This is a genomic window from Shinella sp. AETb1-6 (genome assembly GCF_009826875.1).
Taxonomy (GTDB): domain Bacteria; phylum Pseudomonadota; class Alphaproteobacteria; order Rhizobiales; family Rhizobiaceae; genus Shinella; species Shinella sumterensis.
On sequence record NZ_WUMM01000015.1, the window covers coordinates 57,033 to 103,574 of the forward strand.

At 62.2% G+C, this 46,542-nt stretch carries 40 protein-coding genes and 2 pseudogenes (1 of these 42 cut by a window edge); 20 read left to right on the forward strand and 22 right to left on the reverse strand.

The annotated features are described in order from the left end of the window. From GR158_RS21445 to GR158_RS21460, 4 genes are all read right to left on the reverse strand, one after another. A protein-coding gene (locus tag GR158_RS21445; RefSeq protein WP_160872517.1) for a Gfo/Idh/MocA family protein crosses the window boundary here: on the reverse strand, positions 1-103 show its 5' end (the start). 974 nt of this gene lie to the left of the window's left edge; 103 of the gene's 1,077 nt are visible here — the first part of the coding sequence; its start codon is at positions 101-103; its stop codon lies off the left edge, out of view. A gap of 50 nt (positions 104-153) precedes the next feature. Further along, a complete protein-coding gene (locus tag GR158_RS21450) occupies positions 154-1,299 on the reverse strand; it encodes a sn-glycerol-3-phosphate ABC transporter ATP-binding protein UgpC (protein WP_160872518.1) in 1,146 nt (381 codons plus the stop codon). A 322-nt stretch (positions 1,300-1,621) separates the two neighbouring features. Beyond that, positions 1,622-2,554 (reverse strand): PfkB family carbohydrate kinase, encoded by a 933-nt coding sequence (locus GR158_RS21455; RefSeq protein ID WP_160872519.1) that lies wholly within the window; start codon positions 2,552-2,554, stop codon positions 1,622-1,624. Between the two features lie 3 nt (positions 2,555-2,557). Beyond that, entirely contained in the window at positions 2,558-3,358 is an 801-nt protein-coding gene (locus GR158_RS21460) for a class I fructose-bisphosphate aldolase (RefSeq protein ID WP_160872520.1), read from the reverse strand. A 219-nt stretch (positions 3,359-3,577) separates the two neighbouring features. On the opposite strand from GR158_RS21460, the gene GR158_RS21465 reads away from it, so the two are divergent. Further along, entirely contained in the window at positions 3,578-4,339 is a 762-nt protein-coding gene (locus tag GR158_RS21465) for a DeoR/GlpR family DNA-binding transcription regulator (protein WP_134650513.1), read from the forward strand. An 11-nt stretch (positions 4,340-4,350) separates the two neighbouring features. Here GR158_RS21465 and GR158_RS21470 read toward each other — a convergent pair whose 3' ends face one another. Then, positions 4,351-5,169, reverse strand: a complete 819-nt coding sequence (locus tag GR158_RS21470; protein ID WP_160872521.1) for a sugar phosphate isomerase/epimerase — start codon at positions 5,167-5,169, stop codon at positions 4,351-4,353. Between the two features lie 268 nt (positions 5,170-5,437). Between GR158_RS21470 and GR158_RS21475 the strand changes: the two genes are divergently transcribed. Next, positions 5,438-6,586 carry a Gfo/Idh/MocA family protein gene (locus tag GR158_RS21475; protein WP_160872522.1) on the forward strand — a complete coding sequence of 383 codons (1,149 nt, stop codon included), beginning with the start codon at positions 5,438-5,440 and terminating at the stop codon, positions 6,584-6,586. Continuing rightward, a complete protein-coding gene (locus tag GR158_RS21480; protein ID WP_160872523.1) occupies positions 6,583-7,518 on the forward strand; it encodes an alpha/beta hydrolase in 936 nt (311 codons plus the stop codon). The genes GR158_RS21475 and GR158_RS21480 overlap by 4 nt, the downstream gene beginning before the upstream one ends. Positions 7,519-7,520: 2 nt before the next feature. Here the strand turns inward: GR158_RS21480 and GR158_RS21485 are convergent, their stop codons facing one another. Next, entirely contained in the window at positions 7,521-8,555 is a 1,035-nt protein-coding gene (locus GR158_RS21485; RefSeq protein ID WP_160872524.1) for a LacI family DNA-binding transcriptional regulator, read from the reverse strand. Positions 8,556-8,883: 328 nt separating this feature from the next. Here GR158_RS21485 and GR158_RS21490 point away from each other — a divergent pair, with 328 nt between their 5' ends. The 3 genes from GR158_RS21490 to GR158_RS21500 all read left to right on the forward strand — a co-directional run bounded on the left by GR158_RS21490 (position 8,884) and on the right by GR158_RS21500 (position 12,007). Beyond that, complete coding sequence (locus GR158_RS21490) at positions 8,884-10,131, forward strand: sugar ABC transporter substrate-binding protein (protein WP_160872525.1); 1,248 nt, start codon at positions 8,884-8,886, stop codon at positions 10,129-10,131. Between the two features lie 85 nt (positions 10,132-10,216). Further along, positions 10,217-11,155: a carbohydrate ABC transporter permease gene (locus GR158_RS21495; RefSeq protein ID WP_160872526.1), complete on the forward strand. Its 939-nt coding sequence runs from the start codon at positions 10,217-10,219 to the stop codon at positions 11,153-11,155. 6 nt (positions 11,156-11,161) lie between these two features. Further along, positions 11,162-12,007 carry a carbohydrate ABC transporter permease gene (locus GR158_RS21500; RefSeq protein WP_134650506.1) on the forward strand — a complete coding sequence of 282 codons (846 nt, stop codon included), beginning with the start codon at positions 11,162-11,164 and terminating at the stop codon, positions 12,005-12,007. A 469-nt stretch (positions 12,008-12,476) separates the two neighbouring features. Here GR158_RS21500 and GR158_RS21505 read toward each other — a convergent pair. The 4 genes and pseudogenes from GR158_RS21505 to GR158_RS21520 all read right to left on the reverse strand — a co-directional run. Further along, positions 12,477-12,829, reverse strand: a pseudogene (locus GR158_RS21505) (transposase); the annotation flags it as partial. A gap of 211 nt (positions 12,830-13,040) precedes the next feature. Then, a pseudogene (locus tag GR158_RS21510) lies at positions 13,041-13,825 on the reverse strand (pyrroline-5-carboxylate reductase). A gap of 218 nt (positions 13,826-14,043) precedes the next feature. Beyond that, entirely contained in the window at positions 14,044-14,787 is a 744-nt protein-coding gene (locus GR158_RS21515) for an SDR family oxidoreductase (protein ID WP_160872527.1), read from the reverse strand. Continuing rightward, positions 14,780-15,529 carry an SDR family NAD(P)-dependent oxidoreductase gene (locus GR158_RS21520; RefSeq protein WP_160872528.1) on the reverse strand — a complete coding sequence of 250 codons (750 nt, stop codon included), beginning with the start codon at positions 15,527-15,529 and terminating at the stop codon, positions 14,780-14,782. The genes GR158_RS21515 and GR158_RS21520 overlap by 8 nt, the downstream gene beginning before the upstream one ends. Positions 15,530-15,625: 96 nt before the next feature. Here GR158_RS21520 and GR158_RS21525 point away from each other — a divergent pair, with 96 nt between their 5' ends. From GR158_RS21525 to GR158_RS21560, 8 genes are all read left to right on the forward strand, one after another. Next, on the forward strand, positions 15,626-18,679 hold the full coding sequence (locus tag GR158_RS21525) for an FAD-binding and (Fe-S)-binding domain-containing protein (RefSeq protein WP_160872529.1): 3,054 nt from the start codon (positions 15,626-15,628) through the stop codon (positions 18,677-18,679). Between the two features lie 35 nt (positions 18,680-18,714). Further along, positions 18,715-19,446, forward strand: coding sequence for a FadR/GntR family transcriptional regulator (locus tag GR158_RS21530; protein ID WP_160872530.1), 732 nt, complete (start codon positions 18,715-18,717; stop codon positions 19,444-19,446). A 398-nt stretch (positions 19,447-19,844) separates the two neighbouring features. Further along, complete coding sequence (locus tag GR158_RS21535; RefSeq protein WP_160872531.1) at positions 19,845-20,960, forward strand: ABC transporter substrate-binding protein; 1,116 nt, start codon at positions 19,845-19,847, stop codon at positions 20,958-20,960. A 71-nt stretch (positions 20,961-21,031) separates the two neighbouring features. Next, positions 21,032-21,949, forward strand: a complete 918-nt coding sequence (locus GR158_RS21540) for a branched-chain amino acid ABC transporter permease LivH (RefSeq protein ID WP_134652073.1) — start codon at positions 21,032-21,034, stop codon at positions 21,947-21,949. Positions 21,950-21,959: 10 nt separating this feature from the next. Then, positions 21,960-23,264 carry a high-affinity branched-chain amino acid ABC transporter permease LivM gene (gene livM, locus GR158_RS21545; RefSeq protein ID WP_160872532.1) on the forward strand — a complete coding sequence of 435 codons (1,305 nt, stop codon included), beginning with the start codon at positions 21,960-21,962 and terminating at the stop codon, positions 23,262-23,264. Beyond that, positions 23,261-24,079, forward strand: coding sequence for an ABC transporter ATP-binding protein (locus GR158_RS21550; protein ID WP_160872533.1), 819 nt, complete (start codon positions 23,261-23,263; stop codon positions 24,077-24,079). Before livM ends, GR158_RS21550 begins: the two co-directional genes overlap by 4 nt. After that, on the forward strand, positions 24,076-24,795 hold the full coding sequence (locus GR158_RS21555; protein WP_134652067.1) for an ABC transporter ATP-binding protein: 720 nt from the start codon (positions 24,076-24,078) through the stop codon (positions 24,793-24,795). The genes GR158_RS21550 and GR158_RS21555 overlap by 4 nt, the downstream gene beginning before the upstream one ends. A gap of 198 nt (positions 24,796-24,993) precedes the next feature. After that, positions 24,994-25,869: a DMT family transporter gene (locus tag GR158_RS21560; RefSeq protein WP_134652065.1), complete on the forward strand. Its 876-nt coding sequence runs from the start codon at positions 24,994-24,996 to the stop codon at positions 25,867-25,869. A 7-nt stretch (positions 25,870-25,876) separates the two neighbouring features. On the opposite strand, the gene GR158_RS21565 is transcribed toward GR158_RS21560, so the two are convergent. From GR158_RS21565 to GR158_RS21600, 8 genes are all read right to left on the reverse strand, one after another. Continuing rightward, positions 25,877-26,779 (reverse strand): LysR substrate-binding domain-containing protein, encoded by a 903-nt coding sequence (locus tag GR158_RS21565; RefSeq protein ID WP_160872534.1) that lies wholly within the window; start codon positions 26,777-26,779, stop codon positions 25,877-25,879. Between the two features lie 70 nt (positions 26,780-26,849). Beyond that, positions 26,850-28,055: an FAD-binding oxidoreductase gene (locus GR158_RS21570; RefSeq protein ID WP_134652061.1), complete on the reverse strand. Its 1,206-nt coding sequence runs from the start codon at positions 28,053-28,055 to the stop codon at positions 26,850-26,852. Then, positions 28,052-28,870: an NAD(P)-dependent oxidoreductase gene (locus GR158_RS21575; RefSeq protein WP_160872535.1), complete on the reverse strand. Its 819-nt coding sequence runs from the start codon at positions 28,868-28,870 to the stop codon at positions 28,052-28,054. The genes GR158_RS21570 and GR158_RS21575 overlap by 4 nt, the downstream gene beginning before the upstream one ends. 12 nt (positions 28,871-28,882) lie before the next feature. Continuing rightward, positions 28,883-30,088 carry a pyridoxal phosphate-dependent aminotransferase gene (locus GR158_RS21580; protein ID WP_160872536.1) on the reverse strand — a complete coding sequence of 402 codons (1,206 nt, stop codon included), beginning with the start codon at positions 30,086-30,088 and terminating at the stop codon, positions 28,883-28,885. Beyond that, a complete protein-coding gene (locus GR158_RS21585) occupies positions 30,088-31,704 on the reverse strand; it encodes a hydantoinase B/oxoprolinase family protein (RefSeq protein ID WP_160872537.1) in 1,617 nt (538 codons plus the stop codon). Before GR158_RS21585 ends, GR158_RS21580 begins: the two co-directional genes overlap by 1 nt. Before the next feature lie 2 nt (positions 31,705-31,706). Beyond that, the gene (locus GR158_RS21590; RefSeq protein WP_160872538.1) at positions 31,707-33,785 is read right to left on the reverse strand and encodes a hydantoinase/oxoprolinase family protein; all 2,079 of its coding nucleotides are present in this window, start codon (positions 33,783-33,785) and stop codon (positions 31,707-31,709) included. Next, positions 33,782-35,458 carry a thiamine pyrophosphate-dependent enzyme gene (locus GR158_RS21595; RefSeq protein ID WP_160872539.1) on the reverse strand — a complete coding sequence of 559 codons (1,677 nt, stop codon included), beginning with the start codon at positions 35,456-35,458 and terminating at the stop codon, positions 33,782-33,784. The genes GR158_RS21590 and GR158_RS21595 overlap by 4 nt, the downstream gene beginning before the upstream one ends. Further along, positions 35,448-35,711 (reverse strand): SDR family NAD(P)-dependent oxidoreductase, encoded by a 264-nt coding sequence (locus GR158_RS21600; RefSeq protein WP_160872540.1) that lies wholly within the window; start codon positions 35,709-35,711, stop codon positions 35,448-35,450. The genes GR158_RS21595 and GR158_RS21600 overlap by 11 nt, the downstream gene beginning before the upstream one ends. Before the next feature lie 592 nt (positions 35,712-36,303). On the opposite strand from GR158_RS21600, the gene GR158_RS21605 reads away from it, so the two are divergent. Beyond that, positions 36,304-36,483, forward strand: coding sequence for a histidine kinase (locus tag GR158_RS21605; RefSeq protein ID WP_160872541.1), 180 nt, complete (start codon positions 36,304-36,306; stop codon positions 36,481-36,483). A 104-nt stretch (positions 36,484-36,587) separates the two neighbouring features. Here the strand turns inward: GR158_RS21605 and GR158_RS21610 are convergent, their stop codons facing one another. From GR158_RS21610 to GR158_RS21625, 4 genes are all read right to left on the reverse strand, one after another. Beyond that, positions 36,588-37,376: an SDR family oxidoreductase gene (locus GR158_RS21610; protein WP_134652047.1), complete on the reverse strand. Its 789-nt coding sequence runs from the start codon at positions 37,374-37,376 to the stop codon at positions 36,588-36,590. Positions 37,377-37,391: 15 nt separating this feature from the next. Then, the gene (locus GR158_RS21615; protein WP_160872542.1) at positions 37,392-38,879 is read right to left on the reverse strand and encodes a sugar ABC transporter ATP-binding protein; all 1,488 of its coding nucleotides are present in this window, start codon (positions 38,877-38,879) and stop codon (positions 37,392-37,394) included. A gap of 30 nt (positions 38,880-38,909) precedes the next feature. Then, positions 38,910-39,842 carry a substrate-binding domain-containing protein gene (locus GR158_RS21620; protein WP_134652043.1) on the reverse strand — a complete coding sequence of 311 codons (933 nt, stop codon included), beginning with the start codon at positions 39,840-39,842 and terminating at the stop codon, positions 38,910-38,912. A 121-nt stretch (positions 39,843-39,963) separates the two neighbouring features. Further along, complete coding sequence (locus GR158_RS21625) at positions 39,964-40,938, reverse strand: ABC transporter permease (RefSeq protein WP_134652041.1); 975 nt, start codon at positions 40,936-40,938, stop codon at positions 39,964-39,966. A gap of 210 nt (positions 40,939-41,148) precedes the next feature. Between GR158_RS21625 and GR158_RS21630 the strand changes: the two genes are divergently transcribed. The 5 genes from GR158_RS21630 (at position 41,149) to GR158_RS21650 (ending at position 46,288) form a co-directional block, all read left to right on the forward strand. Beyond that, positions 41,149-41,961 (forward strand): transketolase, encoded by an 813-nt coding sequence (locus GR158_RS21630; protein WP_160872543.1) that lies wholly within the window; start codon positions 41,149-41,151, stop codon positions 41,959-41,961. Then, positions 41,958-42,926, forward strand: coding sequence for a transketolase family protein (locus GR158_RS21635; protein WP_160872544.1), 969 nt, complete (start codon positions 41,958-41,960; stop codon positions 42,924-42,926). Before GR158_RS21630 ends, GR158_RS21635 begins: the two co-directional genes overlap by 4 nt. An 85-nt stretch (positions 42,927-43,011) precedes the next feature. Further along, positions 43,012-44,481 carry an FGGY family carbohydrate kinase gene (locus tag GR158_RS21640; RefSeq protein WP_160872545.1) on the forward strand — a complete coding sequence of 490 codons (1,470 nt, stop codon included), beginning with the start codon at positions 43,012-43,014 and terminating at the stop codon, positions 44,479-44,481. Positions 44,482-44,502: 21 nt separating this feature from the next. Further along, positions 44,503-45,453, forward strand: coding sequence for a sugar-binding transcriptional regulator (locus GR158_RS21645; RefSeq protein WP_134652033.1), 951 nt, complete (start codon positions 44,503-44,505; stop codon positions 45,451-45,453). Positions 45,454-45,502: 49 nt separating this feature from the next. Continuing rightward, a complete protein-coding gene (locus GR158_RS21650; RefSeq protein ID WP_160872546.1) occupies positions 45,503-46,288 on the forward strand; it encodes an SDR family oxidoreductase in 786 nt (261 codons plus the stop codon). The last annotated feature ends 254 nt before the right edge of the window (positions 46,289-46,542 follow it).

Genomic DNA, 46,542 nt, shown 5'->3' on the forward strand with positions numbered 1-46,542 from the left:
CGGCGTTGGCCGCCTTGGTGCAGCTTTCGAAATGCGCGGCCTGCGCGATCTGGCCCGCACCGAGCACGCCCACACGAAGACGGCGTTCCTGTTTTGCTGGCATTTCAGCCCCTTTTGTTTTCGTCGTTTACGGGCGACGCCGTCAATCGGCGCTCACAGGGCCGCGTGCGTCTGCGGGTTGAAGAAGTGCAGCTTGGCCGGGTCGATGGCGAGATCGATACGCTCGCCGGCCTTGATGGTGCTGGTGGCCTCGAATCTGGCAACCGCATTGGCCGCGCCGCTCAAATCCTCCACCGCATCGGGGTCGCCGGAATCGACCCGGGGCGCGTCGATCTTCAGGTGCACGATCAATTCCGAACCGAGTTCCTCGATCGTTCTCACCAGTGCGGGGATGGTAGGATAGGCCGCGCCCGACGGCAGTCGGCTATCATGAAGGTCTTCGGGGCGAATGCCGAAAACGACAGGCTTGCCGTCGAAGCCCGAAAGGCCCGGAACACGCTCCAGGACACTCGCCGGCAATGGAATGGAAAAGTCCGGAAGCCGGATCGAGCCGCCTTCCAGACGCCCTTCGAAAAGGTTCATCGAGGGAGAGCCGATAAAGCCTGCGACGAAGGCGTTGACCGGCTTGTGATACAGCGCCTTCGGCGTATCGACCTGCTGCAGCACACCCCCCTTGAGCACTGCCACGCGGTCCCCCATGGTCATCGCCTCGGTCTGGTCGTGGGTGACGTAGATGGTCGTCACGCCCAGCTGGCGCTGCAGGCTGGCGATCTCGGCGCGCATCTGGACGCGCAACTTTGCATCGAGGTTGGACAGCGGCTCGTCCATCAGGAACGCGGCCGGCTCGCGTACCATGGCACGGCCCATCGCAACGCGCTGGCGCTGGCCGCCGGAAAGCTGCGCCGGCTTGTTCTGCAGGAGCGTTTCGAGCTGCAGGATCTTGGCGATCTCGTTCACCCGCTTGGTGCGTTCGGCCTTGTTCTTTCCCGCCAGCTTCATCGAGAAGGCGATGTTTTCAAAGACGGTCATGTGCGGATAGAGGGCGTAACTCTGAAACACCATGGCGATGTCGCGATCCTTCGGCGGCAGATCCACGACGTCCTGATCCCCGATGCTCAGCGTGCCGCTGGTTACATCCTCCAGGCCGGCGATCATGCGCAGCGCCGTCGATTTTCCGCAGCCGGACGGCCCCACCAAGATCAGGAACTCGCCGTCATGGATCGTCAGGCTCAAATCCTTGATCGCATGAAAATTGTTCCCGTAGGTCTTGCAGATCTTGTCCAGCACAACCACAGCCACTGCGTATCCTCCACTGTCCCAAACCCGGCCGGCGGCCTCCACTGCCACCGTCCGGTTTTCGACAGAAGGCTCGGGCTAGCCGGGAAAGTCAAGATAGTAAGCGAGGCCATAGACAACTGGAGAAGCTAATTTCATCGCCAAGCCATTGGTATATAATCATTATTCCAAGATAAAAAAATCGTCAGCATGATATTTTATTTCTTTACGCGCGAAACTTTTGTCACCCAGCACATACCAGTATGGCCGGCGTCGACTTTACGCCAGCGCCGGCCGTATCGGCATGTCGATAGAGAAGCAAAGTATCGCGATGAGGACAAAACTGTTAAGCGCGAGGTGGCACGGGCACAGGCGCGGCCCCGTCCTTCATCCAGGAGAGGCATGCGGTCCGATCCGGCAGCCCCCTGCGACCGCCATGCGCCGTCACCGAGATAGCCGCTGCTGCCGCGGCGAACCGAACGCAATCGAGCGGGCGCGCGCCCTCTGCCAGCGCCAGCGCATAGGCGCCATGGAAGCAGTCTCCGGCACCGGTCGTATCCACCGCCTGGACCACATAGGCCGGCACATGCCAGAGAACTGGATCGCCTTTCTGCCGCACATAGCTGCCGCGGTCGCCGTCGGTGAGCACCACCGCCGAACGGTTTGGCGTCCAGAGCCCCTTGAGGAGAGCCGCAGGATCATCCTGCTTCAGGTAGGATCTGGCGAATGCGATCGGCAGCACGAGGTGATCGGCGAGCGACAGGATCCGGTCGCTCGCGGGGCCGATGGCCCATTCGATATCAGCCACGATGGAAAGACCGAGATCGCGGGCTCGCTGGACCGCGGCTTCCGAATGGACGGCATAACCATCAATGAGCAGAACAGGCGCCTTTGCAAACACATCATCCGGCAGATCGGATGACGTGCCATGGAGCACGTCGTCGTCATAGGCGATAAAGCGCTCGCCGTCCGACCCGACGGTGATGACGGATCGGATGGGTACGGCGTCGGCGTGGCGGGGCGCAAACACGGTGCTGACACCCTCACGCTCCAGTTCACGCCCGCCGATATCGGCGTCCGGCGGATCGCCGAGCCAGCCGATGAAGGCCGCGCGGCCGCCAAGACGGGCGACAGCAACCAGCGCGGTGGCGACGTTGCCTCCGTGATCGGAGACACGCTTCGTCACCTTTCCCTTGCCGGCGGATAGGGGGCGGTCGACATAGACGATGTCGTCGACCGCCAAGGCGCCGAAACCCAGAACGTCAAAGACGCGTGGCACGGGTCACGCGCCGGCGGCGGCCAGCGCCTCCTCCGGCGCAAGGCCATCATGAATGACGAGCTTGAAGGCGCGTGCGGCCTTCGTCGTATCGCCATGGCCCCAGAGGTTACGTCCCACGACGGCGCCCCGTGCGCCGGCACGCAGTGCGTCTGCGGTCTGTTGCAGTGCGCCGAGCAGCGTATCGGTCTTCGGCCCGCCGGCAATGACGACCGGAATGGGGCATGTGGCGACCGTGTCGCGGAAGGAGGCGAAGTCGCCGGTGTAACCGACCTTGACCACGTCGACGCCCGTCTCGTAGCCGATGCGGACCGCGTAAGCGATCTCGTCCGGCGTAAAGACGATCTTGCCGCCATTGGCGAAGTCACGCGGATAGACATGGGCGATGACCGGCATTTCGAACCGCGCGGCGGCGTTCACCGTGTCGGTCAGCCAGCGGATATACTCGCCTTCCGTGTTGCCCCGGACCGGAATGGCGACGGCCAGCGCATCCGCGCCGTACCGCACGGCATCCTCCGGGGTGGCGATGAGCTGGCGGATCCGGTCGTCGGCCGTGAAGCAGCCGGCCTGGATCACCAGCGCGGCCTTGCCGGCGTAATCGGACCACAGGTGCCGCGCGGCGCCCGGCTGGATGCTGACATAGTCAGGCCCGCCGGCCATGACCCGGCTCAGCGCGCCCGGCAGGTCCGCAAGGCCGCCCTCGCGCACGTTGCCATAGCCGACAAAGTGATCGACGGCGCCACCGAACAGATTGCCCGAGGCATTCGAAAACAGGCGGGAAAGACGAATTTTGGTTCCGAGACCCATGGAAAAGCTCCTCCGTTTTTTGCTGAACGGACCCTAACTCGAAAGTAAAACAACATTCAATCTTTCGATTTCTTTCATTTAACCCTTCGCATGCGATTTCTTCCTGTGTTACGCTGCATTAAATGGTGCGATCAGACATAGAAGGCGATCGCCAGAGAAAAATGTCTTTCGAAAATCGAAATAGCACCCTAAAGCGTCAATGACAGACGGAGCCGAGCCATGCTTGCAGAACAACGACGCCAGCAGATCCTGATCGAACTCCAGCGCATCGGGCAGGCCCGCACGCGCCAGCTTGCGGACCTGTTCGAGGTATCGGAAGTCACGATCCGCTCCGATCTCGACATCATGGATGGCAAGAAGCTGCTGATCAAAACCCATGGCGGCGCCATCGCCCTGCCCGCAGATTCGCCCGCCGCCGCCTTCGAGGAACGCATGCAGCGCAACTTCGATGCCAAGCGGCGCATCGCCCAGATGGCCGCCCGCCAGATCATCGACAACCAGTCGATCGTCTTCGACAGCGGCTCAACCCTGCTTCAGGTCGCCATGCAGATGCCGCCGGTGAAGAATGTCGTGGTGGCCACGACCGCCATGAACATCGCACAGCACCTCATGTATCGTCCCGGCCTTGACGTGCATATGATCGGCGGTCGCGTGTTTCCAAGCACGGTCAGCACGATCGTTTCGGACTCCGACAAGGCACTCGGCGGCCTCGTCGCACATCAGGCTTTCGTCAGCGCGCATGCAATCGATTCATCCTTCGACGTGGTGGATGTGTCGGAGGATATCGCGCGCACCAAGCGCAACCTGGTGCGTATGGCACGCCGCGTCGTTCTGGTCGCCGATTCGAGCAAATGGGACATTGGCGCCTCCTCAAAGGCGTTTTCCCTGTCTCGCGTCGATCTCATCATTACCGACAGCAACATGCCGCACGGCATCCGGCACCGCCTGGAGAAACTCGGCGTCGAAGTTCGCTACGCCTGACGCGAGGTCGCTTAATGCCCGAGCGCGCGCAGCGTCTCACGGTTGACGCGGACGGCAGCGGCGGGATCTTCGCCGGCCTTGTCGGATTCCTCCTCCACGACGATCCAGCCGTTGAAGAGCGGGGCGGACCGCACGACGTCGATCACCGCCCGCACATCGCAGACGCCCGCGCCCAGCATGGCCCAGTCGCCCCTGGCATCGACATCCTTCAGGTGCACGTAACGGATGCGATCCCGGAAGGCCGCGAGCGTATCGCCCATGACCTGGCCGCCGCGCAGGATGTGGCCCGTATCCGGCACCCAGCCGACCTGCGGGTCGAGAAGAGCAAAGAGCGCGTCGTAATCCTCGCGAGTAAAGAGCAAGGTGTTGTGGTGCGAAGACGGATGCACGGCAACCGTGACGCTGGCCGCGCGACCGATCTCGCTCGCACGGTTGTAGCAATCGGCGGCAGCCGAAAATTTATCCGCCCGCGCGCCCGGCGAAACCACTGTCGCCGAACCCATCGAGACGAGCGCACCCGGGAAATGCGCCGCAAAATCCACCCAGCGTCGCGCCGCCTCCAGATCGGCCGTCAGCTGTTCCGGCAGCGTGAAGCCGCTGGACGAGCCGAAGGCGAAGGAAACGAGGCTGAGGCCTGCATCCGAGAGTGTGCGGGCAAAGGCATCGGGCCTGCCGGCATAGTCGCCGATCATCGTATCGGTGATTTCGATACCCGAATAACCGCCGGCCGCTATGGCGCGCACCAGATCGTCCGGACCGCCTGTCCACTTCGTGCCCAGCATTTCCCAGGTGAATGTCTGGCAGCCGATTTGCAGTTCCGCAGTTTTCATTAGGTGGTCCTGACCTGTCAGTTGATCATCGCGTCGACATGGAAGAGCTCCCACTTGGCCGCAGGTCCGCCCGGCCCGTATCACCGGAGTCCGCGCAGGGAACCTTCCGAAAATGCTAACACAAGAGGATGGCGACGCCTCCCAAACGTCTTGTCATTACGTAAGATAAAATGTTACCGTGCGTCAACTTAATTTGTACTATGCGTACATGAAATTGCACCGGCTTCCTTTATTTTCGTCAACCAGAACAGCAGGATAGATTCATCAGATGACACAGACGAGCGAACCGAAGCTCAGGATCGGCGTGGTTGGTTGCGGCAACATATCGCTTGCCTACATGCGCAATGCCCCGCTTTTCCGTAACGTCGAGATTACGGCTTGCGCAGACCTCAACGGGGAGGCTGCGACGCGCCGAGCCGGGGAGTTCGGGCTACGCGCTACGGATGTTGATTCCCTGCTGGAAGACAAGGAAGTGGATCTGGTTCTCAACCTGACGATTCCGGCAGCGCATTTCGACATTTCGATGCGTGCGCTTTCGGCCGGCAAGCACGTCTTCACGGAAAAGCCGCTCGGCGTGAACGCCGAGGAAGGCCGCAAGCTGGTCGAGGCCGCCGCCACCCGAGGACTTGCCATCGGCTCGGCCCCGGACACCTTCCTTGGCGCTGCCGGCCGGCACGCACGTCGGTTGATGGAATCGGGCGTCATCGGCAAACCCGTTACCGGCACCGCTTTCATGATGGGGCGCGGCATGGAGCACTGGCACCCCGATCCGAGCTTCTATTACCAGCCGGGCGCCGGCCCGGTGATGGACATGGGCCCCTACTACCTGACCATGATGGTCAATCTGCTGGGGCCGGTGCGCCGGGTTCAGGCGGTCGCGACCAGTGGTCAGCAGGAGCGCGTGATCACCGCCGACGGCCCCAAGAAAGGCACTGCCTTCAAGGTCGGCACGCCAACCAGTGTGCTCTCGCTGCTGGAATTCGCGTGCGGCGCGACCATCACCTTCGGCGCGTCCTGGGACGTGTTTCGCCATTCCAACCACCCGATTGAACTGCATGGCACGGAAGGCTCGCTGCGCCTGCCCGATCCCGACAATTTCGGCGGCGTCATCGCCCTGTCGCGCCAGGGCGCGCCATGGGAGGAGACGGACATGGCCAGCGCCCTGTTCGGCGCCGTCAACTGGCCGGTCGCGGCACCGGACCGCGCCAATTATCGCATGCTGGGCCTTGCGGATCTCGCCCGTTCGATCGTCGAGGGCCGCGCGCCCCGCGCTTCCGGAAACCTGGCGCTCCACGTCCTCGAAGTCATGGAAGCAATCCTGCGAGCCGGTGAGACCGGCGTCGGGCAGGACATCGCCGGCAGGACGGAGCAGCCGAAGGAGCTTCGTGAGGACGAAGCGCGGAGCCTGCTGGCGTGACGGGGCTCGACCCGTCCGCCACACGCGCCCTCGCCTGGCCTGGCGAACCGCAAAAACCCGTCGAGGACTGCACGCCCGCAGAAGCACGCAAGCAGTATCTCGACGGCTTCGCTGCCATACAATGCCCTCCGGAATCGGTCGAACAAACCGCGGAGCGGGATGCATGCGGCATCCGCGTGAAGGTCTGGCGCGGCCGCAGTGCCCCGCGCGACGCCGCGCCCGCCCTGCTCTATCTGCATGGCGGCGGCTTCGTGATCGGCGCGCCGGAGACCCATGAGGATATTTGCCGCATCCTCGCCAATGCCGCAGGCGCGGTCGTCGTTTCGCCGGACTATCGGCTGGCTCCTGAGCATCCCTTCCCGGCGGCCATCGAGGATTGCGCAGCCACCCTCCACTGGATGAAAGAGCAGGCGGCATCCCTCGGCATCGACGCGACCCGTATTGCCGTCGCCGGTGACAGTGCAGGCGGCAATCTCGCCGCGATCATCGCCCTTCTGGCGCGGGATCGCCAGGTTCCGAACGTCCTCGGCCAGATGCTGATCTATCCCGTGACGGACCAGAGGCAGACCTCCGACGGCTACCGCCGCTTTGCAACCGATTTCGGCTTGACCGCAGAGGCGATGCGCTGGTTCCGCGATCACTACGTACCGGACGAAGACAGACGAATGGATTGGCGAGCCTCGCCGCTCCTAGTACCCTCGCTACAAGACGTCGCACCCGCTTTCGTCGTCCTGGCCGGCCATGACGTGCTGTTCGACGAAGGGCTGGCCTATGCGAAGCGCCTGGAGGCCGAAGCGAGCGCGCGTTGCCGCATCTGGCCGGGCCAGATCCATGGCTTCGTCTCCATGAGCCGCGCCATACCGGAAGCCCGGGAAGCTCTGGACGCCGTCCTCGATGCCTGGCGGGAAATGGATCCTCGGCTTGGGACGTAAACTCAGGCGGATTCGCGCATGACGAGGGTCGCCTCGAGGATCACCCGCGACGGCGCCACCTTACGGTCGGCCTCTTCATCCTCTATGCTTTTCAGCAGGAGTTCGACGGACTTGGCCGCGATTTCGGGCGCGTTCTGGGCCATAGTGGTCAGCGACGGACACGTATAACGGCTGAGCGGATGATCGTCATGGCCGGCAATGCGGATATCGCATCCTTCCGCGCGCCCGATCTTGAGACCCGAGGCGAAGGCTGCGGCCATCGCGCCGAAGGCGAAGCGGTCGTTGGCGCACAGCAGCGTCTTTCCGGGCAGGCTGCCCCGGGCAAGCATGCGCTGCATCTGCTCGTAGCCGAGCCGCTCGAACTCCCATGATGGCGACGACTCGCATTCGATCACCAGCGGCTCGTGCCCCTCGCGCCGCATCGTGGCGCGGTAACTCTCCGTCCGCTCGTTGGTATTGGCCATCATGTGCGGCACGTCCAAGAACACCGGTGGCTCACCGGAGCGACACAGGTACTGCACGATCGCCGCCACGCTCTGCGCGTTGTCGTTGCCCACGAAAGGCAGATCGAAAGCCGAAGGGCTATCGAAGCACACGACCGGGATTGCGTCCGTCAGGCGAGCCAGGGCCGATCGACGGGAGCCTGTGCCGAGCGGCGCGACGATCGCACCCGCCACCTTCAGCGAGAGAAGCGTCCGCACCGCCTCCTCCTCAAGCTCAGGTCTTGTGTGCGAAGAAATCTGCACGGGCCAGAACCCCTTGGCACGCAACTCCAGCTCGATGAGCGAAACCACCTGCACATAGAAAGGGTCGGACATGGTCGGGACGAGAATACCGATATTTTTCGTGCGCTTGCGATTCAGGTGCCTGGCAAAAAGGTTGGGCTCGAAGTTCGATTTTTTCAGCGCAGCCTCGATGCGCTTGCGCGTCACCTCCTTGATCTGCGTCGGGTCGTCGAAATATTTCGACAATGTCGGTCGAGAAACGCCGCAGACGGCGGCAAAGTCGTCCATCGATCTGTAAGTCTTTTTGGCCATTCCAATCCTCATCGCCGGGGCGGCACTCTACGGGTCTCGCGTCATGGCTCGAAGCGCCGCAAGCGCACGGATTGCGGATGCGGCGGCAAACTTTCGTTTGTTTACGAAAGTAAAGAAAAAACACAGCACAAGCAACAGAAACGTTCACGAAAATTTCGCGCGCGCAAAATTTATTTTATGTTTAAAATCATATTGCTATCCTGTTTTTCAATCAATGCGATGCGTAATCCTGGAGCCACCCCGTTGACAGTCGGATGGTTCCAGAAGCCTACTCATCGCACGATCTTGGGAGAGGATCGATCACCTGAAAGTCTAATGGGAGGCAGACATGAATTTCAGCAAACTCAGCAAGACTCTGAAGACCGCCGCAGCGGTCTGGGCGCTCTGCGCCACCTCGGCCCTTGCCGACACCACCATCGAGTTCATCCAGTGGTGGGAACCCGAAATGCCCGCCGGCGCATTGCGCGGCATCATGGACGACTTCGAAGCCAAGAACCCCGGCATCAAGGTGACACTCGTCAGCGGCCCCTATGCCACGACCCGCGACCAGATCGTCGTCGGCGCGGCCTCGGGCACGCTCAGCGACGTGGTCGGCCTCGACGGCGCCTGGGTCAACGGCCTGTCGAAGCAGGGCGCCATTGCCTCGATGGACGAGCTGATGGAGAAGGCCAACTACGACAAGAGCCAGATCGCCGACATCGTCAAGGTCGACGGCAAGAGCGTCATGTTCCCGCTGGCCTCCTTCGTCTATCCGGTCTTCGTCAACCTGGACATCGCCAAGGCGGCCGGCGTCGAGACGATGCCCTCGACCCGCAGCGAATTCGCCGAAGCCGCCAAGAAAATGACGGACGCCTCGAAGAACCAGTATGGCTGGGTCCTGCCGCTGTCGCTGCAGTCGCCAAGCGGCATTCAGAACGACGTGATGTCCTGGGTGTGGGCCTCCGGCGCCTCGATGATGAAGGACGGCAAGCCCGACCTCGAAAACGAGGCTGTGGTCGGCACGCTGGAATATATCGAGAAACTGAACAAGGACGGCGTGATCTCGCCCGGTATCTTCGCCAAGAAGGAGCAGGACAAGGTCGAGGAATTCGTCAACGGTCGCGTCGGCATGATGGTCGATACGCTCGCCCACGTGAACCTGATCCGCGAGCGCAATCCGAAGCTCAACTTCGGCATTTCCGCCCTGCCCGCCGCCGACGGTTATACCGGCAAGCGCGGCATGCCCTACGCTTCCTGGGGCATCGGCATCAGCGAAGGCAGCGAGCACAAAGAGGAGGCCTGGAAGCTGGTCGAATTCCTGATGAGCCCCGAGGTCAACGGCAAGCTCGTCTCCATTGCCAACGCCTTCCCGGGCAACGTTCACGCCAAGCCCGACTTCGTGGCCTCCGACCCGATCTTCGCCGAAGCCTTCAAGATCTATCAGAGCGGCTATCCGGCGAACGAATTCGTTGGCCTGCCGGTCGCCGAAGAGCTGATGCGCAACATGAACGTCGAAGTGCAGAAGATGTTCGACGGCGGTCAGAGCGCCAAGGATGCCGCCGCCAACACGCAGAAAGCCTGGCTCGCCAAGTTCTAAGCCGGCGCATGCTCAACGACACCGGCAGCGCCGACGCGGCTGCCGGTGTCCGTCGTCAATTCCCGGCAGATCGGACAGTCACGCCATGAACCGCTCCATTACCGCTCCGGCCCCCGCACTGTCGAAGGCAGGCAGGAAGGTCAAATTCAGCTACAAGACGCTGCGCAAGCTGGTGCCCTACCTCTATGTGACACCGGCCACGCTTCTCCTCGTTCTGCTGATGCTTTTTCCGATGGCGATGGTGCTGCGCTATTCGCTGATGGACGGCGCCATCATGAAGCGGGACGCCGCCTTCGTCGGGCTGCAGAACTACATCACCATCTTCCAGAATCCGGTTTTCTGGCAGTCGCTGTACCAGACGCTCTACTTCACAGTGATGAGCGTGGTGTTCCATTTCGTGCTCGGCCTTGCCTTCGCGATGCTGCTCAACACCAATCGCGTCGACCCGACGATCCGTAGCATCCTGCGCGTGCTCTTCATTCTGCCCTGGCTGTTCACCGCCGTCATCATCGCCATCATCTGGCGTCTGCTGCTCGATCCGAACGGCGTGGTCAACAGCGTGCTGATGGCGCTGCACATCATCGACTTCAAGGTCGAGTGGTTCTCCTCGACCAACACGGCGATCCATGCGCTGACCTTCGCCAATATCTGGGCGGGCTATCCGCTCTTCATGGTCAGCCTGCTTGCGGGACTTCAGGGCATCTCCAAGGAACTCTACGAGGCGGCCGGCATCGACGGCGCCAACGAGTTTCAGAAGTTCTGGCACATCACCATTCCACAGCTCATGCCGATCATCATCAGCATCGCGCTGCTCGACTTCATCTGGACCATGCAGGTCTTCCCCCTCGTCTGGATGACGACCGGCGGCGGCCCGATCTATGCGACGGAAATGCTGTCCACCTTCACCTACAAGCTGGCTTTCGCCCAGTACGAGTTTTCGCTGGCTTCGGCGAGCGCCATCGTCATCCTCCTCATCTCGATGAGCGTGACGTACTTCTACATCAAGCATCAGCAGCGCAGGTAGACGACCATGGCAAAGCGTTCTCTCAAAAACTCGGTCCTGCCGACCGTTCTGACGTATCTTGGCCTGGCGATTGGCCTGGTCTTCGCAGCCTTCCCGATCGTCTGGATGTTCTTCAGCTCCCTGAAGTCCAACACCGAGATCTTCGCCCTTCCGCCAAAGCTGCTGCCGGACGATTTCACGATTTCCGCCTATCTGACGATCTTCAACGACCCGACGAAGGTCCGCTTCTTCATCAACAGCTATTTCGTCGCCGGTGTGGTGACGGCGCTGACGCTGTTCATCGCAATCCTTACCGCCTATGCCTTCAGCCGCTACTCCTTCCGCTTCAAGAACACGTTGAACATCTTCATCATCAGCACGCAGACGGTGCCGCCGATCACGCTTCTCATCCCCTATTTCGGCATGGTGGTAGCGTTCCGGATTTTCGACACCTACCTGGCGCTGATCCTGACCTACCTAGTCTTCACCCTGCCCTATGCCGTCCTGCTGATGACCGGCTACCTGAACACGTTGCCGAAGGAACTGGACGAAGCGGTTCTGGTCGATGGCGGCTCGAGCTGGACGGCGCTGTGGCGGGTAATCGTTCCCGTCTCGATACCCGGTATTGTCGCGACCGCCGTTTACACGTTCCTTCTGGCCTGGAACGAGTTTCTCTTCGCGCTGACTCTGACCAAGTCGATGGACCTGCGCACGGTGCCGATCGGCATCCAGCTTCTCATGGGGCAGCATGCCTTCGAGTGGAACGAGATGATGGCGATGAGCGTGCTGGGGTCGCTGCCGTTGTTGGTCCTTTACTTGGTCGCCCAGCGCTACTTCTTGGCGGGCATGACGGCGGGCTCGGTCAAGAGCTGACTTCGATACACCTGACATTGAATTCGCCCCCCGTTCGCGCTGATGAGGAATTAGCAGGCCTTGAACCACTTGGAACCTCCTGGCAGTCGTTCGCGACCTCAAACGACGGAGAAAAGGAAGAGCTTGATCGCCACCGACCCCGAACGACATCTATCTTGAGCTCGTCGCGGGTCGTGTTCCCAGAGCATCACAAAACGCCATAGTGCCAGAGAATATTCGCCGAGGATTCGCGCCAGCGGTCGTCCAGCACACCCTCGAAGATGCGAATGTTTGGGGCCGGTCCGGCGGCGGCGGCAGCGACCGTAAGTGAAAAGCCGCTCGCATTGCCAAGGCTCCAGAAGCGATGGCGTGTCGGCGAATGACTGCGCAAACGTCGTCGTCAGGTGTCCATTTTCGCCAAACCGGAAGGCGATATCGGACAGCGGAATGGAGAGCCCCATGCCGCGTGCCTTTGTGTACGCCCAGGTGTAAATCCACTCGGGTGAACCCGCAGAAGGCGGCACATCGTCCGCACCGAAAACTGCAAGCGATGCAGAGCAATGAACGCGTACTTCACTTTGCATCCCTGGCGAAATACGCGGCCGCTTTTTTTAGGATGTCTCGCTCCTCGGTGACGCGAGCCAGTTCCTTCTTCAGCCGCCTGATCTCCTCGGCCTCGTCGTTGCCCTTGGCGTTCGACGCGGCAAACTTCTTCTTCCATTCATACAGGGAATGCTGGCTCACGCCGAGACGCTGAGAAACCTCCGCAACCGGATAGCCTCGCTCCGTGATCTGACGCACGGCGTCGCGCTTAAAATCTTCGCTGAAATTCGATTTGCTCATGATGCTCTTCCTGCCTCAAAAGCAGGAAAGAAGGTGTCTACAAATCCAGGGGCTATTCATTGTGCGCTGTCGCTGTTCGCGCCATTTGAGTTCGATCAGACAAGCCCGACGACGGTGGTGGCCGAGCGCCCGCCTGTCCAATCTTCCGATGCACGTGAATCGCTTGGGTTCCGGGTCCGCCGTTCATCGCTTGAAGTTTGGTGAGCCAATCTCAGCGCGCTTGGATTCGGGCCAAGACGACATCGAGGGCGCATGACAGGGCATCAAGGCCACCACTATCCCGGAACTGCGCAAACATATGCTCATTCAGTCCACCCTTGGTGGAATACTCGTGGCGGAGATTTACCAGAGGCGTCAATGGATTGCGAAACGCGACCGTTGAGAGGCTCAGAAAATGCTGTGCGAGATATTTTCGCGCACTTTCCTGCGGCAGGCCGTTTGACTGCATCCAGCCGACAACGTGGTCCATGATGCCGAAGTAGGAGCCCATCAGCGCGCTTGCCGCGGCCAGAACGTCGAACTCCTCGATGGTCTTGCAGGCGACGGCCGTTCCCAATGGGGAAAAGAAGGCTTCGACGTCCGGGTCTGGCGGGAAGATCGTCGTGACGCCGCTGCGGCTCGCAACGAACGGCAGCGGCACCGCACGCACGAGATTGACGGGAACGCCGATCATCTCGCGCAGGGTCGCATGATCGATCGTCGCAATCAGGCTGACGACTTGCTGGCCAGGACGGAAGCGGAGGGCGCGCACGACCTCCTCGGCGACATCAGGCCGGACCGCAAGGAAGAGCATATCCGCGGCATCGACCACATGCTGGTTGTCGGCAGCAACGGTTACCTGCGACGAGAGCGCCGCGAGATGCGCGGCGGTTTTTGCGGAGCGGGCGATACGATGATTTCCGGTGCCGGCTCCTCGCCTGAGACGAGCCCCGTCACAATTGCTTCGGTGATCGTGCCGGTACCAATGAAGCCAAGCCGGGGCTTTGGGAATGCCATGAAACGTCAGTCCTCGGCGGGATCATGAAAACCGGGCGGAAGGTTGAAGCCAGACGTGGACGCCGGCGGTTCCGCATGGACCTCCGGCCGCGGCTTCGGGATCATCGCATGCGCCGCAACGACAGAGCGGATCGCTACGGGACGATAATTCCGCAAGAGGTCCGGCCGACACTGTTCCTCAGACGCCGTGCTGGTCATGCCCGCTCCTCCCGCTGACATCACTGTGCCTCGAATTTAACCATTGTACCACCACCTGTCGCCTGGTCCGTCGGGAAGACTTCGACGCGGGCGACATCGACATAGACCGGAAGATCGATAACATCATTGACGATGCGCGCGATATGTTCCGGCTGGATCGGTCGGTAGCCGTCATAAAGCAGCGCCTGCGCCTTGTTGTCGGCAATCGATGTCCGGTAGAGGTCGGTCTGAACGCGGCCCGGCACGATCTCGCTTACCCGTACGGAGGTACCGAGCAGGTCGCAACGCAGGTTGTCGCAGAACAGGCTGAGTCCGGCCTTCGAGGCGCCATAGGCACCCATGCTCGGATAGGGCGCCTGGCCTCCGCTTGAGCCGATATAGATGAGGTGGCCGCGCCTGCGCGCCACCATACCCGGCAGCATGATGCGCGTCAGATGCAGCGGCGCCTTCAGGTTGACGTCGATCATCGCGTCGATCTCGGCGGGATCAATTACCTGGAACGCCGCGCGGGTCGAAAGAATTCCAGCATTGTTGACGAGGATGTCGACCTCGACGCCATTGAGCGCTTCGGCGATTTGCGCGGTGTCGCGCACATCGGCCTGAATGGGGATAGCACCGGTTGCCGCTGCCAGCGCAGCAAGCTGCGCTTCATTGCGGCCGACGGCATAGACGGTGAGGCCACGAGCGCGCAGCATGGGCACGATGGCCTTGCCGATGCCACTGGTGGCGCCGGTGACGACGGCGACACGATAGGCGTCAGACATAGATGTAGCCCCCGCTGATCACGACATTCTCGCCGGTGGCATAGGTGTTGCGGCTGGAGGCCATCATGACGATCCACTCGGCCATCTCGACGGGTTCCGCGGCACGGCCGAGCGCGCTCGCCTTGGCAAGTTCCGGCAGGAAACCGAGTTCCTTGGCGCGATCGGTTGCGAAGCCGGCCGGCGCTACGGAGTTTACCAGGATCTGGTCTGCGGCACATTCTTGCGCGAAGGATTTGGTGAGGCTGACGACGGCAGCCTTGGTGGCGGCGTAATGGGCGTTCTGCGGATGGGCCTTGAAGGCATCGACCGAGGTTACATTCACGATGCGTCCGGTCACCTCCGGCGCACTGACGAATTGCCGCATATGGCGCACCGCCGCCACCATCATGTGATAGGTGCCCTTGATGTTGATGGCGTTTTCGAGATCCCAGTCGTCGTCGGAAATCTCGAGGATCGGCTTGCGCGGATAGATCGCCGCACTGTTGACCAGCGCATGGATGCGGCCGAGCTTCTTCGCCACCGCCTCGAAGCCCCCATGCGCCGTGTCGGCGCGGGAAATGTCGGCGACCGCGGTCGCAACCTCTGCGCCCATCGCCTCAAGTTCCGCAGCAGACGAGGCGAGTAGTGCCTCGTTGCGATCGATGAGCCCGATCTTCGCAGCACCGCGGTCGACCATCAGCCTTGCAGTCACGAGCCCCAGCCCCGAGGCGCCGCCGACGATGACAACAGACTGGCTCTTCATGTTCGGACCTCAGGGATTTGGGTTGCGTGGCCGTATTGGCATGTTATCACTTATATGCCAACCCATACGAAGCACAAGCCCCTTTTGGACGTCGAGATGATCCCTCGCCTTGCTGCAGCCCACCCTGACGCTTCGCCCGCGGCTGCCTTCCTCGCGCATCTCGCGGGCATGGGCCTCGAAGGTGAGATTGGCCGAACGGCGGCGGAGCGCAATGTCTTCGCTACGGACAATTCCATCTATCAGGTGGAACCGGCAGCCGTCATTTTCCCAAGGAATGCCAACGATCTGAAGCGCATAGCCAAGGCTCTCGCCCGACCGGAATTTACCGATATCAGCGTCGCCCCGCGCGGCGGCGGAACGGGAACGAACGGCCAGTCACTGACATCGGGCATCATTGTCGATTGTTCGCGGCATATGAACCGTATCCTGGAGATCGACCCGGTACGCCGCATCGCAAGGGTGGAGGCAGGCGTCGTCAAGGACCAGCTCAACAAGGCGCTGGCGCCGCATGGCTTGTTCTTCGCACCCGAGCTTTCGACCTCCAACCGGGCGACGATCGGCGGCATGATCTCGACCGATGCCTGTGGCCAGGGCTCCTGCCTTTATGGCAAGACCAGCAATCATGTACTTGGCCTGCGCGTCGTGCTGGCCGACGGAACCGACTTCCTCTCCCGACCGGTACGCGAAGAGGAATTGCGCGCGCTCCAGGCGCGGCGTGACCGGATCGGCGATATCCACCGCACCCTCGCTCGGATCGCCAACGACGATCGCGCCGAGATCGAGCGCATCTTCCCGAAACTCAATCGCTTCATGACCGGCTACGACCTCGCCCATCTGTGGCGCGACGACGGCCTTTTCGATCTGAACGCGGTGCTCTGCGGGTCAGAGGGCACGCTGGCGATGATCGCCGAGGCAGAGCTGAACCTGCTGCCGATCCCGGCGCATGCCGCGCTCGTCAACATCCGATACGACAATTTCAACGCGGCACTGGAGGATGCCCGCAATCTCGTGACACTCGGTGTTGCCTCGGTCGAGACGATCGATGAAACATTGCTGCGGCTGGCCAAGGGCGATATCGTCTGGCCGCACATCGCCGCCTTTTTCCCCGACGATGCTGACGGACCGGCCAACGGCATCAACATCACGGAGATCCTGGCGGATACGCCCGAGGAGTTTGCCGAAAAGCTTTCCGGCGTGACGGCAGCCCTCCAAGACCGTCCCTTTGCTGGCCGTAAAGGTTTTACGGTCACGCAGGGAAAAGCCGAAATCGAGGCCGTCTGGACGATGCGAAAACGGTCGGTCGGCCTGCTCGGCAATGTCGAGGGGCCGGTGCGGCCGGTGCCCTTCGTCGAGGATACCGCTGTTCCCCCGGAAAACCTCGCCGCCTATATCCGCGAATTCCGGGCGGCGCTCGATCAAGAAGGCCTCACCTATGGCATGTTCGGCCATGTCGATGCCGGGGTGCTTCATGTGCGCCCAGCGCTCGATCTCACCCGCCCCGAACACGCCGCGCTGGTGCGCCGCGTCAGCGACACCGTTGTGGCGTTGACGCGCAAATATGGCGGCGTGCTTTGGGGGGAACACGGCAAAGGCATGCGCTCGGAATATGTGCCAGAATTCTTCGGAGCGCTCTATCCGCGCCTGCAGGAGATCAAGGCGGCCTTCGATCCGCTCGGGCAGCTCAATCCTGGCAAGATCGTCGCGCTCGCCGGCCGCAGCCTGCCGAAGATCGATGCCGTCCAACTGCGGGGCTCGCTTGACCGTGACATCGGCAACGACATCCGCGCGGCCTTCGACAATGCGGCCTATTGCAATGGTAACGGCGCCTGCTTCGACTTCGACGCGGACAGCCTCATGTGCCCCTCCTACAAGGGGACGCGCGACCGGCGCTTCTCGCCGAAAGGACGCGCCTCCCTGATGCGCGAATGGCTGCGGCGCCTTGCCGAAAAGGGTGTCGACGCGCGCCGCGAGGTCGCTCGGCGACACCCGTTTGGCGTCGTAAGCCGCCTGTGGAACAGCATCAGTCCCGCCAATCGCGAGGATTTTTCCCACGAAGTGCGCGCGGCAATGGACAACTGCCTCGCCTGCAAGGCATGCGCGGGGCAATGTCCCGTCAAAGTGAGTGTTCCAGCCTTCCGCTCCAAGTTCCTCGCGCTCTATTATGGGCGCTACCTGCGGCCACTGAAGGACCCGCTGGTCGCCGCCATCGAAAGCACCCTGCCGCTGATGGCGCGGATGCGGCCATTCTACAATGCCGTCGCCGGGACCCAGATAGGCCAGGCCGTGATGCGGCGCGCAGGCCTCACGGCACTGCCCCTTCTTCCACCCCTATCGCTGCGCCGAAAACTTGCAGCCCAAAACGTGCCCGTTGCCACGCCGGCACTGCTCGCGCGCCTCGACGCAGGGGCGCGGGCCAAGGCCGTCATCTTCGTGCCGGATGCCTTCACCGAGCATTTCGACCCACAGGTTCTTCTCGATGCCGTGGAAGTGGCGCGGCTGCTGGGACTGGCCCCCCTCATCGCGCCGCCGCTGGTCAATGGCAAGGCGCTGCATGTGCATGGCTATCTCGGCGCCTTCGAGAAAGTGGCCCGCCGCACCGCTGCGGCCATCGACAGGATGGCGGAAGCCGGCGTGCCGCTGGTCGGTATCGATCCGTCGATGACCCTCACCTTTCGCAGCGAGTATTCCGGCACCGGAATGAAGGGACGTGTCCTGCTGCCGCAGGAATGGCTGGCCACCATCCTCGACCGCCTTCCCTCTGGTGCGGTCGGGGAGCGCAGGCGCATCCACCTGATGGCCCATTGCACGGAGCGCACCAATGCACCGGCGGCCGTTGGCCAGTGGAAGACCATTTTCGATAAACTCGGCATCGAGCTCGTCGTGGACGACGTCGGCTGCTGTGGCATGGCGGGCACCTTCGGCCACGAGGTCCGCAACCGCGCGCTCTCCGAAACTCTCTATGCCATGAGTTGGAAGCCCGCGCTGGCCGCACCAGATCGGGTCGATCTGGTGATGGCGACGGGATATTCCTGCCGGTCGCAGGTTAAGCTGATGGACGGGGTGAAGCTTCCACATCCCCTTCAGACCATCCTCACCGCCCTCCAGGCCCGAACCCTTCCCCTGGAGAGAGATGGGACGTATGATGTATGACAAATTAGAAGATCAAGGGCAGAGGCTGTATCGGAATGTCGGTTATCACGCAGCGCGGCAATCTCGGTGAAATCGTCGTCGCCAAGCTGACCGAGCGTATCGATTCCGGACTGTATGCTCCGGGCGAAAAAATCCCGTCCAGCGCGCAGCTCTGCGAGGAATTCGGCGTTTCGCGCACCGTCATCCGGGAGGCCCTGACCTCGCTGAAGGTCGCGGGCCGCGTCATCACCCGTCAGGGCGCCGGCGCCTATGTGACGGAGAAGGACGCCAGAACACTGAATTTCGAAATCAGCCGCATCGACGACATCCGCTCGGCCATGCAGATCCTGGAGCTGCGGCTCGGCGTGGAGATGCAATCGGTGGCGCTTGCCGCCCAGCGCCGTACGCCCGAGGCGCTGGCCGAGATCGCCCGCGCCTTCGACCATATCGAAAACCTCGACACGGATGACGCCGAGGTCGAGGCGCGCGCCGATTTCGAATTCCACCTCGCCATCGCCAAAGCAACGCGCAACCCGCATTTCCCGCGTTTTCTGGAGGCGGTCATGGGCGAGATCAATTTCGATCTCGTTCTCAAGCACAGCCAGTCCGGCCGCTCCTACAATGCCTATCTGAAGAAGATCAACAAGGAGCACGCCGCGATCCTCGCGGCGATAACGCAAGGCGACACCAAGACGGCGAAACAGGCGCTCTCTGCCCACCTGGAAGAAAGCCTCAACCGCTACCGGGCCCTGCTCGCAGAGCCTGCGGGCGCCACGGCCAAGGTATGACCCCTTCCCTGCCGATCAAAAGACAAGACGTCCTTTGACGGACCATCCCGCCGCACGGCTCCCGGTCGCGGGATCACCCGCATTTCTGTGCGTCGTTCCGGCCTCCCGATAGCGCCAACTTCGTCAAGGACAGCTTGTCGATTGACGGAATTTCTTACGCAGGTCCGCCTGCGGGGCAGCCATATACTCTCTGCAGTGGCGAAGAAACTTGAAAGCGGTCTCCACACGACAAGCGCGTGGAGCGCAGACCGGGATGGGCACATCACTGTCTCCTGTTATCCCGCCCTCCAGGGGTGAGGCAGGCCGAAAGCCGGCATTTGCCCCTGCAATCACAAGATATGCGGAACAAACCGCATCCCAGTGAAGAGATCATGGCTTAACCAGAGGGAAGCCCACACATGACACGGATTTCGAAGTTCCTGGCGGCGACCGCCATCGCCTCCTCCCTGTTCCTTGCGCCGGCCTTTGCCGCCGACACGATCAAGATCGGCGTCGCCGGTCCTTATACCGGCGCCAACGCCACTTTTGGTGAGCAGGTCTATAATGGCGTTTCCACCTATGTGAACGAAGTGAACGCCGCAGGCGGCATCAACGGCAAGCAGGTCGAGCTTGTGAAGGGCGACGACGCCTGCGAACCCAAACAGGCTGTGGCCGTCGCAAACCGCTTCGTTGATCAGGACAAGGTACAGGCGGTGATCGGCCACTTCTGCTCGTCAAGCACGATCCCGGCCTCCGAAATCTACAACGACGCCGGCATCCTCGAAATGACGCCGTCCTCGACCAATCCCACCGTGACCGACCGCGGCTTCGACAACCTGTTCCGCGGCTGCGGCCGTGACGACCAGCAGGCCGTCGTCGCCGCCGGTTTCATCCTCGACACGCTGAAGCGCGACAAGATCGCCCTCATCCATGACAAGGACACCTATGGTCAGGGCCTCGTCGACGCCGTCAAGAAGACGATGGAAAAGCGCGGCGTAGAGCCGGTCCTCTATGAAGGCCTTACGCGCGGCGAACGCGATTTCAACGCCCTCGTTACCAAGATCAAGAGCACTGGCGCCAATGCCGTCTATTTCGGTGGCCTTATTCCGGAGGGCGGCCCGCTGGTACGCCAGTTGAAGGAACAGGGCGTTGACGTGGTCTTCGTGACCGGCGATGCCTTCGCCCAGGCCGAACTCGTCGCGGCCGCCGGCGGACCGGCCAACCTGAAGGATGTCTATTACTCCGCGACCCCGGACCCGCTCGCCGACCCCTCGACCAAGGGCGTGCAGGACGCACTGACCAAGGCAGGCGTCACGCCCGCCAACTATGTGCTCTACGGCTATGCCAATGCCCAGGCTGTCGTCGCGGCGCTGAAGGCCGGCGAAGACCTCGATACCCAGGCCGCCTGGCTGCGCGCCAACACGGTCGATTCCGCCATCGGCAAGATCAGCTGGGACGAGAAGGGCGATATCAAGGACTTCAAGTTCGTCTTCTATAACTTCGACGACAAGGGAACCCCCGTTCTCGTGAAGTAAGGGCGATCCGCTCATACCGGCCGGGCTATCGTCCGGTCGGCTCTCCGCGCCTATTTTCAGGGGGTCCGCGTATGGATGCCTACATCCTCGTCCAGCAATTGTTCAACGGCATCACGCTCGGCACGATCTATGGCCTGATCGCCGTCGGTTACACCATGGTCTATGGCGTTATCCGGATGATCAACTTCGCCCATGGTGACGTCTACATGGTCTCGGCCTACATCGCCGCGATCGCGCTTGCCGTCCTCACCTTCTTCGGCGTGCAGTCCGTGCCCTTCGCACTGATCTCGGTGCTGGTCATCACCTGCGTTATTACCGCTGTCTACGGCTGGGCCATCGAGCGCGTCGCCTATCGGCCGTTGCGCGGATCCACCAAGCTCGCCCCTTTGATCTCGGCCATCGGCATTTCGCTGATGTTGCAAAGCTATGTGCAGATCGCCCAAGGCGCGCGCGACCAGGGCGTTCCCACGCTCATCAGCGGCGCGTTCCGCTTCGGTGACGGTGTCCATTTCGCCCAGATCACCTACATGCAGACCGTAATCCTCTTCGCCTCGCTGATCGCCATGGGCATCCTGACCTATGTCATCAATTACACGCGGATCGGCCGCGAGTGCCGTGCGGTCCAGCAGAACATCCGCATCTCGGCCGTGCTCGGCGTCAACACAGATCGCATCATCTCCACCGTCTTCGTCATCGGCGCCGCGACAGCTGCCGTCGGCGGTGTGCTCGTCACGTTCAACTACGGTTCTTTCAATTTCTTCATCGGCTTCGTCATGGGGATCAAGGCCTTCACTGCGGCTGTGCTGGGCGGCATCGGCTCGTTGCCAGGCGCGGTGCTCGGCGGCGTGCTGCTTGGCCTGACGGAAGCCCTGTTCGCCGGCTATGTCAGCACAGATTACAAGGACGTCTTCGCCTTCGCGCTCCTCATCGTTCTCCTGTTCTTCCGCCCCTATGGCCTGCTTGGCCGGCCGGAAATCCAGAAAGTGTGAGGAAACGGAGATGGAAACGAACCGAATCCTCACCCTCGCCAAACAAGCGCTTCTAACCTTCACCGTCTCGTTGATACTCTTCGCGCCGATCTCGGGTCTCGTGCTGGAAGGGTTCGGCTTCCGCAACGAGCTTGTGCGCGCCGTTCTGCTTGCCGCTCTTGTTGCGGTTGGGCGCGTCGTGCTGTCCATCATGGGAATGACAGCGCTCGGCCGCAAGCTTGCCGGCAGCGCAGCCCGCAACGGCGGCGGCGTGATCGTCATGACCGGCAACGAAAAATCGCCAGTCCTGATTCTTGCGCTGCTTTTCGCGGCCGGTCTTGCACTCCCCTTCTTCGCCGACAAGTACTTCCTGGGGATCGCAATCCTTGCTCTGATCTATTGCCTGCTCGGCCTTGGTCTCAACATCGTCGTCGGCCTTGCCGGCCTGCTCGATCTCGGTTTCGTCGCCTTTTATGCCGTCGGCGCTTACCTGCTTGCGCTGGGCTACCAGTATCTCGGCATCGGCTTTTGGAGCGCGCTGATCATCGCCCCCTTCCTGGCCGGCCTCTGCGGCATGATCCTCGCCTTCCCCGTCCTGAAGATGCACGGCGACTATCTCGCCATCGTCACGCTCGGTTTCGGCGAAATCATCCGCCTCGTTCTCAACAATTGGCTGGAGTTCACCGGTGGCCCGAACGGCGCATCGGTCCCGCCCCCGACCGTCCTCGGCCTGGAGTTTACCCGTACGGCCAAGCAAGGCGGCGTGCCGCTGCATGATTATTTCGGTATCGCCTACAGTGCCGACTACAAGTTCTGGTTCATTTATCTCGTCCTGTTTCTCGTCGTCTGCCTCGTCATCTACGCTGTTGAGCGCCTGCGCGTGATGCCGCTAGGCCGCATGTGGGAAGCGCTGCGCGAGGACGAGATCGCTTGTCGCTCGCTGGGCGTGAACCATGTCTTCACCAAGCTCACCGCCTTCATGCTTGGCGCATCGACGGGCGGGTTGGCCGGCGTCTTCTTCGCCGTTCACCAGGGGTTCGTGAACCCCACATCCTTCACCTTCTTCGAATCCGCACTGATCCTTGCGATCGTCGTGCTCGGCGGCCTGGGTTCGACGGTCGGCGTCATCGCTGCAGCCCTCGTCCTTACCATTCTGCCCGAATTGTTGCGCGATTTTGCCGAGTACCGCGTGCTGATCTTCGGCGTGCTGATGGTGGTGATGATGATCTGGAAGCCCCGTGGCCTTGTCCGCGTCAGGCGCCCGGCCTTCTTCCCGAGCACCGCGCCGAGGGGCGACACGGCGCCACTGTCCGTGAGCCCGGAGGTTGCACGATGAACGCGCCGCTCCTGGATGTTCGCAACGTGACCATGCGCTTCGGCGGCATCGTCGCAAACCGCAATGTCAGCTTCTCCGTCGCGCTGGGCAGCGTCACGGCCCTGATCGGCCCGAACGGCGCCGGCAAAACGACGATGTTCAACTGCATTACCGGCTTTTATCGCGCCAGCGAGGGCCAGATCCTGCTCAATGGTCCCGCAGGACAACAGGATATCGGTACGCTGATTACCAGACCGGTGACCGGCGGCTCGCATCTCGTGACCCGCGCCGGCATCGCCCGCACCTTCCAGAATATCCGTCTTTTCAAGGAGATGTCGGTCGTCGAAAACCTGCTGGTCGCCCAGCATCTCGTGACGGCCAACAACCTCGTCAGCGGTGTGTTCCGAACGCCGGCCTTCCGCCGGGCCGAGCGCGAGGCCGTCGACCGCGCCTACCACTGGCTTGGCGAGATGAACCTCATCGAAGATGCCAATCGGCTTGCGGGCGAATTGCCCTATGGGCGTCAACGCCGTCTCGAGATCGCCCGCGCCATGTGCACGGGACCGCGTCTCATCTGCCTCGACGAACCGGCCGCCGGGCTCAACCCGTCGGAAACACATGAACTTTCCGAGGTCATTCAGCGACTGTGCAAGCAGCATGGCCAGACGGTGCTCGTCATCGAGCACGACATGGGGTTGGTCATGCGCATTTCCGACCACGTCGTCGTGCTCGACCACGGCGAGGTGATATCCGACGGCAGGCCGGAGCATGTGGCGAACGATCCTGCCGTCATCGCAGCCTATCTCGGCGTCAGCGAAGAAGAGGTTGAGGCATGAGCGAAGCCCCCTTGCTGGAATTTTCTGGCGTTCGTGCCCATTACGGGCCTGTCGAGGCGCTGAAGGATGTGAATGTCCACATCTTCAAGGGCGAGATCGTTAGTCTGATCGGCGCCAACGGCGCCGGCAAGACGACGCTGCTTTCGTCGATCTTCGGTGCACCGCGTGCCTCCACCGGCAAGATCCTGCACAAGGGCGAGGACATTTCCAGGCTTCCCACCAATCGGATTTCGCGCAGAGGCATAGCGCTCGTACCGGAGGGTCGGCAGATCTACCAGGAGATGAGCGTGGAGGAGAACATGATGATGGGCACCACGCCCATCGGAATGGCATATTTCGAGGAAGACCGGACGACGATGTTCGACCTCTTCCCGCGGCTGAAGGAACGTCGCAACCAGACCGCGGGCACCATGTCGGGCGGCGAGCAGCAGATGCTCGCCATCGCCCGCGCCATGATGGCCCGGCCGGAGCTGATCCTCTTCGACGAACCCTCGCTCGGGCTTGCACCGCTCGTCGTCAAACGTGTCTTCGAGGTGCTGCGGGAGATCGCCGCCATGGGGAAGACCATCTTCCTCGTCGAGCAGAACGCCAACCACGCGCTCAAACTGTCAAAGCGCGCCTATGTCATGGTCAACGGCCGCATCCATCTCTCGGGCGAAAGCGCTGCGCTGCTCGACAATGAAGACGTCCGCAAGGCCTATCTGGGCTTGCACTGAACGGAAAAGACGATGCTGTCGCGGACTACGGCCTCGTCGGTGACCTCTTCGAAGCCTCCCGCAGCTCGAAAAGGCGCTGTAAAGGGATGACCCGAGGGGGTGCTGTTGCGCGCACCACAATTATCTTGAACTCGCTCGTCGCATCCGGCCATCCCTATGCTATGAGCGGGTTCAAACGATTTTGATTTTGTAGGCGTCATGAGCCCGAAAACCCGCGGTTATCTGTTTGCATTCCTTGCGGTCTGCATTTTTGCCGGCCAGGATGCGATCACGAAATACCTTGGCGATCGCTATCCGGCACTGTTCATAACCATGATCCGGTTCTGGGCCTTCGCGCTTTTCGTCTGCGCTTTCGCCGCCTCATCGAAGGGTGGCATCCGGCAAGCGGTTCGGACGCGCCGCCCCGGACTGCAGATCGCCAGAGGGCTTCTGCTTGTCGCGGAAATCATCCTTATCGTCTATTCCTATGTGCATGCCGGTCTTGCCATGAGCCAATCGATCTTCCAGGCAACGCCGCTGATCATCACGATCCTCTCGATCCCGCTGCTCGGCGAGGCTGTCGGATGGCGCCGCGGGACCGCCGTGCTGGTGGGCCTGCTCGGCGTTCTGGTGATCATCAACCCCGTGGATGTCCATTTTGACCTGTCGTTGCTTCTGCCCCTCGGAGCGTCCGTGCTCTTTGCGCTCTACAGCATCGCCACGCGTGCGGTGAGCCGGGAAGACTCGGCCGTGACCAGTCTCTTCTATGCCGGCATCGCGGGGGCGGTGGCGATTTCGCTGATCGGTCCGTTCTACTGGACGGAGGTCAGGTCCGGCGACTGGCTAGCCCTCGCCGCGCTCTGCGTCTGCGGTACTCTTAGCCACTATTTCCTGATCCGCGCATATGGCCTGCTGCCGGCGGCCGAAGTTCAGCCGGTCACCTATTTCCAGCTCGTTCTCAACGTCATCCTCGCCATGTGGCTGTTCGGTGAGATCGTCACGTTCAACATGATCGTCGGCGCCATCATCGTCGTCGGAGCCGGCCTCTTCACGATCTGGCGCGAGACTCAATTGACAAGGCGCGCCTCTTCCTAGCGATCCCTCACCATTGCTCTGCGGTAATCCAGTCGCAAAAGGCGGAGATGATCTTGACGCGCTTGTGCGCCCTCGGAACGACGAGATAGAAACCGGGGACGTCCTTCTTGTCCATCGTATCGAGGATATCAAGGCCGAGCGGCGCGACGAGTGTGCTGGCCTTGATATCGGCAAGCGCATCGAGCTTCGAGACAAGCCCGACGCCGATGCCGGAAATGCTGCCCCTGCGCATCGTCGCCGCATCCTGGAATTCGATTTCGCCGGCCATCTCCATCGACGGCAGGCCGAGATGCGCCAGCACCTTGCGCCAGAGATCGCGGGCCATGACCGGATGAAGCAGCGTCATGCGGCCAAGGTCGGCGGGTGAAGAGATTTGTTTTGCCAGTTCCGGCGAGCAGCAAATGATCTTCGGATCATGCATCAGCAGTTTAACATCATACTCCTTCCAGTTGCCGAAGCCCCACTGGATGGAAACGTCGACCTCGTCGGCGGCGAAGTCGCGCACGTTGACCATGGTCGTCAAACGGATGTCGGCACCGGGCATGCGCTGGCGAAAGCGCTCCAGCCGCTCCATCAGGTAGCGTGTGGCGAAATACGGACTGACATTGATGTTGATGCGATTGCGGTAGGTCGAGTTTGTAACCCGGCGAATGCCTTCACTAAACTCGTCGAAGCCCGCCTGGACGAAATGCGACAGGATGATCGCATGTTCTGTGGGTTCGATGACCCGCGCCTTCCGCTCGAACAAGGGCACATGCAATGTATCTTCCAACAGCTTGATCTGCTGGCTGATCGCCTGTGGTGTTACGAGAAGCTCGTCGGCCGCGCTGCGAAATGTGCCCTGACGCATGACCGCCCAGAATGCGCGCAGCGCATTGAGAGGGGGAAGCCGCGTGTGTTGTCCAGCCAAGTCACCCTCCGCAGGCGATATTCAATGACGACCGGCTCCGCCCATAGCCCATAGGTGGAGCCGGCGGCCGTTATATCACAGCTTTTTCGAGGAAGGGGCGATTCTCCACGATCCTCTCGTAGCCAACCTCCGTGAGGTCCAGGGTGCGGTATTCACCGTAGGTGATCAACTCGGATACGCCCCTTCCCGTTGCGGGTCCCTGCTGCAGCCCATGGCCGGAAAAACCGTTTGCGAACAGGAAATTGCGCACGACAGGATGACGGCCGACAACCAGATTGTGATCCAGCGTATTGAAGTCATAGTGCCCCGCCCACTGGTTCACGACCTTGATCGCTTCGAACTGGGGCGACCGCTCGGCCAGCGCCGGCCAGATGATCTCCTCGAACTCTTCGTAGCGCGGCTCGAAATCATCCCAGTCAACCGCCGGGTCCTCAACCGGCGGGCAGCCCGTCAGGAAGAATCGGCCTTCGGGCCGGCAGAACACACCAGACGGATCGATCATCAGCGGGAGCCGACCCTGGTTGACAGCAGCCGTTCCCTCCGGCGTATGAGCGCAGTCGAAGACGAAAAGGGTACGCTTGCGCGGCTCGACCGGAATATCGAGTCCCGCCATGCGGGCCGTTAGCGCGGCGCGCGGACCGGAGGCATTGACGATCGTGCCGGCCTCGACGACCGCGCCGGACTTCAAGGTGACCGACGTCACAGTATCGCCATCGCGGCCGACAGCCACGGCCTCATCCGTGACGTAGTCGACGCCAAGCGAGCGGGCCTTATTCTTGAAACCATACATGAGGCCGGTATTGTTGAACCAGCCTTCGCCGGAGCGGCCATAGGAGGCGAGCTCGATATCCGCGACGTTCAGGTGCGGAAAGGCGTTCGCCAACGCGGCGCGGTCCCAGAGCACGACATCGGCGCCACAGGAGATCTGCGCTTCGTGGTTCTCTTTGAGGATCTGCACCTGCTCGGGCGTACTGGCCAGGAACAGGTAGCCGCCGGAATGGAAGCCGAGATCCGGCCTGTCGTCCCCGACCTGCATCATCTCACCGAAATTGCGGATGACTTCGGAGCCGTACTGGCTGATCTTCACATTGATCGGATTGGAGAACTGGGTGCGGATCGAAGACGAAGACAGCGAAGTTGCCGCCTTCAGATAGGTCGGGTCGCGTTCCACGACGAGCACCGATCCATCGAAATCGGGATTGGCCGCAAGATAATACGCGACGGCGGAGCCAATTACCGCGCCGCCGATAATGACGACGTCATACTGGTCTTTCATTTCGAGGCCTCGTCGTTGGGATGGCCGATATCGACGAACCATCCGCCGAGATAAAGAGTGGAGGGCGCCTTCGGATCGACCGGCGGCTTTTCCGCCTCGACCCTGGCGCGGAAGCGCTCGGTATTGTCCCGCGGCATATAGCCGAGATGACCGGCTTTGCCATTGTCGACCGGCTTGACGGCATTGTCGGAGAGGCCAAAGGTGATCGTGTGGCCGACGCGCGGCGCCGTCAGGCTCGCCGTCACCAGGCGGATGCAGTCCTCAAACGAGAGCCACGACCAGAGCATGCGACGGTCTGCTGGCTCCGGGAACGAGGAGAAGATGCGCAAGCAAACGCTCTCCAGCCCGAACTTGTCCCAGTAGAAGCGGCTCAGCGCCTCGACGAAGCATTTGGAAACGCCGTAGAGGCTGTCGGGTCGTACCGGCGCGTCCGTATCGATATGGGCTTCGAGCGGATGATAGCCGATCGCATGAACGGAGGACGCATAGACGACGCGCCTGACGCCGTGCTTTCGGGCAGCCTCGTAGATGTGATAGCTGCCGCGGATATTGGCGTCGAGGATTTCCTCCCAGGGACGCTCCAATGGAACGCCGCCGAAATGCACGATGGCATCGACACCTTCGACCGCCTTCATGACAGCGGCCTCGTCGGCGAGATTGAAGGTCATCGCCTCTTCGTTCGGCTGCAGGTCCTTGATCTCGTCGATATCCGCCAGCCGCAGCGTGTCGGCGAGCGGCGAAAGGCCCCGTCGCAGCTCCGTACCCAGGCGGCCGGCGGCCCCCGTGATGAGAATAGTCTTGTAGGACTTGGACATTCTTGGTTCCAATCAGAATTCGAGTTTGGCGACGGCGGCCGCAATACGCTCCACCGCCTCCTCCAGAACCGCCTCGGAGGTTGCCGTGGAAATGCGAAAGAAGGGGGACAAGCCGTAGGCGGTGCCCGGAACCGCTGCCACATGCCCCTCGTCGAGGAGATATTTCGCGACCGCGACGTCGTCTTCCAGCGTCTGGCCCGACGGGGTTTTCGCGCCGATCAGCGCCGTGCAGCCGATATAGGCGTAAAAGGCGCCTTCCGGCGGGTCGAGGCTCAGCGCATCGATCTTGGCGATGCCTTCGACCACGAGATCGCGGCGCCGTTCGAACGCGGCACGGAATTCGGCAACGCAATCCTGCGGCCCCTCGAGCGCCGCCTTGGCCGCGATCTGCGCCGGGGCGGAAACGGAGGTGCAGGACTGGCTCTGGATCGTCGCCATCGCCTTGATCAGATCGTTCGGGCCGGCGGCATAGCCGACGCGCCAGCCGGTCATGGCATAGGCCTTGGACATGCCGTTGACGATCAGCGAGCGATCGCGAAGTTCCGGGCAGGCCGCGCCGAAGGAGACGAACTTGCGTCCGTCGAAAATAATGTGCTCGTAGATCTCATCCGACAGGATCATGACATCGGGATAGTTTGCGAGAACCGCACCGAGTGCTTTCAACTGGGCCTCGGTATAGACCGCGCCCGACGGGTTGCCCGGCATGTTGAGGAACAGCCAGCGGGTCTTTTTCGTCAGCGCCGCTTCCAGAACCTGGGGCGTCAGGCGAAAACCGTTCTCCGCCGGGCAGGCCGGCGTGACCGGAACGCCGCCGAAAAGTTTGACCATCTCAGGATAGGAGACGAAATAGGGCGCTGGCAGGATCGCCTCGTCACCCTCCTCCACCGTGGCCATCAGCGCGTTGAAGATGATCTGCTTGGCGCCATTGGCGACGGCGATTTGGTCTATGGCGTAGTCGAGGCCGTTTTCGTTGCGAAACTTGGCGACGATGGCCTTACGAAGATCGGGTGTGCCGAGCGAGGCGGTGTAGAGCATGCGCTCCTTGCGCGCCGCCGCGAAGGCGGCTTCGGTGATGTGGGCGGGAGCCGGGAAATCCGGCTCGCCGAGACCGAGGTCGATCACGTCGACCCCCGTCGCCGCAAGGTCTTTGGCGGCCTGCGAAACGGCCATGGAAGCCGAGGGTTTGACGGCGGAAAGCCTGCTGGCGATATGGCTCATCATTTCTTCTCCGTCACATAGCCTTTGGACAGATCTTCGGCTCTGGCTTCGGCGGTGCGCTCTAACGGGTTTCCGAAGCCGCCGCCACCCGGCAGTTCCAGCATCAGCCGGCGGCCGGCCGGCACATGCTGCCAGCCTTTCGGCCGTAGTTTCGTGCCGTCATCGAGCTTCGCAGAGCCGGGCGCCCCGTCTTCACCGCCATCACGCCCGCGCGCTGGCGTCGCGATGCGGTCGAACATCGCCGAAAAGTCGAATTCGTGGCCTTCCGCCGGCGCGATTTCGATGATCTGGCCGAGACCGCCGCGATATTTGCCCGCGCCGCCGGAATCCGGACGCAGTTCCTTGCGCCAGACGACGATGGGGCCAGTATGTTCGGTCGCCTCGATCGGCATGGTATGGACGCCGGACGGAAATGCTGTCGAGGACAGGCCATCAATGCCGGGACGTGCGCCCATGCCGCCCGAGTTGAACATCAGTACCTCGGCACGGCGGCCGGCAGCGCCGGCAACCGGGCGGGCCGATATATGGATGTTCCACAGGGCGGCCGCGCCTTCGGCAAGGATCTGGCCGGGCAGCGCCTTGGCGAGCGCACCGAGAACGAGGTCCGGGACCATGTGGCCTATGACATGGCGCACCGAAACCGGGGCCGGCCGCTCGGCATTGAGGATATTGACCGGCGAGGAGACGTTGAAGACGGCAAGTGAGGCGGAATTATTGGGAATGTCAGGTGCCACCACGCATTTTAGCGCGTAGCAGGCATAGGCCTTGGTGTAGATCAGCGGCACGTTGATGCCCCAGCGGCTCACGCCATCCGTACCGGAGAAATCGACATTGATCCCGCTGTCGGTGATCGAGACCTCCGCCGCAAGCCTGATCGGCTCGTCATAGCCGTCCGTCAGCATGTCGTTCGTCCAGGCGCCCTTCGGCAGGCCGGCGATGCGCTCCATCGTCGCCCGGTGCGTGCGCGACAGGATGAAGTCGCCCAGCGTGTCGAGATTGTCGTAACCGACCTCGTCCAGCATCTCGATAAGCCGCCTGTGGCCGACGTCGTTGCAGGCGGCGAGCGAATAGAAGTCGCCGATCACCTGGTTCGGCTCGCGCACGTTGAGGCGCAGGATCTTCAGCAGGTCCTTGTTCACCACGCCACGCTCTGCGAACTTCATGATCGGGATCTGGATGCCTTCCTCATAGACCGACTTGCCATCCGCCCCGAAGCCGCGCCCGCCGACATCGACGACATGCGCCGTGCAGGCGAAGAAGCCGATCAGTTCCCCGCCCTTGAACGACGGCGAGACCATGGTGATGTCGTGCAGGTGTCCGGTGCCCTTCCACGGATCGTTGGTGACATAGGTATCGCCCGGATACATATCCTCGCGCGGGATTTCGGCGATGAAGTGCAGCACGGCTTCCGCCATTGTGTTGACGTGGCCCGGCGTGCCGGTGACGGCCTGGGCAAGCATCTCGCCCTTGGCGTTGTAGACGCCCGCCGAGAGATCGCCCGCCTCGCGGACGGAGGTGGAGAACGCCGTGCGCAGCAGCGTCAGCGCCTGTTCTTCAACGACCGAGATCAGGCGGTTCCACATGACCTGCATGCGGATTTCATTGATATCGCTCATGATCAGTGACCCTTGCGCACGAGAAGAATGGTGCCGTCGATCTGGATGACGGCATCGAACGGCGACGTGACGATGGTGGAGGTTTCCCGCTCGACGATGACCGCAGGGCCGGTGACCCGCGCGCCTGGTGACAGCGTCTCGCGCGGCACGATCGCGGTTTCCAGCGTCCTGCCGGAGGCCGGGTCGAAGACGGCTCTCGTGGTGGGCGCGGGTATCGCGGCACCGTCCGTTTCAAGCGTGAAGCGCTCGCCCTCGGGGCGCACGTCCTGCGCCTTGACGGACCAGGTGACGAATTCGATTTCCGGGCCTTCGACCGCACGGCCGAAGAACTGGGCGTAGCGCTCCTTGAAGGCCGCCTCGATCATGCCGGTGTCCGCCGCCGTAAAGGCGCGGTCGGGCAGTGGCACGGGGATTTCCCAACCCTGACCCCTGTACCGCATGAAGGCGGTGATTTCGCGCACGATCGCTCCATCGGTTCCAGCGCGCACGAACCCTTCGGCGGTCGCCTTCAGGTCGTCGAGCATGGCGTTGATCGATCCGGCATCGAACTTGGACAGGGCCATGATCTTGGATGCCAGCGCTTCATAGCCGAACGGCGCCTTCAGGAAGCCGATCGCCGACCCCACGCCCGCCCCTTGCGGGATGAGGCACTGGTCGACGCCGAGTTTTTCGCAGAGACGGGCGGCGTGCAGGGGGGCAGCACCCCCGAAGGCGATCATGATGTTTTCGGAAATATTCTTGCCGTTCTCGACCGCATGGACGCGTGCCGCATTGGCCATGTTCTCGTCCACCACCTCGACGATGCCGAAGGCGGCCGCTTCGGTGGCGAGCTTCAGTGGGTCGCCGATGTCGCGTGCGATCGCCGCACTGGCGCTTTCGACCGAAAGCTTGATCTTGCCGCCGGCGAAGTTGTCGGGATCGAGCTTGCCGAGCACGAGATCCGCATCCGTGATCGCCGGCCGCTCGCCGCCACGCTGGTAACAGGCCGGGCCGGGCTCCGAGGCCGCCGATTCCGGGCCGGCCTGGATGCGGCCCATGGCATCGACCCAGGCAATGGAGCCGCCGCCCGCACCGATCTCGATCATCTCGATGACAGGAATGGAGATCGGCATGCCCGAGCCCTTGCAGAAGCGGTAGGTGCGGGCGACTTCGAAAGTGCGCGCCGTGTGCGGCTGGTAATCCTCGATGAGGCAAATTTTCGCCGTCGTGCCGCCCATGTCATAGGAGACGACACGGTCCAGGCTGAAGCGGCGAGCGATGTCGGCAGCAAAGATCGCGCCGCCCGCGGGGCCGGATTCGACAAGCCGAACCGGAAACTCGGACGCCGTCTCGACCGAGATCAGCCCGCCGCCCGAATGGATCATGAAGACCGGGCACTCCGCTCCCATCTCCTTCAGCCGCACCTGCAACCGCGACAAATAGTCGGCCATCTGCGGGCGGACATAGGCATTGGCACAGACCGTATTGAATCGCTCGAACTCGCGCATTTGCGGCGAGACCTCCGACGAGAGCGAGATCGGGATCGAGAGCTTCCGGGACAGGATTTCGCGAGCGCGTTGCTCATGCGCCGGGTTCATGTACGAATGGATGAAGCCGATGGCGACGGACCCGAAGTCACCCTCGGCGATAACGTCCGCAAGAGCTTCCAATGCCGCTTCGTCGAGCGCTTGGAGCTCCTTGCCCTGCGCATCGATGCGCCCCTTGACCGGAAAGCGATCCTCACGCGGGATCAATGGCTTTGGCAGCACGAGGCTGAGATCGTATTGTTCGAACCGGTTTTCCGTGCGCATCTCGATGACGTCACGGAACCCCTCGGTGGTGATGAGGGCTGTCCTCGCACCGCGGCGCTCGATGAGCGCATTGGTGGCAAGCGTCGTGCCGTGGATGACGATGTCGATATCGTCAGCCGAAATGCCCGCATCCAAGATAACGATTTCGATACCGTCCAGAATCGCTTGTTCCGGTGCCGAATAATCGGTCAGGACCTTTGTCGAGAAGAGCTTGCCGCGCACATCGAGTGCGATATCGGTAAAGGTACCGCCGATATCGGCGCCGAGGCGGATGTCGTGACGCTTTGTCATGCGGTTTCCTTTGCAGAAAGAGCGGCCTTGCGCATTTGGCTCAGCGTCTGGCGCGGGGTCAACGCTTCGGGTGAAATGTCAAGGTCGAGAAGCGCGCCGGTCTTGGACGCCCGCGCCCTTTCGAAGGCGGCCGCGAAGTCCGAAGTCGCCCCTATACGCTCGGCGTGGAAACCGTAGGACTTCGCAAGGGCCACGAAATCCGGATTGACCATCGTTGTGCCGGAGACGCGCTCCGGGTAATGCCGCTCCTGATGGGCGCGGATCGTGCCGTAGATGCCATTGTTGAGAAGAAGGATGATCGGCTGCGCGCCGTGCTGAAGGGCCGTCGCCAGTTCCTGGCAGTTCATCTGGAAATCGCCGTCGCCGGCAAAGCAGACGACGGTGCGGTCGGGATGGGCGACCTTGGCGGCGATGGCGGCCGGAACGCCATAGCCCATCGCGCCCGACTGCGGAGCCAGGAGGCGCGCCTTCGGCCCGAACCTGAAGAACTTGTTGGGCCAGACGGTGAAGTTTCCCGCGCCGTTGGTCAGGATCACGTCGTCAGGCAGAATTTCGTTCAGGAGAGCGGTCACCTTGCCCATGTCTACCGGCGAGGGCAGATCGGGAAGGTCGAAGCTCTTTTCGTACGCGGCACGCCCCTTGGCCCGCCATTGCGCCCACCCGCCCTTGACGGGCTCAAGCGCGCCCAGAGCTTCCGCAAAGGCGTTCGGGCCGGCGTGAATACCGAACGCGGGCCTGTAGACCTTGCCGATCTCCAGGTCCGAACCATGGATATGGATGATCTGCTGGCGTGGTTGCGGAACATCGAACAGCGTGTAGCCGTCTGTCGAGTTCTCGCCGAAGCGGTTGTTGACCGCGAGGATGACGTCGGCTTCGCGCAACAATTCCTTGACGGAGGCGACCATGCCCACGCCGGCTTCGCCGCAGAAGGTCGGCGAGGCATTGTCGTACTGGTCCTGATAACGGAAGACGGACACCACCGGAATGTCGGACGACTCGGCAAAATTCCGGACCGCGTCCATTGCACCATCGGCCCAGTTGCAGCCGCCATAGAGAATGACGGGACGCTCTGCGCCTTCCAGCATCCGGTGCAGCCGCTGCATGGCAGGAGCCGACGGCGCGGGCTCAGCGATCTCGACAGGGCCTGACAGAGGCGCGGCCCCCGTAAGCGAGGTCAGCATGTCTTCCGGCAGCGCGATCACGACGGGGCCGGGACGGCCCGAAATCGCAAGCGTCCAGGCGCGAGAGAGGATTTCGGGGACACGTTCGACCTGATCGATTTCGACGGCCCACTTTGCCATGGAGCCGAAAACGGCCTTGTAATCGACTTCCTGGAAAGCCTCGCGACCCTTCATGTCGGTTCCAACCTGTCCGACGAAGAGGATCATCGGTGCAGAATCCTGCATGGCGGTGTGCACGCCGATCGAGGCATTGGCGGCGCCGGGACCACGGGTCACGAAGCAGATGCCCGGCTGGCGGGTGAGCTTCCCGTAGGCGGCGGCCATGAACGCGGCACCACCTTCATTGCGGCACAGGATATAATCGAGGCGTCCGCCAGTATCATGCAGCGCATCGAGAACCGCGAGGTAGCTCTCCCCCGGCACGCCGAAGCTTTTCGTCGCCCCCAGTGCCAAGAGGCACTCGACGAGCAGCTGCCCTCCATTACGTTCCATACCCATCTTCCTGTCGTTCGATGATGTGAGGTTGAAAGCCGGAGTCGATAGCCAGCCCTTCCGCGACGGCGCAGACATACGCGCGATCCGTCAGATCCATAGCCAGCGGCACGATTTTGTGTTCACCGTGCATCTCGTCCAGCGCGATGCGGTCACGGCCCAGCGCGCGCACGTCCCAACCCTCTTTTGCAAGCATCGTGGCGATCGGGCGTCCGGGGGCCCGCGTCGCCCCCGTGACAAGTGCTTTCGTCATTACACAATCCCCATGAGGCACGTTGGAGCATGCCCGCGGAAGCCACCCGCTTAAACGAAGAAATTAACGCGCTTAGACAAGTTCTTCTTGTTCGGCCTTGGCATTTGCAGCGTCGGTCCGATGGAGGCCCTCGCAGGTCTGCCGGCCGCGAACCCGTGTGCCAATGGGCTGTTCGGCTCCTCGGAACGATCACAAGCCGATTCACTTGAATCCGATGAGTTGCACAGATGGCAACGCCGGTGAAGCTTGCCATCTGTAACGCAAGGTTCCGGCCTCGCGACAGCGATCCGTCTTCGTGAAGCATCAATCCTTCCGATAGCGGAGGCGCTCCATGGCCAGCGGCCGGTTCTTATCGACGATCTCGCCGCGATCACCGCACGTGATCTCCCGACCGGAGGATGGCGCATCCCGCCCAAATCCGCAGCGGTTGTTCCCGTTATGCCGACGGGCGAAACCGGACGATCGGGTGCCTTGGTCGTCGGTTTGGAGGCGATGGGGCATGTGGTGTTTGAGGCCGTCAGCGCCGAAGAGGCACTCAAGGTCTTGTCACGAGAGGCGATCGACCTTCTGCTCTGATATCGGGCTTCCGGGCATGTCCGGAGCGGAGCTTGCGGTTGAATGCCGGCGGCAGAAGCCGGGACTCGGCATCATATTTTCTTCAGGTGCAGCCGGGATTCCGCGTGTGGACGGGCACGAATGGATCGCCGATGCGGTCATCCTTGGAAAGCCCTACGATGAGTCCGCCCTGGCAAATGCGATGAAACAGATATGACGCCCGGGGCCGTTTGCTCATCCGTCAGCCAAAACAAGTGACGTATCAGTCAGGCCCTACACGCCCGCCTGAATCACGGCTATGTCTTCGATGCCGCTTGGCGATTACCAGCAGCAGAAGCCACCATCGACGAGCAGGTCGACACCCGTCACGAAGCTTGCCGCATCCGAGAGAAGGAAGACGGCCGGGCCGACCATTTCGTCGACATTGGCCATGCGCTGCATCGGCGTCTGCTCTTCGAACAGCTTCGTCTGATGCACCATTTCAGGCCGGGTGTTCATCGGCGTTGCGGTATAGCCGGGGCTGATCGTGTTGACGCGGATGCCGCGGCCGACCCATTCCATGGCCATGGATTTGGTCATGTGGATGACGCCGGCCTTGGAGGCATTGTAATGGCACTGGCTCAGGCCGCGATTGACGATGACGCCAGACATCGAGGCGATATTGACGATGGCGCCGCGGCCGGTCTTCAGCATGGCGCGCGCTTCGGCCTGGCAGGAGAGGAACACGCCCTTCAGGTTGATGTCCATCATCGTCTGGAACTGGCTCTCCTCCATCTCCTCCGCCGGATTGGCATTGGCGATACCGGCGGCGTTGACGGCGAGCGTAAGAGAGCCGAGCTCTGCTTCGGTGCGCGCAACCGCGTCGGTCAGCGCCGCGCCGCTTGTAACGTCGGCGGCGATCTGGACGCTGCGACGGCCAGCACGCGCGATGAAATCAGCCGTTTGGGCGAGGCCATCATCCGTCCGACGGTCAAGCAGGGCGACGTCCGCACCACACTGGGCAAGGCCCATCGCGATGCGCTGGCCGATACCGCTACCGGCACCTGTGACGAGGGCAACGTTGCCCGAGAGATCGAACAATTTCGGTGCGTTGAGTTTGATTTCCGACATGCTGTCTATTCCTGTTCAAAGTGTCGCCAGTTCCATGACCGAGACGTCGTTGGCGTCCTCGCGGTTCAGGATACCGGCCTGTTTGCCCTGTGCCATGACCATGATGCGGCTGGAGACGCCCAGCACCTCCTCGAGGTCGGAGCTGACCACGATGACGGTGACGCCTTCGCGCGCCAGGCCCACGATGAGATCGTAGATCGACGAGCGCGCGCCGACGTCGATGCCGCGCGTCGGTTCGTCCAGCACCACCACCTGCGGCTTGCGCGCCAGCCACTTGGCCAGCACCACCTTCTGCTGGTTGCCGCCGGAGAGCTCGCCGGCATTCTGCCCGCCACGCCCCTTCACGCCGAAACGCTTGATGTAGTCTTCCGCGAATTCTCGGATGCGGCGCGACGAAATCCAGCCGTTGCGGGAAATCTCGCCGAGATTGGCATAGCCGATATTTTCGGCGATCGAATGGTCGAGCACGACGCCCTGCAGCTTGCGATCCTCCGGCACGAGCACGATGCCGTTGCGGATCGCATCGATCGGCGAACGCGGCGTCACCGGCTTGCCGTGCAGCAGCACTTCGCCGCTGGCGATCGGGTCGGCACCGGTGATCGCCCGCACGAGCTCGGTACGACCAGCGCCCATCAGACCGGCGATGCCGAAGACCTCGCCTTTACGAACGGAAAAATTGATGTCGCGAAATGCCTTCGATGGCGCCGACAGGCCACGCACTTCGAGCGTCACCTCATCCGTCGGTGTGGGCAATGTCGGGAACATGCGCTCCAGCGAGCGCCCGACCATCGCCTCGACAATCGTGCGGATCGGTACGTCGCCACGGTCGAATTCCTGCACTTTGGCGCCATCGCGCATCACGACGATGCGATCGGTGATCCGGCGGATTTCCTCGAGGCGGTGCGAGATATAGATGATGCCGACGCCTTCGGCCTTCAGGCGCTCGATCTGGTGGAAGAGAAGTTGCGTCTCCTCGCCACCGAGTGCTGCCGTCGGCTCGTCCAGAATGAGCAGGCGCGCATTCAGCGTTAGCGCCTTCGCGATCTCGATCAGCTGCTGCCGACCGGTCGAGAGCCCCTCGACAAGACGGTCGGGCGACACGTCGAGACCGAGACGCTGCAGGCCGGCGCGGGCACGCTCTTCCATCGCACGGCGGTCGAGACCGCCGGATTTCATGGGGTAGCGACCGACGAAGACGTTCTCGGCGATGGAGAGTTTCGGCAGAAGCTTCAATTCCTGATGGATCATGCCCACGCCCTCGTCCATCGCGGCGCGGGGATTGGCGGGGGCATAGGGCTTGCCGAGCCAGGTCATTTCGCCGTCGGAGGGCTGGACGGTGCCGGAAATGATGTTCGACAGGGTCGATTTTCCCGCACCGTTTTCGCCGAGCAGCGCCACGACCTCTCCCGGATAGATGTCGAGATCGACACCGTGGAGCACCTTGATCGGACCGTAGGATTTCTGGATTCCACGGAGCGACAGGAGGGAAGAGCGGTTCGTCATGGCGCTGCTGCCTTTTGCTACTGTCCCGGATTACGGATGGCTCTTGACGAATTCCGGTGCGTTTTCGCAAGTCGTCAGGACGGCGTTCGGCGTCTGGCGCTCTTCCACCTTCTGGCCGGCTGCGACGGCGAGCGCGGATTCAACGGCCAGAACGCCCATCTTCTGCGTGCTCTGCGTCGCGGTCGCGATGAACGGACCCTTGCACTTCGCGAGGTATTCGAGCGCAGAGACGTCGCCGTCATAACCGCCAATGATTACCTTGTCCGAGAGGTTTGCAACGTCGACAGCCTTGGCGGCACCCATCGCAAGACCATCGGCCTGACCGAAGATGATCGTGATGTCCGGGTTCGCCTGGAGCATGTTCTGCGCAATCGTGAAGCCTTCGTCGGCCGACCACATGTTGCTCCACTGCTGGTCGACCAGTTCGACGCCCTTGTTCTCGTCGATTGCCTTTTTGCAGCCCGTGAAGCGATCGACTTCAGGTGTCGTCCCCTTCTGGCCGTGGATGATCGCCATCTTGCCCGAGCCACCGGCCTTGCCGATGATGTACTTGCAGACTTCGTAGGCGGACTGGACGCTTTCGCCAGCGATGAACGTATCGCCCGGCGCGCCTTCGGGCGTGCGGTCGACATTGATCACCGGAATGCCGGCTTCACGCGCGAGACGGGTCGGAACGGCAGCGGCAGCGGCGCCGGCCGGGATGTAGATGAAGGCGTTGATGTCCTGCGTCATCAGGTCCTGAACCTGACTGACCTGGGTATTGGTGTCGTTCTTCGCATCGACGACGACAACTTCGATGCCCTTTTCCTTGGCATGCTTTTCAACGCCGAGCTTGATCTGGTTGAAGAAGTCGGCCTGCAGGTTCGGCACGGCAAGGCCGATCTTCTTGACTTCGGCGGCGGAAGCCGGAAGTGCGAGCATGGACGCGGCGGTTGCCGCCAGCAGCAGTTTGGACAGTTTCATGATTTCTCCTCCACGTTACCCGGCGGTGCCTGCCTCGCAGAAAACCGCCTTCCCTTTGCCGGCCTGCACGATTGCCGACCGTTTTTCCGCCCCATCGCGATCGCGATGGGGGTGAACGTCGTTATTTGCGCTTGCGATAGGTTTCGGCCGTGACGGCGAGCACGATGACTGCGCCGATGATGACCTGCTGCATGAAGGGCGAGACGCTAAGCAGGTTGAGACCGTTGCGCAGCACGCCGATGATCAGGACACCGATGATCGTCCCGCCGATGCCGCCGGTGCCGCCCGACAGCGACGTACCGCCAATGACCACCGCCGCAATCGCATCGAGTTCATAGGACACGCCCGAGGACGGCTGCACGGAGTCGAGACGGGCGGCAAGCACCATGCCCGAGAGGCCGGCGAGAAAGCTGCACACGACGTAGACGAGCACGGTTGCGCGCTGAACATTGATACCGGCGAGGCGCGCCACCTCGGCATTGCCGCCGATTGCGTAGAGAACGCGGCCACCGTGGCGGTAGCGCTGGTAGAGCAGGCCGACGATGAAGACGACGACCATCACGGCGACCGTCAATGTCAGGAAGCCGCCAAAACGCACGATGGCCATCATGTTGAACCAGGCAGGAAAGCCGATGATCTGCTGGCCGTCGGTTATCATGTTGGCAAGACCGCGCGTGATCGACATCATCGCAAGCGTCGCGATAAAGGCCGGCACGTTGAAGCGCGTGATCAATATCCCGGCAATCAGCCCGTTCAGCGACGCGACGAGCAGGGCAAGCGGGATGGCGATCCCCATCGGCACACCGGCAACCACGTTCAGGTAACCGAGCACCATCATGGCCAACGCCATGACCGAACCGACCGCGAGGTCGATGCCGCCGATGAGAATGACGAGCGTCATGCCGACGGCCATCACACCGAGCACCGTGATCTGGTCGAGCACGTTCAGGAAGTTGCGCACAGACAGGAACTTGTCCGTGGCAAAGGTGAGGAAGAGGCACAGCACTATGAGGCCGATGAGCGGGCCTGTGGCTCCGCGCAGCGAAGGCAACACGATGCCCGCGAACCCCTGTCGTTCCTTCACATCCGCCACCATGGACGCTCCTCCCGGTCATTTGCGGCTTCGCGCTCGGCTTATCGCATAAATATTCATAACTGTGTGTAAATTCGTATCGCAACATATCGGCGGGTGTCAAGACGAGCAAGGCGAATTTCATTCCGCACTCCCGCCCCCATTTTCGCTTGACTTCACGATTATCCGTGCAAGTATATCTGTAACTGTATATTTATTCACAACGAGGTTTTCATGCAGCCGAATGATCTCGACCGCATCGCTCAACAGATCCGTCTCCGTGATCTGCAAGCGGTTTTTGAAGCTGGCGCAGGCCATATCGGCGGCGAAATGTCCGCCATCGACATCCTGACGGCGCTTTATTTCCGCGTCCTGCGCGTCTGGCCGGACCAGCCGAAGCACCCCGATCGCGACCGTTTCGTGCTCTCGAAGGGCCATGTGGCGCTCGCCCTCTATGTGACGCTCGCCAAGCGCGGCTTCATTCCGGAAGAAGAGGTCGCGACCTTCCTAAAGCCCCATTCGCGCCTCAACGGCCATCCGAACTGCAACAAGGTTCCCGGCGTCGAAACCAACACCGGCCCGCTGGGCCACGGCCTGCCGGTGGCCGTCGGCATGGCGAAGGCCGCCAAGCTGACCGGTGCGACTTACCGCACCTATGTCCTGACGGGCGACGGCGAGATGCAGGAGGGCTCCAACTGGGAAGCCATCGCTTCGGCCGCCCAGTTCGGCCTCGACAACCTGACGCTCATCATCGACCACAACCGCTTCCAGCAGGGTGCGTCCCTGAAGGACACCAACAATCTCGCGCCCTTCCCGGCCAAACTCGAAGCCTTCGGCTGGGATGTTACCGAGATCAACGGCAATGCCATGGACGAGATCGTCCCCGCGCTCGAGAAACGCGGTAGCCGACCGCATTGCATCGTCGCCCACACCAACAAGGGCCACGGCATTTCCTTCATGCAGGACAAGGTCGACTGGCACCACAAGGTGCCCAATGCCGAACAATACAAGATTGCCGTCGCTGAGCTTTCGGAGGCCCTGTCATGAACGCCATCACCCCCTCTCCCAAGCTGCACGATTGCCGTGACGCCTTCGTCGCCGTGCTGGAGCGCCTGGGCGCCGACAATCCCAAGATCGTCGCCGTCTGCAACGACTCCGTCGGCTCCTCCAAGCTCGGCGGCTTCAAGGCCAAGTGGCCCGAACGGCTCGTCAATGTCGGCATTGCCGAGCAGGCGCTGGTCGGTGTCGGCGCAGGCCTCGCCAATGGTGGCCTCCTACCCTTCGTCTGTGGCGCGGCCTGCTTCCTGACCGGCCGTTCGCTGGAGCAGATCAAGGCCGACATCGCCTATTCCAATGCCAATGTGAAGCTCATCGGCATCTCCTCCGGCATGGCCTATGGTGAACTCGGCCCGACGCACCATTCCATCGAGGACTTTGCCTGGACGCGCGTGTTGCCGAACCTGCCGGTCGTCGCCCCCTGCGATTCCATCGAGACGGCCGCTGCCGTCGAATGGGCAGCCTCCTATGACGGCCCGGTCTTCCTGCGCCTTTCACGCGTTGGCGTGCCGGATCTGCTGCCGGAAGGCCATAAATTCGAATTGGGCAAGGCGAACTTGCTGCGCGACGGCGATGCCGTCACGCTCATCGCGAATGGCACCGTCACCCACCGTATGATGAAGGCCGCCGCCATTCTTGCCGAGCAGGGTATCCAGGCGCGCGTTCTCAACATGGCAACCGTGCGCCCCATCGACATCGCGGCGGTCGTGTCCGCGGCCCGCGACACCGGGGCGATTCTCACGGCAGAGGAGCACTCCATCTTCGGCGGTCTTGGCTCGGCCATCGCCGAAGTGGTCGTGGCGGAAGCCCCCGTGCCGATGAAAATCCTTGGCGTGCCCGGCATTTTCCCGCCCACCGGCTCCGCGGAGTTTCTGCTTGACGAATTCGGCATGGCGCCCGCCGGCATCGCGCAAGCAGCCGTGGACTTGATCGCGCGAAAATCTTCCCGCACGTAATCGTGCGCGATCAGATTTCGTGCGGGGTGCGGCAAGACCTCCCTCATGCCGCGTCCTTTTCTTCTTTCCGCCGACCGGAGCCGCGATGACGACCGCCATTCTTGCCATTGACCAGGGCACCACGAACTCGAAGGCCGTGCTCGTCTCCACGAGTGGCGAAATCCTGGCGCGCGGCTCGTCCCCCGTCGGCATTGAACATCCTCAGCCAGGTTGGGTTGAACAGAGCCCGCAGCGTCTCTGGGAATCGGTGCTCGAAGCCATCGCCACCTGCCGTGCAGCCGCACCCGCCGTTGAAGTCCTCGGCATCGCGATTTCCAACCAGCGCGAATCCGTCACCGTATGGGACGCGGTGACCGGAGAACCGCTCGGTCCTGTGGTCAGCTGGCAATGCCGCCGCAGCGCGCCGGCCTGCGCCGAGTTGATCGCCGCCGGGCATGCGCCGCAGGTCCAGGCGCTCACCGGCCTGCCGATCGACCCGATGTTCCCCGGCCCGAAGATGAAGTGGCTGCTCGATCGCATGCCTTCAGGCAGCAAGGTTCGGCTCGGAACGATCGACGCTTGGCTCATCCATTGCTTCACCGATGGTGCGGTCCATGCGTGCGACGCTGCCAATGCTGCCCGCAGCCAGCTTTACGATCTCAACGCGCAGGTCTGGAGCGATGAACTCTGCGCCCTCTTCGGCGTGGCCAAATCCGCCTTGCCGGAGGTGCGCGACAGCGCATCGCACTTCGGCGTCACGAAGAATGTACCGGGTCTGCCGGATGGCATTCCGATCGCCTCCGCCATCGGTGACAGCCACGCGGCATTGTTCGGCCACGGCGCCTTCAATCCCGGTGATGGCAAGGTGACGTTCGGCACCGGCTCGTCGATCATGACGACCCTGCCCCGTTTCATTGCGCCCGAGCAGGGGATCACCACGACCATCGCCTGGTCGATCGACGGACAGCCGACCTATGCCTTCGAGGGCAACATCCTTGTTTCCGCTGCCTCGCTGCCCTGGATGGCCGACATGCTCGGCTTGCCGGATGTGCAGGCGCTGACCGAACTCGCGGCCACCGCTCCTCCCGGCGGACCCGGTTTCGTTCCGGCCTTCGTCGGCCTCGGCGCACCCTACTGGAATTCGGATGCTCGTGCGCTGTTTTGCGGCATCACCTTCAACACGAGCCGCGCCCAGATGGCCCGTGCCGTGACGGATAGCATTGCCTTTCAAGTTCATGATGTCTTCAAGGCCATGTCGTCGCAATCGCCCACGCGGCTTGGTCGTCTCTATGCCGATGGCGGCCCGAGCAAGAACACGTTCCTCATGCAATGCGTCGCCGATACGTTGGATCACACGATCATCCAGTGCGACGCGCCAGAGGCTTCAGCGTTGGGCGCGGCCTATATGGCAGGCCTGACGCTCGGCGTCTGGCGGGATCTCGCTGCCATTGCCGCCTTACCCCGCGCCGTCAACATCCTCCCTCCCCGGACGTCCGATGTCGCGGATCGCCTCCTCGTCTGGCAGGACGCAATCTACCGCTCGACCGTATCGGCCCCTTCCTCTATGAGTGAATAAAAATTCACCTCCGGAGGTTCCATGGGACGGCTCAACGAGTTGCGACTGATCGCCCGTATCGCCCAGATGTATCACATCGAGGGCAAGCGACAGGCTGAGATCGCCGAACTCATGCACATGTCGCAGGCCACTGTATCGCGCATGCTCAAGCGAGCCGAGCAGGAAGACATCGTACGCACGACGGTCATTCCTCCCGCGGGCACCTTCGCCGATCTCGAAACGGCGCTGCGGGAGCGCTACAGCCTGACAGAAGCCATTGTCATCGACTGTTCGGAAGATCGTGATGGCGCAATCATGGCACGCATCGGCGAAGCGGCGGCCCACTTCCTCGAAGTCACGCTGCAACAGGATGAGATCATCGGCGTTTCGAGCTGGAGCCAGACGATCCTGCGCATGGTGGACAACATCCACCCACTGAAGAATGCCAAGGCCAAGTACATCGTGCAAATTCTGGGCGGCATGGGCGACGCCTCGGTGCAGACCCACGCGACGCAGCTGACGGCCCGCCTCGCCCGGCTGACCGGCGGCGAGCCGCGGCTGCTTCTCGTACAGGGCATCACCTCCTCGCGTGAAGCCAAGCTCGTCATGCTCGCGGACCCGGCGGTGCGCGAGACGATGGATCTCTTCGGCCGCCTCAGTCTCGCCATCGTCGGCATCGGTGCCGTGGAACCGTCGGAACTTCTCGCCCGATCCGGCAACACCTTCTCCCCCCAGGAAATGGCAATGCTGCATGAGGCCGGTGCGGTCGGCGAGATTTCCTATCGCTTCTATGATCGGGACGGCAAACCGGTCGAAACACCCCTCAACGACCGCGTCATTGGCCTGTCGCTGGAGGAACTGCGCAAGACCGCACGCGTCATGGCGCTAGCGGGCGGAGAATCGAAAACCCAGGCCATCGCCGGCGCCCTGAAACTGGGCGTCATCGATGTGCTTGTCACCGACAAGTTCACTGCGGCACGGCTCACGGCCTGATCCATTCGGGATCCGACGTCGGCCTGCTGCGCATTATGGAGAAAACACCATGACACGTTTTGCAGGCCAGACGGTATTCGTGACCGGCGGCAACAAGGGCATCGGCCGCGGCATCGCCAAGCGCTTTGCCGAAGAGGGCGCGAAGGTCGTGATCGCCGCGATCGAACAGGACACGGCGGACGCGGCAGCCGCACTCGCCAACGAGACCGGCGCTGAAATTCTCGGCCTTACACTCGACGTGACGGACGCCAAGGCCGTGCAGGAAGCCTATGGCGAGGCCGAGACCAAGCTCGGCGCGATCTCCGTGTCCGTGCAGAATGCCGGCGTCATCACCATCGCCAAGGTCGAAAACCTGACCGAGCGCGAATGGGACCTCAATCTCGACGTCAACACCAAGGGCGTCTTCCTGTGCTGCCAGGAGGCGGTCCGCCGCTTCCGCGCCAGCGGCACCAGGGGTCGCCTCATCAACACCGCCTCCGGCCAGGCCCGCCAGGGCTTCATCTACACGCCGCACTACGCCGCCTCGAAATTCGGCGTCGTCGGCCTGACCCAGAGCCTTGCCAAAGAGCTCGCCCGCGAAGGCATCACCGTCAACGCCATCTGCCCCGGCATCATTCACACCGAGATGTGGGACTATAACGACCGCGTCTGGGGCCAGATGCTCGGCGAATACGGTCCAGGTGAACTGATGGCCGAATGGGTCGAGGGCATTCCGATGGGCCGTGCCGGTACGCCTGCCGAAGTCGGCGCGCTCGTCGCTTTCCTCGCCTCCGCCGACGCAGCCTATATCACCGGCCAGACAATCAATGTCGATGGTGGCCTGATCATGTCGTGATCCTCGCTTCGGAGGACGTGATGTCCAACACAAATACGCGCCGCTTGGCGCGTATTTGTGTAAATGGTATCCCCTCTTGGAGCTTTATAAGCTGTTGAACGGGTCTGAACCGTTGGCGTGACTGTTGCTTTATTTGGCTCCTGCTTTTCCCAGATTGCGCCGCATCAATTCGCATTATGCCACACGTAGGCGCACTCATCCGCGTTGCAGAAATCCATAGCCCTTAGGATCGTAACGAGCCGTTTCATCGGATC

Excerpts from the sequence above, each read along its gene's own strand:
- GR158_RS21460 (WP_160872520.1), bottom strand. The coding sequence starts at position 3,358 with ATGGGTCTCGGAACCAAAATTCGTCTTTCCCGCCTGTTTTCGAATGCC.
- GR158_RS21465 (WP_134650513.1), top strand. The coding sequence starts at position 3,578 with ATGCTTGCAGAACAACGACGCCAGCAGATCCTGATCGAACTCCAGCGC.
- GR158_RS21470 (WP_160872521.1), bottom strand. The coding sequence starts at position 5,169 with ATGAAAACTGCGGAACTGCAAATCGGCTGCCAGACATTCACCTGGGAA.
- GR158_RS21475 (WP_160872522.1), top strand. The coding sequence starts at position 5,438 with ATGACACAGACGAGCGAACCGAAGCTCAGGATCGGCGTGGTTGGTTGC.
- GR158_RS21485 (WP_160872524.1), bottom strand. The coding sequence starts at position 8,555 with ATGGCCAAAAAGACTTACAGATCGATGGACGACTTTGCCGCCGTCTGC.
- GR158_RS21490 (WP_160872525.1), top strand. The coding sequence starts at position 8,884 with ATGAATTTCAGCAAACTCAGCAAGACTCTGAAGACCGCCGCAGCGGTC.
- GR158_RS21495 (WP_160872526.1), top strand. The coding sequence starts at position 10,217 with ATGAACCGCTCCATTACCGCTCCGGCCCCCGCACTGTCGAAGGCAGGC.
- GR158_RS21500 (WP_134650506.1), top strand. The coding sequence starts at position 11,162 with ATGGCAAAGCGTTCTCTCAAAAACTCGGTCCTGCCGACCGTTCTGACG.
- GR158_RS21515 (WP_160872527.1), bottom strand. The coding sequence starts at position 14,787 with ATGTCTGACGCCTATCGTGTCGCCGTCGTCACCGGCGCCACCAGTGGC.
- GR158_RS21520 (WP_160872528.1), bottom strand. The coding sequence starts at position 15,529 with ATGAAGAGCCAGTCTGTTGTCATCGTCGGCGGCGCCTCGGGGCTGGGG.
- GR158_RS21525 (WP_160872529.1), top strand. The coding sequence starts at position 15,626 with ATGATCCCTCGCCTTGCTGCAGCCCACCCTGACGCTTCGCCCGCGGCT.
- GR158_RS21530 (WP_160872530.1), top strand. The coding sequence starts at position 18,715 with ATGTCGGTTATCACGCAGCGCGGCAATCTCGGTGAAATCGTCGTCGCC.
- GR158_RS21535 (WP_160872531.1), top strand. The coding sequence starts at position 19,845 with ATGACACGGATTTCGAAGTTCCTGGCGGCGACCGCCATCGCCTCCTCC.
- GR158_RS21540 (WP_134652073.1), top strand. The coding sequence starts at position 21,032 with ATGGATGCCTACATCCTCGTCCAGCAATTGTTCAACGGCATCACGCTC.
- livM (WP_160872532.1), top strand. The coding sequence starts at position 21,960 with ATGGAAACGAACCGAATCCTCACCCTCGCCAAACAAGCGCTTCTAACC.
- GR158_RS21550 (WP_160872533.1), top strand. The coding sequence starts at position 23,261 with ATGAACGCGCCGCTCCTGGATGTTCGCAACGTGACCATGCGCTTCGGC.
- GR158_RS21555 (WP_134652067.1), top strand. The coding sequence starts at position 24,076 with ATGAGCGAAGCCCCCTTGCTGGAATTTTCTGGCGTTCGTGCCCATTAC.
- GR158_RS21560 (WP_134652065.1), top strand. The coding sequence starts at position 24,994 with ATGAGCCCGAAAACCCGCGGTTATCTGTTTGCATTCCTTGCGGTCTGC.
- GR158_RS21570 (WP_134652061.1), bottom strand. The coding sequence starts at position 28,055 with ATGAAAGACCAGTATGACGTCGTCATTATCGGCGGCGCGGTAATTGGC.
- GR158_RS21575 (WP_160872535.1), bottom strand. The coding sequence starts at position 28,870 with ATGTCCAAGTCCTACAAGACTATTCTCATCACGGGGGCCGCCGGCCGC.
- GR158_RS21580 (WP_160872536.1), bottom strand. The coding sequence starts at position 30,088 with ATGAGCCATATCGCCAGCAGGCTTTCCGCCGTCAAACCCTCGGCTTCC.
- GR158_RS21585 (WP_160872537.1), bottom strand. The coding sequence starts at position 31,704 with ATGAGCGATATCAATGAAATCCGCATGCAGGTCATGTGGAACCGCCTG.
- GR158_RS21590 (WP_160872538.1), bottom strand. The coding sequence starts at position 33,785 with ATGACAAAGCGTCACGACATCCGCCTCGGCGCCGATATCGGCGGTACC.
- GR158_RS21595 (WP_160872539.1), bottom strand. The coding sequence starts at position 35,458 with ATGGAACGTAATGGAGGGCAGCTGCTCGTCGAGTGCCTCTTGGCACTG.
- GR158_RS21600 (WP_160872540.1), bottom strand. The coding sequence starts at position 35,711 with ATGACGAAAGCACTTGTCACGGGGGCGACGCGGGCCCCCGGACGCCCG.
- GR158_RS21605 (WP_160872541.1), top strand. The coding sequence starts at position 36,304 with ATGTCCGGAGCGGAGCTTGCGGTTGAATGCCGGCGGCAGAAGCCGGGA.
- GR158_RS21610 (WP_134652047.1), bottom strand. The coding sequence starts at position 37,376 with ATGTCGGAAATCAAACTCAACGCACCGAAATTGTTCGATCTCTCGGGC.
- GR158_RS21615 (WP_160872542.1), bottom strand. The coding sequence starts at position 38,879 with ATGACGAACCGCTCTTCCCTCCTGTCGCTCCGTGGAATCCAGAAATCC.
- GR158_RS21620 (WP_134652043.1), bottom strand. The coding sequence starts at position 39,842 with ATGAAACTGTCCAAACTGCTGCTGGCGGCAACCGCCGCGTCCATGCTC.
- GR158_RS21625 (WP_134652041.1), bottom strand. The coding sequence starts at position 40,938 with ATGGTGGCGGATGTGAAGGAACGACAGGGGTTCGCGGGCATCGTGTTG.
- GR158_RS21630 (WP_160872543.1), top strand. The coding sequence starts at position 41,149 with ATGCAGCCGAATGATCTCGACCGCATCGCTCAACAGATCCGTCTCCGT.
- GR158_RS21635 (WP_160872544.1), top strand. The coding sequence starts at position 41,958 with ATGAACGCCATCACCCCCTCTCCCAAGCTGCACGATTGCCGTGACGCC.
- GR158_RS21640 (WP_160872545.1), top strand. The coding sequence starts at position 43,012 with ATGACGACCGCCATTCTTGCCATTGACCAGGGCACCACGAACTCGAAG.
- GR158_RS21645 (WP_134652033.1), top strand. The coding sequence starts at position 44,503 with ATGGGACGGCTCAACGAGTTGCGACTGATCGCCCGTATCGCCCAGATG.
- GR158_RS21650 (WP_160872546.1), top strand. The coding sequence starts at position 45,503 with ATGACACGTTTTGCAGGCCAGACGGTATTCGTGACCGGCGGCAACAAG.